The 55874-nt window shown below is 61.4% G+C and carries 52 protein-coding genes and 1 tRNA gene (1 of these 53 running past the window's edge); 23 read left to right on the forward strand and 30 right to left on the reverse strand.

Annotated elements, in window-relative coordinates; genetic code table 11:
- Positions 1-157 precede the first annotated feature (157 nt).
- Positions 158-874, forward strand: coding sequence for a hypothetical protein (locus tag JNA92_RS24220; RefSeq protein WP_241807053.1), 717 nt, complete (start codon positions 158-160; stop codon positions 872-874).
- A 102-nt stretch (positions 875-976) separates the two neighbouring features.
- Here JNA92_RS24220 and JNA92_RS24225 read toward each other — a convergent pair whose 3' ends face one another.
- The 7 genes from JNA92_RS24225 to rpsU all read right to left on the reverse strand — a co-directional run bounded on the left by JNA92_RS24225 (position 977) and on the right by rpsU (position 10345).
- Positions 977-1402: a hypothetical protein gene (locus JNA92_RS24225; RefSeq protein ID WP_241807054.1), complete on the reverse strand. Its 426-nt coding sequence runs from the start codon at positions 1400-1402 to the stop codon at positions 977-979.
- Between the two features lie 2 nt (positions 1403-1404).
- Positions 1405-1698, reverse strand: coding sequence for a hypothetical protein (locus tag JNA92_RS24230; RefSeq protein WP_241807055.1), 294 nt, complete (start codon positions 1696-1698; stop codon positions 1405-1407).
- A gap of 272 nt (positions 1699-1970) precedes the next feature.
- Positions 1971-2047 (reverse strand) — tRNA-Ile (locus JNA92_RS24235).
- A 16-nt stretch (positions 2048-2063) separates the two neighbouring features.
- Positions 2064-5807, reverse strand: coding sequence for a bifunctional diguanylate cyclase/phosphodiesterase (locus JNA92_RS24240; RefSeq protein ID WP_241807056.1), 3744 nt, complete (start codon positions 5805-5807; stop codon positions 2064-2066).
- A 121-nt stretch (positions 5808-5928) separates the two neighbouring features.
- A complete protein-coding gene (gene rpoD, locus JNA92_RS24245; RefSeq protein ID WP_241807057.1) occupies positions 5929-7779 on the reverse strand; it encodes an RNA polymerase sigma factor RpoD in 1851 nt (616 codons plus the stop codon).
- A gap of 67 nt (positions 7780-7846) precedes the next feature.
- Positions 7847-9829 carry a DNA primase gene (dnaG, locus tag JNA92_RS24250; RefSeq protein ID WP_241807058.1) on the reverse strand — a complete coding sequence of 661 codons (1983 nt, stop codon included), beginning with the start codon at positions 9827-9829 and terminating at the stop codon, positions 7847-7849.
- A gap of 300 nt (positions 9830-10129) precedes the next feature.
- On the reverse strand, positions 10130-10345 hold the full coding sequence (gene rpsU / locus JNA92_RS24255) for a 30S ribosomal protein S21 (protein WP_003255575.1): 216 nt from the start codon (positions 10343-10345) through the stop codon (positions 10130-10132).
- Positions 10346-10549: 204 nt separating this feature from the next.
- On the opposite strand from rpsU, the gene tsaD reads away from it, so the two are divergent.
- Complete coding sequence (gene tsaD, locus JNA92_RS24260) at positions 10550-11575, forward strand: tRNA (adenosine(37)-N6)-threonylcarbamoyltransferase complex transferase subunit TsaD (protein WP_241807059.1); 1026 nt, start codon at positions 10550-10552, stop codon at positions 11573-11575.
- Positions 11576-11591: 16 nt separating this feature from the next.
- Here the strand turns inward: tsaD and plsY are convergent, their stop codons facing one another.
- A complete protein-coding gene (gene plsY, locus JNA92_RS24265; RefSeq protein WP_241807060.1) occupies positions 11592-12161 on the reverse strand; it encodes a glycerol-3-phosphate 1-O-acyltransferase PlsY in 570 nt (189 codons plus the stop codon).
- A gap of 74 nt (positions 12162-12235) precedes the next feature.
- Here plsY and folB point away from each other — a divergent pair, with 74 nt between their 5' ends.
- Positions 12236-12592, forward strand: a complete 357-nt coding sequence (gene folB, locus JNA92_RS24270) for a dihydroneopterin aldolase (protein WP_241807061.1) — start codon at positions 12236-12238, stop codon at positions 12590-12592.
- Positions 12583-13092 (forward strand): 2-amino-4-hydroxy-6-hydroxymethyldihydropteridine diphosphokinase, encoded by a 510-nt coding sequence (gene folK / locus JNA92_RS24275; protein ID WP_241807062.1) that lies wholly within the window; start codon positions 12583-12585, stop codon positions 13090-13092. Before folB ends, folK begins: the two co-directional genes overlap by 10 nt.
- 59 nt (positions 13093-13151) lie before the next feature.
- Here folK and JNA92_RS24280 read toward each other — a convergent pair whose 3' ends face one another.
- From JNA92_RS24280 to JNA92_RS24330, 11 genes are all read right to left on the reverse strand, one after another.
- A complete protein-coding gene (locus JNA92_RS24280) occupies positions 13152-14264 on the reverse strand; it encodes a multifunctional CCA addition/repair protein (protein WP_241807063.1) in 1113 nt (370 codons plus the stop codon).
- Positions 14265-14322: 58 nt separating this feature from the next.
- Complete coding sequence (locus JNA92_RS24285; protein WP_241807064.1) at positions 14323-15891, reverse strand: SpoVR family protein; 1569 nt, start codon at positions 15889-15891, stop codon at positions 14323-14325.
- Positions 15888-17159, reverse strand: a complete 1272-nt coding sequence (locus JNA92_RS24290; protein WP_012316567.1) for a YeaH/YhbH family protein — start codon at positions 17157-17159, stop codon at positions 15888-15890. The genes JNA92_RS24285 and JNA92_RS24290 overlap by 4 nt, the downstream gene beginning before the upstream one ends.
- 177 nt (positions 17160-17336) lie before the next feature.
- A complete protein-coding gene (locus tag JNA92_RS24295; RefSeq protein WP_012316566.1) occupies positions 17337-19259 on the reverse strand; it encodes a PrkA family serine protein kinase in 1923 nt (640 codons plus the stop codon).
- A 281-nt stretch (positions 19260-19540) separates the two neighbouring features.
- Positions 19541-19870 (reverse strand): thiosulfate sulfurtransferase GlpE, encoded by a 330-nt coding sequence (glpE, locus tag JNA92_RS24300; protein WP_241807065.1) that lies wholly within the window; start codon positions 19868-19870, stop codon positions 19541-19543.
- Positions 19871-19885: 15 nt separating this feature from the next.
- Positions 19886-20752 (reverse strand): symmetrical bis(5'-nucleosyl)-tetraphosphatase, encoded by an 867-nt coding sequence (locus JNA92_RS24305; protein ID WP_241807066.1) that lies wholly within the window; start codon positions 20750-20752, stop codon positions 19886-19888.
- A complete protein-coding gene (apaG, locus tag JNA92_RS24310) occupies positions 20752-21132 on the reverse strand; it encodes a Co2+/Mg2+ efflux protein ApaG (protein ID WP_012316563.1) in 381 nt (126 codons plus the stop codon). The genes JNA92_RS24305 and apaG overlap by 1 nt, the downstream gene beginning before the upstream one ends.
- A 157-nt stretch (positions 21133-21289) precedes the next feature.
- Positions 21290-22090, reverse strand: a complete 801-nt coding sequence (rsmA, locus tag JNA92_RS24315) for a 16S rRNA (adenine(1518)-N(6)/adenine(1519)-N(6))-dimethyltransferase RsmA (protein ID WP_241807067.1) — start codon at positions 22088-22090, stop codon at positions 21290-21292.
- Positions 22087-23076, reverse strand: coding sequence for a 4-hydroxythreonine-4-phosphate dehydrogenase PdxA (pdxA, locus tag JNA92_RS24320; protein ID WP_241807068.1), 990 nt, complete (start codon positions 23074-23076; stop codon positions 22087-22089). The genes rsmA and pdxA overlap by 4 nt, the downstream gene beginning before the upstream one ends.
- On the reverse strand, positions 23073-24398 hold the full coding sequence (gene surA, locus JNA92_RS24325; protein WP_241807069.1) for a peptidylprolyl isomerase SurA: 1326 nt from the start codon (positions 24396-24398) through the stop codon (positions 23073-23075). The genes pdxA and surA overlap by 4 nt, the downstream gene beginning before the upstream one ends.
- On the reverse strand, positions 24373-27177 hold the full coding sequence (locus tag JNA92_RS24330) for an LPS-assembly protein LptD (protein WP_241807070.1): 2805 nt from the start codon (positions 27175-27177) through the stop codon (positions 24373-24375). Before JNA92_RS24330 ends, surA begins: the two co-directional genes overlap by 26 nt.
- Before the next feature lie 130 nt (positions 27178-27307).
- Between JNA92_RS24330 and JNA92_RS24335 the strand changes: the two genes are divergently transcribed.
- Genes JNA92_RS24335 through JNA92_RS24345 form a run of 3 tightly spaced genes read left to right on the forward strand, consistent with a single transcriptional unit; the run spans position 27308 to position 29761 of the window.
- The gene (locus JNA92_RS24335; RefSeq protein ID WP_241807071.1) at positions 27308-28327 is read left to right on the forward strand and encodes an aminoglycoside phosphotransferase family protein; all 1020 of its coding nucleotides are present in this window, start codon (positions 27308-27310) and stop codon (positions 28325-28327) included.
- On the forward strand, positions 28324-28995 hold the full coding sequence (murU, locus tag JNA92_RS24340; RefSeq protein WP_241807072.1) for an N-acetylmuramate alpha-1-phosphate uridylyltransferase MurU: 672 nt from the start codon (positions 28324-28326) through the stop codon (positions 28993-28995). Before JNA92_RS24335 ends, murU begins: the two co-directional genes overlap by 4 nt.
- 1 nt (position 28996) lies before the next feature.
- The gene (locus JNA92_RS24345; RefSeq protein WP_241807073.1) at positions 28997-29761 is read left to right on the forward strand and encodes a TerB family tellurite resistance protein; all 765 of its coding nucleotides are present in this window, start codon (positions 28997-28999) and stop codon (positions 29759-29761) included.
- A 78-nt stretch (positions 29762-29839) separates the two neighbouring features.
- Here the strand turns inward: JNA92_RS24345 and JNA92_RS24350 are convergent, their stop codons facing one another.
- Positions 29840-30835, reverse strand: a complete 996-nt coding sequence (locus JNA92_RS24350; protein ID WP_241807074.1) for an alpha/beta hydrolase family protein — start codon at positions 30833-30835, stop codon at positions 29840-29842.
- A gap of 95 nt (positions 30836-30930) precedes the next feature.
- Here JNA92_RS24350 and JNA92_RS24355 point away from each other — a divergent pair, with 95 nt between their 5' ends.
- The 9 genes from JNA92_RS24355 to trpE all read left to right on the forward strand — a co-directional run bounded on the left by JNA92_RS24355 (position 30931) and on the right by trpE (position 41718).
- Positions 30931-33318, forward strand: coding sequence for a PAS domain-containing sensor histidine kinase (locus JNA92_RS24355; protein WP_241807075.1), 2388 nt, complete (start codon positions 30931-30933; stop codon positions 33316-33318).
- A gap of 7 nt (positions 33319-33325) precedes the next feature.
- Entirely contained in the window at positions 33326-33958 is a 633-nt protein-coding gene (locus JNA92_RS24360) for a response regulator (RefSeq protein WP_241807095.1), read from the forward strand.
- A 211-nt stretch (positions 33959-34169) separates the two neighbouring features.
- Positions 34170-35294 (forward strand): ABC transporter ATP-binding protein, encoded by a 1125-nt coding sequence (locus tag JNA92_RS24365; RefSeq protein WP_241807076.1) that lies wholly within the window; start codon positions 34170-34172, stop codon positions 35292-35294.
- 40 nt (positions 35295-35334) lie between these two features.
- Positions 35335-36369: an ABC transporter substrate-binding protein gene (locus tag JNA92_RS24370; protein ID WP_241807077.1), complete on the forward strand. Its 1035-nt coding sequence runs from the start codon at positions 35335-35337 to the stop codon at positions 36367-36369.
- A gap of 67 nt (positions 36370-36436) precedes the next feature.
- A complete protein-coding gene (locus tag JNA92_RS24375; protein WP_241807078.1) occupies positions 36437-37684 on the forward strand; it encodes an ABC transporter permease in 1248 nt (415 codons plus the stop codon).
- Between the two features lie 11 nt (positions 37685-37695).
- Entirely contained in the window at positions 37696-38523 is an 828-nt protein-coding gene (locus tag JNA92_RS24380; protein ID WP_012316549.1) for an ABC transporter permease, read from the forward strand.
- Between the two features lie 156 nt (positions 38524-38679).
- The gene (gene rpe, locus JNA92_RS24385) at positions 38680-39354 is read left to right on the forward strand and encodes a ribulose-phosphate 3-epimerase (RefSeq protein WP_241807079.1); all 675 of its coding nucleotides are present in this window, start codon (positions 38680-38682) and stop codon (positions 39352-39354) included.
- A complete protein-coding gene (locus tag JNA92_RS24390) occupies positions 39351-40169 on the forward strand; it encodes a phosphoglycolate phosphatase (RefSeq protein WP_241807080.1) in 819 nt (272 codons plus the stop codon). Before rpe ends, JNA92_RS24390 begins: the two co-directional genes overlap by 4 nt.
- A gap of 67 nt (positions 40170-40236) precedes the next feature.
- A complete protein-coding gene (trpE, locus tag JNA92_RS24395) occupies positions 40237-41718 on the forward strand; it encodes an anthranilate synthase component I (RefSeq protein ID WP_241807081.1) in 1482 nt (493 codons plus the stop codon).
- Positions 41719-41754: 36 nt separating this feature from the next.
- On the opposite strand, the gene estP is transcribed toward trpE, so the two are convergent.
- A complete protein-coding gene (gene estP / locus JNA92_RS24400; protein ID WP_241807082.1) occupies positions 41755-43644 on the reverse strand; it encodes an esterase EstP in 1890 nt (629 codons plus the stop codon).
- A gap of 373 nt (positions 43645-44017) precedes the next feature.
- Here estP and JNA92_RS24405 point away from each other — a divergent pair, with 373 nt between their 5' ends.
- The 4 genes from JNA92_RS24405 to JNA92_RS24420 are packed head-to-tail and all read left to right on the forward strand — an operon-like array spanning position 44018 to position 47250.
- Positions 44018-44611, forward strand: a complete 594-nt coding sequence (locus tag JNA92_RS24405; RefSeq protein WP_241807083.1) for an aminodeoxychorismate/anthranilate synthase component II — start codon at positions 44018-44020, stop codon at positions 44609-44611.
- A gap of 9 nt (positions 44612-44620) precedes the next feature.
- Positions 44621-45670, forward strand: coding sequence for an anthranilate phosphoribosyltransferase (trpD, locus tag JNA92_RS24410; protein ID WP_241807084.1), 1050 nt, complete (start codon positions 44621-44623; stop codon positions 45668-45670).
- On the forward strand, positions 45667-46500 hold the full coding sequence (gene trpC, locus JNA92_RS24415) for an indole-3-glycerol phosphate synthase TrpC (RefSeq protein WP_241807085.1): 834 nt from the start codon (positions 45667-45669) through the stop codon (positions 46498-46500). Before trpD ends, trpC begins: the two co-directional genes overlap by 4 nt.
- Positions 46501-46545: 45 nt before the next feature.
- Entirely contained in the window at positions 46546-47250 is a 705-nt protein-coding gene (locus tag JNA92_RS24420; protein ID WP_241807086.1) for a lipoate--protein ligase family protein, read from the forward strand.
- Here the strand turns inward: JNA92_RS24420 and crp are convergent.
- Positions 47247-47891, reverse strand: a complete 645-nt coding sequence (crp, locus tag JNA92_RS24425) for a cAMP-activated global transcriptional regulator CRP (RefSeq protein WP_241807087.1) — start codon at positions 47889-47891, stop codon at positions 47247-47249. The genes JNA92_RS24420 and crp overlap by 4 nt on opposite strands.
- 192 nt (positions 47892-48083) lie before the next feature.
- Between crp and JNA92_RS24430 the strand changes: the two genes are divergently transcribed.
- A complete protein-coding gene (locus tag JNA92_RS24430; protein ID WP_004376171.1) occupies positions 48084-48506 on the forward strand; it encodes an OsmC family protein in 423 nt (140 codons plus the stop codon).
- A 33-nt stretch (positions 48507-48539) separates the two neighbouring features.
- Here the strand turns inward: JNA92_RS24430 and JNA92_RS24435 are convergent, their stop codons facing one another.
- The 6 genes from JNA92_RS24435 to hemJ form a co-directional block, all read right to left on the reverse strand.
- The gene (locus tag JNA92_RS24435) at positions 48540-49580 is read right to left on the reverse strand and encodes a DUF2157 domain-containing protein (protein WP_241807088.1); all 1041 of its coding nucleotides are present in this window, start codon (positions 49578-49580) and stop codon (positions 48540-48542) included.
- Positions 49581-49590: 10 nt separating this feature from the next.
- A complete protein-coding gene (coq7, locus tag JNA92_RS24440) occupies positions 49591-50238 on the reverse strand; it encodes a 2-polyprenyl-3-methyl-6-methoxy-1,4-benzoquinone monooxygenase (protein ID WP_012316538.1) in 648 nt (215 codons plus the stop codon).
- 66 nt (positions 50239-50304) lie between these two features.
- The gene (locus JNA92_RS24445; RefSeq protein WP_012316537.1) at positions 50305-50643 is read right to left on the reverse strand and encodes a histidine triad nucleotide-binding protein; all 339 of its coding nucleotides are present in this window, start codon (positions 50641-50643) and stop codon (positions 50305-50307) included.
- A 65-nt stretch (positions 50644-50708) separates the two neighbouring features.
- Positions 50709-51491, reverse strand: a complete 783-nt coding sequence (locus JNA92_RS24450; protein WP_241807089.1) for an SDR family NAD(P)-dependent oxidoreductase — start codon at positions 51489-51491, stop codon at positions 50709-50711.
- Positions 51492-51561: 70 nt separating this feature from the next.
- Positions 51562-52515 (reverse strand): NAD(P)H-dependent flavin oxidoreductase, encoded by a 954-nt coding sequence (locus tag JNA92_RS24455; protein WP_241807090.1) that lies wholly within the window; start codon positions 52513-52515, stop codon positions 51562-51564.
- Between the two features lie 30 nt (positions 52516-52545).
- Positions 52546-52971, reverse strand: a complete 426-nt coding sequence (gene hemJ, locus JNA92_RS24460; RefSeq protein ID WP_241807091.1) for a protoporphyrinogen oxidase HemJ — start codon at positions 52969-52971, stop codon at positions 52546-52548.
- 142 nt (positions 52972-53113) lie between these two features.
- Here hemJ and argC point away from each other — a divergent pair, with 142 nt between their 5' ends.
- A complete protein-coding gene (gene argC, locus JNA92_RS24465) occupies positions 53114-54148 on the forward strand; it encodes an N-acetyl-gamma-glutamyl-phosphate reductase (protein ID WP_196997117.1) in 1035 nt (344 codons plus the stop codon).
- 153 nt (positions 54149-54301) lie between these two features.
- Positions 54302-54652 (forward strand): iron-sulfur cluster insertion protein ErpA, encoded by a 351-nt coding sequence (gene erpA, locus JNA92_RS24470; protein ID WP_046787605.1) that lies wholly within the window; start codon positions 54302-54304, stop codon positions 54650-54652.
- A gap of 60 nt (positions 54653-54712) precedes the next feature.
- Here the strand turns inward: erpA and JNA92_RS24475 are convergent, their stop codons facing one another.
- Both JNA92_RS24475 and JNA92_RS24480 read right to left on the reverse strand, forming a co-directional pair.
- A complete protein-coding gene (locus JNA92_RS24475; protein ID WP_241807092.1) occupies positions 54713-55804 on the reverse strand; it encodes an anhydro-N-acetylmuramic acid kinase in 1092 nt (363 codons plus the stop codon).
- A gap of 3 nt (positions 55805-55807) precedes the next feature.
- Positions 55808-55874 carry the end of a peptidoglycan DD-metalloendopeptidase family protein gene (locus JNA92_RS24480; RefSeq protein ID WP_241807093.1) on the reverse strand. Its footprint extends 1352 nt past the window's final position, so 67 of the gene's 1419 nt are visible here — the last part of the coding sequence; the start codon falls outside the window, past its right edge; its stop codon occupies positions 55808-55810.

Raw genomic sequence — 55874 nt, forward strand, 5'->3', positions numbered from 1 at the left:
TAGAGGTAGACTTTTTCGACTTTGCTGTCGGGGCGCATCATGCAGGGCTGGCTCCAGAAGGAAATCGGGAGCACAGCATCGGGCATCAGGTAAGCGCTTTGAATGTGGGGTTCATGGAGCACTTACGATCATTCTATAACGACCAATAGGAGTGGATATGCGACGTGAGCTAACAATCTGGGAGAACAACTTCGTGCTTATTTTCACCGATGCTGTGATGCTGTATGAGGCTGCCGCCGCCTGTAATAACTCGGATCTGAACAGTGCGATGGCTAAGGCGTCGATCTTGTCAGTGAACTGTGCGATTGAGGCAGCGGCCAACTCGTTTTTACAATCGGTTGAAGTTAACGAAAAGCTGTCGAAAGAGTTTGATAAGCTGAAGACGCTGGATAAGTTTGATTTTGTATTGCAGTGGCACACAGATAAAGAACTGCCTCGTGGTGATACTCATGTCCAGACCATTGCCAAGATGATCAGTAATAGAAACAATGTGTTTCATCCTAAGGTAAATTCTAGGAAGGCGATAGTTGAAGCAAAAGCTGGGCCTGATAGCATAACTCATACAGAAATAAAGCTGCCGCCAAAAAAAGGGCAGGATACGAAGCATAAGCTGCTTGCTGAGGACTTTGAACTTTATACTCACGAAGATGCAAAGGCAGCGCTCATTGCTATGACAACGTTCCTCAATGCGTTCGTAGAGTACTGGGGGGTTGGGTATGAGGAGTCAGAGGAATTCTTGTTTCAGGTGTGGGACGGCTCAATCAATGCTCGGCCCGTCATGTTCAGAACAAATCAGATCGCTACGCTTATAAAAAATGACCACTTCTTGAATATCCAATTTATGGGCATCCACGGGATGTTCAAGAGTGGGTGAGTAGTGTGTAAAGCGAAAGGGAGGGTAAATCTGTCTCTCCTCCCAGCGGTCGTATTTATGAAGGTTGTGATATTCATGCGCTGACCTACGAACAGTCCGCCTTCAGTTCTTTAGTGTTACGTCTGTAGCGCCGCTTGTCTTAAGTGCGATTTGTCTGCCCTTCTTTCGGAGTGCTATCCTTTTGCCAATAGCTACGGCCAAAGAAATTATTAGTAATATACTGAATGCGATAGTAGTCCACCCTACATAAGCCGCGCTCGCAGACTCGGCTTTAGCTTCCTGAACATAGGAAATAAAAAAGCCAATGACAAAATTTGATATTATTGAGGCAATAAAAACCCATATTTCATAGTCGCCAAGAGCGCTTGCGTCAACCATGCGAATCTGAATGTTGTCTGGAATTGAGACTACTACATTGAAAGCGTCAGAGGTGTTCGGGTTCTGAGTTGGTGCTGATGGGGCGATCGTACTGGGCTCGGCATGAATTGAGGGTGGGCTACCATCTGGCCTCTGCATAAATGTCGTCATACTTAATTCGTCCGTAAATTTATCTCATTCCACATATTTTCAGGCAGCCAACCGTTGTAAGAACCTCCAGTCATGACAGGTGTGCACAGAAATTGAACGTCACTCGGATGCTGTCTAGCGACATTGGTCATTGCTTCAATGATCGCGTCTCGATCTTGAACTGACCAAACTTTTACTACAAATAGGGTGTTAAGAGGTTTCACCCAAGAGTGTGAAGCAATGCAAGCTTTAAGCTTTTCATTGATTTCATTCCAGTGATGCTGGCCATGGATATCCCATGAAATTACAACGTGCATTTTTGTCTCCTTACGTTTGTGTCAACTTGCCCCATGCAGTCCTTTCAGCACTCTCCCCGCAACGCCCGTGATGCTGAACTGAGCACGTGCGGATGGAGCGGCGTTGGGCCTGGTAGACATGCTCTCGATCCCTGGGTATTGCACCTACAGGCGTATGACGTTCGCGCCCCACGATCTAGGGCTAAGGCACGAAAACGGGGAAGAAACGGGGGAAAAATGTCGATTTACATCACTGTGGCCTACCCTGAATTGGCGTAAACCACTGATTTTATTGGTGGGCCCACACGGACTCGAACCGTGGACCAAAGGATTATGAGTCCTCTGCTCTAACCAACTGAGCTATAGGCCCTCAGTAAGTGCCCGCATTATAACGAGGGTTTCGAAAGCGTGCCATCCGAAAGATCGGTTAGTGCTATGCGAAGAAACGTCGCTGCGAAATCATCGGGTGGCAGCGGCAGGCTGACGATATAGCCTTGGATCTGTTCACAGCCCTCTGCGGCCAGGAATCGTTGCTGCGCCTGGTTCTCCACCCCTTCCGCGATGATGGTCAACTGCATGCTGCGCCCCAGTGCGATGATGGCGCGCGCGATGGCTGCATCGTGCGGGTCGTCCGGCAAACCGCGGATGAACGATTTGTCGATCTTGAGGATGTCGAGTGGCAGGCGCTTGAGGTAGCTCAGGGATGAATAACCGGTGCCGAAATCATCGATTGCCAGTTGCACACCCAGCTGCTTTAGCTGGTGGAGCACGGCCAGGGCTTCTTCGGCCTGGCTCATGATGAAGTTCTCGGTAATTTCCAGCTGCAGGTCGCCCGCCTTCAGTTGGTAGGTCTTGAGCAACTGCTCGATGCGCTTGGCCAGGCCATGGTGGCGCAGCTGTGCACCTGCGAGGTTGATCGACAGCGGGCCAAAGGCTTGGTAGTGCTTCTTCCACTGGTGCATCTGCCGGCAGGCCTGCTCCAGCACCCAGTCGCCGAGCTGCAGGATGGTGCCGTTCTCTTCGGCGAGGTGGATGAAGTGCTCTGGCGGCACTTCGCCGAAGGTGGGGTGGCTCCAGCGGATCAACGCTTCTGCGCCCACCAAGGTCTGGGTCTTGAGGCTGAACTTGGGCTGGTAGCACAGGCTCATTTCGTTACGCTCTATGGCCCGGCGCAGCTCGTGCTCCAGGGCAATACGTTCGCTGGCCTGGGCTGTGAGGTCGCGGGTGTAGGCTTCGACACGGTTGCGGCCTTTGGCTTTGGAGCGGTACATGGCGGCGTCGGCATTGCGGATCAGCGTGGCGACGTCGGTGCCGTCCTGAGGGTAGAGGCTGATGCCGATACTGGCACTGGTGAAAAACTCGTGTTCGCCGGCCTGGAAGGGCGCGCTGAAGCAGGACAGCAGTTTGTTGGCGATGGCGCTGGCATCACTGGGTTTGTGCAGGCCCGGCAGCAGGATGATGAATTCGTCGCCACCCAGGCGCGCCACGGTATCGACGTCGCGCACTTGCTCTTTGAGACGCTGGGCGATGCCCTTGAGCAGCAGGTCGCCGACCGGATGGCCAAGGCTGTCGTTGATGTGCTTGAAGCGATCAAGGTCAAGGAACAGCACCGCGCCCTGGCGGTTGGATGCTTGCGCGCAGGTAAGCACGGCCTGCAGGCGGTTCTCGAACAGCGCGCGGTTGGGCAGGCCGGTAAGTGGGTCGTGGTGGGCCTGGTAATCGAGTTTGGCCTGAGCATGCTTGAGGCTGGAGATATCGGCGAACACGGCGACGAAGTGTGTGATATCGCTGTCGCTGTTGCGCACGGCGCTGATGGTCAGCCAGCCCGGGTAAAGCTCGCCATTTTTGCGTTTGTTGTAGATCTCGCCCTGCCAATGGCCTTCTGCTGTGAGCTGATGCCACATGGCCGCGTAAAAGGCGCTGTCGTGCTGGCCGGAGGCGAGCAGGCGCGGGGTCTGGCCCAGGGCTTCCGTCTCGTTGTAGCCGGTGATTTCGCTGAACGCACGGTTTACCGCGCTGATGCGCTGGTCGATATCGGTGATCAGAACGCCTTCGGCGGTATTTTCGAAGACGGTGGCGGCAAGTTGCAGTTTTTCCTGCATCAAATGGCGCTCGGTGATATCGCGGGCAATGGTCAGCATGCAATCGACGCCGGCAATCGGCAGTGGCCGTGCGGACAGTTCGCACAGGCGGATCTGCCCGTCGCTGCGGCGGATATGGCAGCTGAAATCGCGCACGAAACCATCACGGGTGAGTTGAGTGATCAGGCGTTTGCGTTCGTTGAGGTCGACCCAGATGCCCAGGTCAAAGGACGTCTGGTCAAGGGCAGGGTCCAGGTCGTAGCCGGTCAGCCGACAGAAACCCTCGTTGACCTCCATCAGCAGGCCATCGCTCTGGCGCGACAGCAGCAAGCCATCCGGGGAGGCGTGGAAGGCTTTGGCAAATTTCTCTTCGGAGGTTTGCAGTTGCTGCTGGGTTTCCTTCAGCTGGCTGATGTCGCGCACCGCGACGACGAAGGCCAGGGTGCCATCGAGCTCGAAGGTTTCGGCAGAGGTCAGGCCTGTGAACAATTGGCCGTTGCTGCGGCGGAAGCTCATTTCCAGGTTACGGATGCCGCCTTGGTGCAGGCGTTCGAGCAGCAGTGGCCCGGCACCTTGCGTACCCCACAAGTTCAGCTCTGTGGCGGTGCGGCCAACGACTTGGCCTGGGGTCAGGCCGATCTGCTCTTCGAAAGCTTCGTTGACCTCCAGCAGGCACCCATCACTGTGGCGTGCAATCAACAGGATGTCGGGGCATTGCTGGAAGACCGAAGCGAACTTCTGTTCTGAAAGGCGCAGGGCGTCTTCGGTGCGCTTGGTTTCACTGATGTCGATCATCAGCCCGCGCATCACAGGCCGGTGGCCATGCTCGATCATGCTGACGATATTGCGCACCCAGAGGGAATGGCCATCGGCACGCATCACCCTGTAATCGAGGCTGTGGTCGCGCCCGGCTGCGGTTTCACTTTCGCAGTAGGCCTGGGCCCAGAGTGCATCCTCTGGGTGCAGGATGCTGCGCCAGAAGCCCGGTTTGAGCCATTCGTGCAAGGGGTAGCCAAGCAGGTCTTCGGCATGGGGTGAGACATACCTATAGGTGAAGTCATTGGCGTCAGCTTCCCAGGCGATAGCTGAGAGGCTTTCGATCAGCCCACGGTAATGGTACTCGCTGCTGCGCAGTTCCTGTTCCAGGGCGATGCGCCTGGATATTTCCGAGCTGAGGCGGCGGTTGATGCGGATCACCACGGCCAGAATGGCGATCAGCAAAAGCACGGCGGGCAGGCCGTACATGAGCATGTCGTGCCAGAACGTGCGTTGATCGACCACATTGCCGACCCAGCGTTGCTGAATCTGCCTGATCTCGTCACTCGACATGTCGGCCATGACCTTGTCGAGGATGCCGATCAAGACCTTCTTGTCACGCGGTGCGGCCATGGCCAACTGATAGCGGTAGGGCGTTTCGCCGCTGACATAAAGGCCGTCCAGCTTAAGCTGGCGCAGGCTCCAGATGCTCGAGGCAAGGTCGCCGACCACGGCATCCACCTCATCGGTGGCCAGGGCCTGCAAGGTCGAGCTTACATTGGGCATGGCGACCAGGTTGAGATCGGGATGGTGGGTACGCAGCAGCTCATGTGGAGCGTAATTTTCCACCACGGCGATTTTCAGGCCGTAAAGGTCTTTCAGTGTGCGGGGTTGCTGGCCGCCTTCATGGGCCAGGATGACGATGGGAAAATCCAGATAAGGGCGGGTGAAGGCCAGATAGCCCTGGCGTTCGGGAGTTGACATGACGCCGGGTAAAAGGTCGATGCGGCTTTCGCGCGCCTGTTGAAGCACCTCGGTCCAGGTGCTGGGTTCGACCGGTTTGAATGCCACGCCCAGGCGTTCCTGAAGCATGGCGATGTAATCGGCGGCCAATCCCTGGTACCGGCCTTCCTGGTCACGAAATTCGAACGGTGGCCAGGAGGCGTCGACGCCTAGCTTCAACTGCGGGTGGGCAGTGAGCCAGGTTTTTTCCTCGTCTGTCAGGGTCAGGGCGCCGGCCGTTGTGTTCCACAGGATCAGGAGCAGCAACAGAATGGCCGGCATTGGCGGCATGGCAGCCTCGTATTCAGGTGGTCTGAATTCGAGTGTAGACGGGCATTCACCCCGAAGGGTAGCTACTTGCCACGACCTTTTGTCACATAAGAAAAACCCCGGCCTGGGCCGGGGTTCGTCATCACTCGTCGAGGAAGGATCGCAGGTGCTCGCTGCGCGTAGGGTGGCGCAATTTGCGCAACGCTTTCGCTTCGATCTGACGGATCCGTTCACGGGTCACGTCGAACTGCTTACCCACTTCTTCGAGGGTGTGGTCGGTGTTCATGTCGATACCGAAACGCATGCGCAGCACCTTGGCTTCGCGTGCGGTCAGGCCCGAAAGCACGTCACGGGTCGCTTCCTTGAGGCTTTCGACCGTGGCCACGTCGATCGGGGACTGCATGGTCGAGTCCTCGATGAAGTCGCCCAGGTGCGAATCTTCATCGTCACCGATCGGGGTTTCCATGGAGATCGGCTCTTTGGCGATCTTCAGGACCTTGCGGATCTTGTCCTCAGGCATCTCCATGCGCTCACCGAGCTCTTCCGGGGTCGGTTCGCGACCCATTTCCTGCAGCATCTGCCGGGAAATACGGTTGAGCTTGTTGATCGTCTCGATCATGTGCACCGGGATACGGATGGTGCGTGCCTGGTCAGCGATCGAGCGGGTAATCGCCTGACGAATCCACCAGGTGGCGTAGGTCGAGAACTTGTAACCGCGACGGTATTCGAACTTGTCCACCGCTTTCATCAGGCCGATGTTGCCTTCCTGAATCAGGTCGAGGAACTGCAGGCCGCGGTTGGTGTACTTCTTGGCGATGGAGATCACCAGACGCAGGTTCGCCTCGACCATTTCTTTCTTGGCGCGGCGGGCCTTGGCCTCACCGATGGACATGCGGCGGTTGATGTCCTTGATCTCGGCAACGGTCAGGCCGGTCTCGGTCTCAAGGTCGATCAACTTTTGCTGGCAGGCAACGATGGCGGCGTCCTTTTCACCCAGGGCAGCAGCCCATTTGGTGTTGCGCTTGGCCAGGTCACCGCTCCAGGTCTGGTCGGTCTCGTTGCTCGGGAACAGGCGCAGGAAGTCGGCACGCGGCATGCGCGCATCACGTACGCACAGTTGCATGATGGCACGCTCTTGCTGACGCAGACGGGCCAGGGCATCACGAACGCGCTCGACCAGTACGTCGAACTGCTTGGGCACCAGCTTGATCGGCATGAACAGATCGGCCAGGGCCTGCATTGCGCCAATGCTCTCGGCGTGGCTGCGGCCATGCTTTTTCAGCACCTTGAGGGTGATGGCGAGCTGATCCGATACCGCGCCGAAACGCTGGGCGGCAACGACGGGGTCCGGACCGCTTTCGGTCTCTTCCTCATCGTCACTGCTGTCGTCGCTTTCTTCCTCGTCGTCGGCCTCTTCCTTCGCGGCTGCGGCCTTGGCGCCAGGGATCGGCACTTCTTCGGTCGGCGCGGCGATATTGTCGTCAGGGTCGATGTAACCGCTGAGAACGTCGGACAGACGGCCACCTTCGGTGGTCACGCGATCGTATTCACTGAGGATGTAGTCAACAGTGCCCGGGAAGTGGGCGATAGCGCCCATCACTTCACGGATGCCTTCCTCGATACGCTTGGCGATTTCGATTTCGCCTTCGCGGGTCAGGAGCTCGACGGTACCCATTTCGCGCATATACATGCGCACAGGGTCGGTCGTGCGGCCGATATCGGTTTCAACGGCCGCCAACGCAGCAGCGGCTTCTTCGGCCGCGGCTTCATCGGTGTCGGCTTCCGCCAACAGAAGGGCATCCGCATCCGGAGCACTCTCGAATACGTTGATCCCCATGTCGTTGATCATGCGGATGATGTCTTCCACCTGTTCAGGATCTGAAATATCCTCAGGCAGGTGGTCGTTGACCTCCGCGTAAGTCAGGTAGCCCTGCTCACGACCGCGGGTGATCAACTCTTTGATACGAGACTGCTGTTGCGCTTTTCCGGACATAACACCCTATCCACTGAAGGTCTTGGCGGGCAAAAAACAAGCCGAGGATTATACCCGAGCATGGGCCTCACGCGCCAGATGAGGTCGGCGTTTGTGCGGGAACATTCCGGCTCAGCAGGGCGAGAAGCTGAGATTTTTCCTCGCTGCTCAACTCGCTTTGACGTGCTTTCCTGAGCAGATGTTCCAGGCTGCGCTCGCGTTGGCGGGCGGACAAGCTAGTTATAGTGTCGAAAAACTGTTGTTCAAGGTTGTCGGCTACGATCAGCCATTCCTTTTCCGCCAAGGCTCGCAGCAAGCGGCCCTGTTCGGTGCCGTGCCAGCGTGCGATCAGCTGCATTGAGCTTAGCCCAGGATTTTTTTGCGCGGCCTCGATCAGCGCCACCAGCAGTTGGCTGTAGAGGTGCTCTTCGTCGGCAAAGTGGCTGGCGTCCTCGACTTTGCCGGCCAGCAGCGGGTGGTGCAGCAGTGTGCGCAAGGCCGCAAGGGTCGGGGGCTCCACCGGTGCTGGCGTGCGTGGCGGGGCGTCATCACGCTGCTGCCACGGCTTGCCTCCTTTGCGGTTCTTGTCCCAGGGCTTGTCACTCCACGGCTTCTTGCCGCCCCCCTTGTTTGGCTTCCACTGCTGTTCCTGCTGCGCCGGGGCGTAGTCGTGCTGCGGCATGTCGCCATAGTCGGGGGTGTAGCTGGCCATGGCATCGTAGTCGTAGCCCGGGTCGTAGTCCGGCACGCTGTTGCTGGCAGGCGCCTGCTGGGCCAACTGCTCGACCTGTTGAGGGTCGAGGCCGGTGATTTCCTTCAGGCGGTTGCGCATCAACTGACGCAGGTTGGCGCCGGGGATTTTTTCGATCAACGGTGCAGCGAGGGTGGCCATGTGCGCCTTGCCCTCAAGCGAGCGCGGATCGGCCTCGATGCTCAGTTGCTCGAAGAAATAGTCGGCCAGCGGCTGGGCGTGCTGGTTGATGCGTGCCATGAAGGCATCAGTGCCTTCTGCGCGCACCAGGCTGTCCGGGTCTTCGCCTTCGGGCAGGAACAGGAAGCGCGCGCGGCGCCCGTCCTGCAGTGCCGAGAGGGTCGACTCCAGGGCACGCCAGGCGGCCTTGCGCCCGGCCTGGTCGCCGTCGAAGCAGAACAGCACGCTGGGCACCACGCGAAACAGGCGCTTGAGGTGTTCTTCACTGGTGGCGGTGCCGAGTGTGGCTACGGCGTTGCGCAGGCCTTGCTGGGCCAGGGCGATGACATCCATGTAGCCCTCGACGACGATGATCTCGTCCAGGTTGCGGTTGTGCTTGCGCGCCTCATACAGCCCGTAAAGTTCCTGGCCCTTATGGAATACCGGGGTCTCCGGGGAGTTGAGATACTTGGGCTTGTCGTCGCCCAGAACGCGGCCGCCAAAGGCGATGATGCGCCCGCGGCTGTCGCGTATCGGGAACATCACCCGGTCGCGGAAGCGGTCGTAGCGTTTGCCGCTTTCGGCGTTTTCGATCAGCAGGCCGGCGTCGATCATCACCTTCTGTTGCAGGGTGTCTGCGCCCAGGTGCTTGAGCAGGTTGTCCCAGCCAGGTGGCGCGAACCCCAGGCCGAAGTCGCGGGCGATTTCCCCCGACAGGCCGCGACCCTTGAGGTAATCCACTGCTGCCTTGCGGGTGGGGTGGCTGCGCAGGGCCTGGCGATAGAATTCCGAGGCGGCATCCAGCAGCGGGTAGAGCGGGGAGTCTGTTGGCTGTCGCGGCTTTTGACCTCGCCGGCCTTCCTCGCGGGGTACTTCCATGCCTGCGGCGCGGGCCAGCTCCTCGACCGCCTGGGGGAAGTCCAGGTTGTCGTGGTCCATGACGAAACCCAGGGCGTTGCCACCTGCGCCGCAACCGAAGCAGTAGTAGAACTGCTTGTCCGGGCTCACCGTGAAGGAGGGGGTTTTCTCTTTGTGGAACGGGCAGCAGGCGGAGTAGTTCTTGCCGGTCTTTTTCAGCTGGACACGCGAACTTACCACGTCGACGATGTCGAGGCGGTTGATCAGGTCGTCTATGAAGCTTTGGGGAATCAGCCCGGCCATGGCAGTCTCGTCATCTGGCAACTGGCAAGTCTAATCGCTAGCGCGCCGTTAGGGGCAAGAGCTGCTAGGGGATGTGCGAGGGAATGTGTGCTCGTCGGTAGCCTCCAGGTTAACCAGGGGCTCGTCAGTGAGGACGTGCACGACTGGTCGGAACCAGCTCTGACGTTGTGATGCACTTTGCCCATTGCAAGTTGCGATGGACGCCTTGAGCTAGCTGCTCAAGGTTGAAACAAACCGCTGCCATCGGCCCGGCGGTGAGCCGGGCAGGGCAGAAGCTTTGCGTAGAACGGCTGTGCTGTATTAGTACAGACGAACGGCGCGGCGCTGTTCGCGCTGAACTTTCTTGGCGTGACGCTTAACAGCAGCAGCTGCTTTACGCTTACGCTCGGCGGTCGGCTTCTCGTAAAACTCGCGGCTACGAACTTCAGCCAGTACACCGGCTTTTTCGCAGGAGCGCTTGAAACGACGCAGAGCTACGTCGAAGGGTTCGTTCTCTTTAACTTTGACGGCTGGCATCCAGGGCTACCTTAATTCATTACCGGGGTAGACGTGCTCCTGGCAAAACAAAGGTGTGCTGGAGAACGTCGGTTTTCAAGGGTTGCGGATGTTAACCCTTAGCAAGCCGGAATGCAAAGCCTCTGATCGAAAACCGCTGGTCGGCACCCGGCACGGGGACTATCATGCGCGGCTTCGAAATCAGCCCCCACAAGGGACGAGCCCATGCTAGTACTGGGATTGGAAACATCCTGCGACGAAACCGGCGTCGCATTATACGACAGCGAGCGCGGTTTGTTGGCCGATGCGCTGTTCAGCCAGATCGACCTGCACCGCGTGTTTGGTGGGGTGGTACCCGAGCTTGCCTCGCGGGACCACGTCAAGCGCATGCTGCCCCTGATCCGCCAGGTGCTGGACGAGGCGGGCTGCGTGGCTACCGAGATCGACGCCATCGCCTACACCGCAGGCCCTGGCCTGGTCGGAGCGCTGCTGGTGGGGGCCTCCTGTGCCCAGGCGCTGGCGTTCGCATGGGATATCCCGGCGATCGGCGTGCACCATATGGAAGGCCATCTGTTGGCGCCCATGCTTGAGGAGAACCCTCCGCAGTTTCCGTTCGTCGCTTTGTTGGTGTCCGGGGGGCATACCCAGCTGGTTCGGGTCGATGGCATCGGCCAATACGAGTTGCTGGGCGAGAGCCTGGATGACGCTGCTGGCGAAGCATTCGACAAGACTGCCAAGCTGATCGGCCTCAATTACCCAGGCGGCCCGGAAATCGCTCGCCTGGCCGAGCGCGGCGTGGCGGGGCGTTTTGTGTTCCCGCGGCCGATGACTGACCGTCCGGGCCTGGCCTTCAGTTTCAGTGGCCTCAAGACGTTCGCCCTGAACACCTGGCAGCAGTGCCGCGATGCTGGCGACGACAACGAGCAAACCCGTTGCGACGTGTCCCTGGCGTTCCAGCAGGCTGTGGTGGAGACTCTGACCATCAAGTGCAAGCGCGCACTCAAGCAGACCGGCCTCAAGCGCCTGGTGATCGCCGGTGGCGTGAGCGCCAACAAGGCATTGCGTGCGTCCCTGGAGGACATGCTCGGCAGTATCAAAGGCAACGTGTACTACGCCCGTCCCCAGTTCTGTACCGACAACGGCGCAATGATCGCCTATGCCGGTTGCCAGCGGTTGCTGGCCGGGCAGCAGCAGGACTTGGCGATCAGCGTGCAGGCGCGCTGGCCGATGGAGCAGTTGCCGCCGTTGTAAACCGCTTGCGCGTGCGTCAGAAGTGGCGTTCGCGCCCGGCTAACAGGTCGCGCAGGTTATTGCGGTGGCGCCAGACGATCATCACGGTCAGTACGCTGATCGGCAGCAGGGCCGCTGGCTCGCGCCAGGCCAGCAGTGGCAGGGTCAGTGGTGTGGCGATCAGCGCAGCCAGCGAGCTGGTGCGGGTGAGGTAGAACGTCAGCAGCCAGGCGGCGATGGCCAGTAGTGCGGCGGGGAAATACAGGCCCATGAGCATGCCGGCCGCCGTGGCCACGCCCTTGCCACCCTGGAAGCGGAAGTACACTGGGAACAGGTGGCCGAGCACCGCGCAGACGCCTACCCAGGCCTGCTCTTGCAGGTCGAGCCCGGCCAGGCGTGCCAGCATGACGGGCAGCAAGCCCTTGCACAGGTCGCCAAGCAGGGTCAGGATCGCCATTTTGCGGCCCGCCAGGCGTAGCATGTTGGTGGCGCCGGCATTGCCAGAGCCGCAGGAGCGCGGGTCCGGGCTGCCCGTGAGGCGGCTTAGGACGATGGCGAAGGACAGCGAGCCGAGCAGGTAGGCGAGCAGCGCCAGTAACCAAAACATGCTAACTATTCCGGGCGAGGACGCCCTGATTCTAACGGCGCCAGTCGCCCTTGTCGTGCTGTGGAGAGAAGTGCTTGGACAGAGTGTTCATCGAAGGCCTGGAAGTCGATACCGTCATCGGTGCGTATGACTGGGAACGGGATATTCGCCAGTGCCTGCGCCTGGACCTGAGTTTCGCCTGGGACAACCGCCCGGCAGCGGCTGGCGATGATCTGAACCTGGCGCTGGACTATGCCAGTGTTTCGGCGCGTATCCAGGCGTTTGCCGAGCAGGCGCGTTTCGAGCTCGTCGAGACGTTCGCCGAGCGGCTGGTCGCGGTCCTGATGGCAGAGTTCCACATCCCTTGGGTGCGGCTCAAGCTGACCAAGCCGGGCGCGGTGCCTGCGGCCCGTGGCGGTGTTGGTGTGGAGATCGAGCGCGGATGTCTCTGAGCACGGTTTACCTGGGCCTGGGCAGCAACATCGACCGCCATGCGCACCTGTGCGCCGGGCTCGATGCATTGGCGGCGATCCTCTGCGACCTGCGTTGTTCTCCGGCGTTCGAAAGCCAGCCGGTGGGGATCAAGAGCGGTCCATTCATCAATTTCGTGGTGACGGGCAAGACAGACCTTGGGTTGATGGAGCTGGACCGCCGGCTCAAGTTCATCGAGGCTGACAATGGCCGCTACGCGCCCGACCGCAAGGGCCTGCCGCTGGATATCGACGTGCTGATGTATGACGATCTGCATGGCACGTTCGATGGGCTGGTGTTGCCCAGGGCCGAGATTCTCAAGAACGCTTTCGTGCTATGGCCATTGGCGCTGCTGGCGCCCGAGCTGGTGCACCCGGGAGAGGGTAAAAGCATGGCACGGTTGTGGCAGGAAGCGAATATCGACCAGGTGCTGGCGCCGGTTGCCTTTGAATGGCGCGGTTTGCAGCTGACCAGCGCCTGAGCCCGGGTGCTTCGCGGCTCGTACTGACCCTACGCGGGTAAGTGCGAGCCAGTGAGCGATCAGTTTACAGCTGTGGTCTTGTAGGCTTTCAGTGCCTCCAGGCGCTTGTGCCTCAGCGCCTCTCCCAATGCCTGCCCGGTCAGCCCTGCTTCTACCAGCGGCTTCGCTTCTACCGCTCTGGCCGCCGCTGCCGCGGCGCGCAGGTAATCCGCCTGTGGATAAGCCTCTGCGTTTGCCTGTGCAACCATCTGGCACACGGCAATGAAATCCTCGAAGCGCTGTGGCCGCCGATACACGTCGAACTTCTGAAGTAGCGCCAACATCGCTTCAGGCTCGAGCTCCAAGGCCTTGTGGCCGAGACCGGCGCATTCGCTCACCAGCATGGCCATCTCCTGGCATTCACGCGGCGCCTTGAAGCGTTGGTTCAGTGCCTTGATTGCAGCTGGGCTCAGGTCATGCAGCAGGCAGGCCCAGCGAATATGCAGTGGCTGATGGTGTTTGGCTGCTTGCGTCAAGGCAGCCAGCGAAGCCGCATCTCCCTCAAGCTCAGGCATCAGTTGTTCAAGGGCTGTGCAGTCTCGCAGCACGTTGATGAACACCTGTGGCTCGTCTTCCATCAGCGCGCGCTCGATCTCTTTCCAGCTGCGTTCAGCCGTGAGCGCCTGCAGTTCGCCAGAACTCGCGATCTGCTTCATCAGCTCCAGTGTTTCATCGGCGACCCTGAACCCCAACGGCGCATAGCGTGCGGCGAAGCGGGCAACACGCAGCACGCGCAAGGGGTCTTCGGCGAATGCCGGAGAGACGTGGCGTAAAATGCGCTGCTCAAGATCGGCTTGGCCGTTAAAGGGGTCCAGCACCTGTCCCTGATCATCCTCGGCCATGGCGTTGATGGTGAGGTCACGCCGGATCAGGTCCTCCTCAAGGGTCACCTCGGGGCTGGCATGGAAGGTAAAACCGCCATAGCCGCGCCCGCTCTTGCGCTCGGTGCGCGCCAAGGCATATTCCTCGCCCGTCTTGGGGTGCAGGAAAACCGGGAAGTCAGCGCCTACTGGGCGAAAGCCCTTGGCGTGCATGTCTTCGACACTGGTACCCACGACCAGCCAATCGATGTCACTGACGGGGAGCCCGAGCAGGCGGTCGCGCACGGCGCCGCCGACTTTGTAGATTTGCATGTGCAGCCTCCATTACTGCCCACAGGATAACCTGTCGGCAGCAAGGGTGGGGTGCAGGCTAGAGATGGTGGATGACGGCCAGGTCCATTCGGCCATAGTCGCCGGCTTCGCCGTGCTCGCCACGCGGTGGCATGTGGTGGGTCTTGACCACCTGATCGCCTTGCACGGTTTCCAGGTGGATATCGAAGCCCCAGAGGCGGTGCAGGTGCTTGAGCACCTCATCGGTGGAATCACCCAGCGGTTTGCGGTTGTGCTGCTGGTGGCGCAAGGTCAGGGACCGGTCGCCACGACGGTCGATGCTCCAGATCTGTACGTTGGGTTCGCGGTTGCCCAGGTTGTACTGGGCTGCGAGTTGCTCGCGTATGGCCCGGTAGCCGGCTTCGTCATGGATCGCCGGCACCAGCAGGTCGTCGCGCTGGTCGTCATCCAGGATGCTGAACAGCTTGAGGTCGCGGATCACCTTGGGAGACAGGTACTGCAGGATGAAACTCTCGTCCTTGAAACTGCTCATGGCGAACTTGATGGTCGACAACCAGTCACTGCCGGCAATGTCAGGGAACCAGCGGCGATCTTCCTCGGTAGGGTTTTCGCACATGCGGCGGATGTCGGTGTACATGGCGAAGCCCAGGGCATAAGGGTTTATGCCGCTGTAGTAGGGGCTGTCGAAGCCGGGCTGGAACACCACGCTGGTGTGCGACTGAAGAAATTCCATGATGAAACCGTCGGTGACCAGGCCTTCGTCGTACAGGTCGTTCATCAGGGTGTAGTGCCAGAAGGTCGCCCAGCCTTCGTTCATGACCTGTGTCTGGCGTTGCGGGTAGAAGTACTGCGCGATCTTGCGCACGATACGCACCACTTCGCGCTGCCAGGGCTCGAGCAAGGGTGCGTGTTTTTCGATGAAATAAAGGATGTTTTCCTGGGGTTCGGCGGGGAAGCGTGCATCATCACGCTCGCCGCCTTTTTCCGCGCCTTTGGGGATGGTGCGCCACAGGTCGTTGATCTGGCGTTGCAGGTGCTCCTCGCGCTCCTTCTGGCGGCGCCGCTCCTCTTCGGCGGAGATCGGGTAGGGGCGTTTGTAGCGGTCCACGCCGTAGTTCATCAAGGCGTGGCAGGAGTCGATCAGGTCCTCGACAGCATCGATGCCGTGGCGCTCTTCGCATTGGGCGATGTACTGCTTGGCGAACACCAGGTAGTCGATGATCGAACTGGCATCGGTCCATGTGCGGAACAGGTAGTTGCCTTTGAAGAAGCTGTTATGGCCATAGCAGGCGTGGGCAATCACCAGTGCCTGCATGCACATGGTGTTTTCTTCCATCAGGTAGGCGATGCACGGGTCGGAGTTGATCACGATTTCGTATGCCAGGCCCATCTGGCCACGGCTGTAGGACTTCTCGGTGCTGAGAAACTGTTTACCGTAGGACCAGTGGTGATAGCCCAGCGGCATGCCGACGGATGCATACGCATCCATCATCTGCTCGGCCGTGATCACTTCGATCTGATTGGGGTAGGTGTCCAGGGCATAACGTTCGGCCAGACGGCTAATTTCCCGATCGTAGGTCTGGATCAGCTCGAACGTCCACTCGGACCCGGTGGAAATGGGTTGGCGTCTCTGTGCTCTGGCGGTCATGTGGCTAACCTGCGCTGGAAGAGTTCACGGAAGACCGGGTAAATGTCACCGGCCGAAACCAACTGCTGCTGGGCGAACGTGTCGGGGAAAGCTTCGCCGATACGCTCGTATTCGTACCACAGCGCCTGATGCTCGCGGGGGGTGATCTCCACGTAAGTGTAGTACTGCACATGCGGCATGATCTGTTTGGAGAGGATCTCACGGCAGATGGGCGAGTCGTCGTTCCAGTTGTCGCCGTCGGACGCCTGGGCGGCATAGATGTTCCAGTCGCTGGCCGGGTAACGCTCGGCCATGATCTCCTGCATCATCTTCAGTGCACTGGAAACGATGGTGCCGCCGGTCTCGCGGGAATAGAAGAACTCTTCTTCGTCCACTTCGCGGGCACTGGTGTGGTGGCGGATGAACACCACCTCGATGCGGTCATAGTTGCGCTTGAGGAACAGGTACAACAGGATGAAGAACCGCTTGGCGATGTCCTTGGTGGCCTGGGTCATCGAGCCGGACACGTCCATCAGGCAGAACATCACGGCCTTGGAGCTGGGGTTGGGCTGCTTGACCAGCAGGTTGTACTTGAGGTCGAAGGTGTCGAGGAACGGCAGGCGGTTGATGCGGGCTTTGAGCCGCTCGATCTCTTGCTCGACCTCCTGGATATCGGTGAAGTTGTCCGGCTCCTCGACCTTCAAACGGGCCAGTTCCTTCTGCGCCTCGCGAAGCAGTGCACGGCTGCTGCCGGTCAAGGCGATACGCCGTGCGTGGGCCGAGCGCAGGGTGCGCACGATGTTGATGCGTGACGGGTTGCCTTCGTTGGCGATACCGGCGCGCACGGTCTTGAAGGTGTCGGCACCTGTCAGGTGACGTTTGACCAGGTTGGGCAGTTCGAGGTCTTCGAACATGAATTCGAGGAACTCTTCCTGGGTGATCTGGAATACGAAGTCATCCATGCCCTCGCCGGAGTTGCCTGCCTTGCCGCGGCCACCACCACCGCCCCCGCCCTGAGGCCGGGCGATATGTTCGCCAGCGGTGAATTCCTTGTTGCCCGGATGCACGATGGTCTGCTTGCCGCCGCGGCCATGGTGCAGCACCGGTTCGTCGATGTCGCGTCCCGGGATGCTGATCTGCTCGCCGTGTTCCATGTCCATGATGGAGCGACGGCTTACGGCCTCTTCGACGGCTTTCTTGATATGTTCACGGTAACGCCGCAAGAAACGCTGGCGATTGACCGTGCTTTTGTTCTTGCCGTTCAGGCGTCGGTCGATAACGTAGCTCATGGTCCCTCCGGTGACTGGATGCAGCTGCAACTGCAAGCCACAAGCTTCAAGCCACAAGCTTCAAGAAAGAGCAGCCAGCGTGGCTGCAAGCTGTGGCGTCGGGGTTCAACCGAGCGCCGGACAGCTCGCAGCGTGCCGCTGGCGGCTTGGAGCTTGCTGCAGGGGCAGCTTGCCGCTTTATTGCGATTTCCTGACCCGCAGGTACCATTCCGACAGCAGGCGCACCTGTTTGTCGGTGTAGCCACGCTCCACCATCCGCGTGACGAAGTCGTTGTGTTTCTGTTGATCTTCTTTGCTGGCCTTGGCGTTGAAACTGATGACCGGCAGCAGGTCTTCGGTGTTGGAGAACATTTTCTTCTCGATCACCACCCGCAGCTTCTCGTAGCTGAGCCAGCTAGGATTCTTGCCGTTGTTATTGGCACGGGCACGCAGTACGAAGTTGACGATTTCGTTGCGGAAATCCTTCGGATTGCTGATGCCGGCCGGTTTTTCGATCTTTTCCAGCTCTTCGTTCAGGGCAATGCGGTTGAGGATCTCGCCAGTTTCCGGGTCGCGGTATTCCTGATCCTGGATCCAGAAATCGGCGTACAGCACGTAGCGGTCGAAGATGTTCTGACCGTATTCACTGTAGGACTCCAGGTAGGCGGTCTGGATTTCTTTGCCGATGAACTCGATGTAGCGGGGCGCCAGGTATTCCTTCAGGTAGCGCAGATAGCGTTCGCGCACTTCAGCTGGGAACTGCTCCTGTTCGATCTGCTGTTCCAGCACATAGAGCAGGTGCACGGGGTTGGCCGCCACTTCGTGCGGGTCGAAGTTGAACACCTTGGAGAGGATCTTGAAGGCGAAACGGGTGGACAGGCCGTTCATGCCTTCATCGACACCCGCAGAATCGCGGTACTCCTGGATCGACTTGGCTTTGGGGTCGGTATCCTTGAGGTTTTCGCCATCGTAGACCCGCATCTTGGAGTAGATGTTGGAGTTCTCCGGCTCTTTGAGGCGTGAGAGTACGGTGAACTGAGCGAGCATCTTGAGCGTGTCGGGTGCGCAATGGGCCTTGGCCAGCGAACTGTTGACCAGCAGCTTGTCGTAGATCTTGATCTCGTCGCTCACGCGCAGGCAGTACGGCACCTTGACGATGTAGATCCGGTCGATGAACGCCTCATTGTTCTTGTTGTTGCGGAAGGTATGCCACTCCGATTCGTTGGAGTGGGCCAGCAGGATCCCTGAATAAGGGATCGCGCCCAGGCCTTCGGTACTGTTGTAGTTGCCTTCCTGGGTGGCGGTCAGCAGCGGGTGCAGGACTTTGATGGGCGCCTTGAACATCTCGACGAATTCCATCAGGCCCTGGTTGGCCCGGCACAACGCACCCGAGTAGCTGTAGGCGTCGGCATCGTTCTGCGGGAATTCCTCGAGCTTGCGGATATCCACCTTGCCGACCAGCGCCGAGATGTCCTGGTTGTTTTCGTCGCCGGGTTCGGTCTTGGCGATCGCGATCTGGTTGAGTATCGAGGGGTAGAGCTTGACCACCCGGAACTTGCTGATATCGCCACCGAACTCCTGCAGGCGCTTGGTGGCCCATGGCGACATGATGGTGTTCAGGTAGCGCCGCGAGATGCCGTATTCTTCTTCGAGAATGGCGCCATCTTCAGTGGCGTTGAACAAGCCCAGCGGCGACTCGAAAACGGGCGAGTCCTTGATCGCGTAGAAAGGGACTTTTTCCATCAGCTGCTTGAGTTTTTCGGCCAGCGACGATTTACCGCCACCTACCGGGCCCAGCAGATAGAGGATCTGTTTCTTCTCTTCCAGGCCTTGAGCGGCGTGGCGGAAGTAGGAAACGATCTGGTCGATGCACTCTTCCATGCCGTGGAAGTCGGCAAAGGCCGGATACCGGCGGATCACCTTGTTGGAGAAGATTCGCGACAGTCTGGAGTTGCTTGAGGTGTCGATCAGTTCCGGCTCGCCGATGGCCAGCAACAGCCGTTCAGCCGCCGATGCGTAGGCACTGCGATCCTCTTTGCACAGCTCGAGGTACTCCTGCAGCGAGAGTTCTTCCTGGCGCGTAGACTCGAAACGTTGTTGGAAGTGGCTAAAAATACTCATGACGTCACCTCGCTCGATACGTGGAGACGACGCCGGATCAGTCAGCCGATGCTGGCATGCAACCGGGCTTGCCGATTGCTGTATACCCCCCAGAACACCCTGTAACGCTACCGATGACCCGCACGCCGGTGTACCGGCTCTCCCCTTTTTTGGATGGCCTGCGCTTAAGAATAGTTGGTTATCCGCAAGGTCAAGGGCAAGCGGCGCAGAAGTTGTCGGCGACCGTTCGTCAGGTGAGGCGCAAGCCCGCGTGGGGCGCGGGCTGGAGTGAAATTAAAAAATTATTCAGGGGTGCCTTGCGCGGTGTGGTCGGGGTAGGTGGCGCGCCACAGCTCGAAGCCGCCATCGATGCTGTAGACGTCGGAAAACCCTTGCCCGACCAGGTACGCGGCCGCGCTCTGGCTGGAGTTGCCGTGGTAGCAGACCACCAGGGTCGGGGCATCCAGGTCGGCATTGCGGATGAAGTCGGCAACCGAATGGTTGTCCAGGTGCCGGGCCCCGGCGATGTGGCCGGCGGCATAGGCCTGCGGGTCGCGAATGTCGACGACGACCGCACCTTGTGCGCGCAAGGCCAGGGCCTGCTCGGGAGGGATGCGTTTGAATTCGCTCATGGGTAAGGCTTTCCTTCAGGGCTGGTCGTTAAGTTTAGTCGGTTGTGCCGGCTGGCGCAGGTTGCCGTCGTCGGCGCAGTCGCAGCGCAGGTATTCACCGCTGTCGACATTGTAGAGGGTCATGGTGCCACCCCAGACGCAGCCGGTATCGAGGGCAATGATGCCGGGCTCGTCGACACGCCCTTCGAGCGCGGCCCAGTGGCCAAAGATGATCTTCACATGCCGTGAGCGGCGGTCCTTGTGCGCGAACCAGGGCTTGTAACCCTTCGGTGCTGCGCCTAGCCCTTCCTTGCTCTTGAGGTCGAGTTTGCCTGTGCCCGTGCAGAAGCGCATGCGCGTCAGGTAGTTGGTGATCACCCGAAGGCGCTCTACGCCGCTGAGGTTCTTGCTCCACTTGTTCGGTTCGTTGCCGTACATGCCATCGAGGTACAGCTTCATGCGCTCGTCGTCGCGCAGCACCTCTTCGACTTCGCCCGCCAGTTCCAGGGCTTTGCCCAGTGTCCACTGGGGCGGGATGCCGGCGTGCACCAAGGCAATGCCGCGCGGCTCGTCGTAGTGGAGCAGCTTCTGTTGGCGCAGCCAGTCGAGCAGTTGGTCGGCGTCGGGTGCTTCGATGATTTCGCGCAGGGTATCGCTTTTCTTCAGGCGTTCGACATTTTGCCATGCCGCCAGCAGGTGCAGGTCATGGTTACCCAGCACGCAGGTCAGCGACTGGCGGATCGAGTAGAGGTAGCGCAGGGTCTGGAGCGATTCAGGCCCGCGGTTGACCAGGTCACCGACCAGCCACAGGCGATCGACGGCCGGGTCGAACTTGACGCGCTCCAGCAGGCACTTGAGGGGTTGAAGGCAGCCTTGCAGGTCACCGACGGCGTAGGTAGCCATCAGTGCAGGGCCCCAGGTACCGCCAGGCGGAAGGGGGCGATATCGGCCTCGAAGCGTTTACCGTCCTCGGCGAACATCTGGTAGCTGCCCTGCATGGTGCCCACGCGGGTGCTGATCACTGCGCCGCTGCTGTAGGTGTGGCTCTGGCCGGGTTCGATGGTCGGTTGTTGGCCGATCACACCTGCGCCGCGGACTTCCTCCACTTCGCCATCACCGTTGGTGATGAGCCAGTGTCGAGACATGAGCTTGGCTTTGATCGAGCCATTGTTCTGCACGGTAATGGTGTAGGCGAACGCAAAGCGATCGCTTTCGGGGTCGGATTGGTCTTTCAGGTAGCGGGTCACGACGCTGACGTCGATCTGGTAACGGGGATCGGACATGCATGGGCCTTGAGCAAACAAGCGAATACGGCGATACATGCAGTCTAGGCCATTGGCAGGGGGGAGGGCCAGTGGTGTCGGGGAGGGAGAGGGCTTCAAAATCTTGCGGTAAGGCGGCGTCTTCGCAAGTTGACCGCGAAGACGCCGTGCTGCGTTGTCAGGCTTGCTGGTCTGCCAACTGGTCTGCCAGGCGCACGAATGCAGCCAGGTCCAACTGCTCAGGGCGCAGGCTGCCATCCACGCCAGCGGCCTCGATAGCCTGGCTGTCGAGCAGGCCTTTGAGGGTATTGCGCAGCGTCTTGCGGCGCTGGTTGAACGCTTCGCGCACGACGCGTTCCAGCAGCAGGTGGTCCTTGGCCGGGTGCGGGAGCACCTCGTGCGGTACCAGGCGGACGATGGCCGAGTCCACTTTGGGCGGCGGGTTGAACGCACCTGGGCCTACGTTGAACAGGTGCTCGACCCGGCAGTGGTACTGCACCATGATCGATAGCCGACCCCAGTCCCCGCCGCCCGGGCCTGCGGCCATGCGCTCCACCACTTCCTTCTGCAGCATGAAGTGCATGTCGCGAATCAGCCCGGCATGGCTGAGCAGGTGGAAAATCAACGGGGTGGAGATGTTGTAGGGCAGGTTACCTACGACTTTGAGGCTGCGCTGCGGTACGCCCAGCTGGTTGAAATCGAACTTCAGGGCATCGCCCTGGTGCAGGCGGAAGTTGTCGCGCCCGGCAAACTTGTGCTGCAGGATCGGCACCAGGTCTTTGTCCAGCTCCACGACGTCCAGCTGTGCGCCGCTGCCCAGCAGGCCCTCGGTCAGGGCGCCCTGGCCCGGGCCGATCTCCAGCAGGTGTTCGCCGGCTTTGGCATTGATGGCGCGCAGGATGCGGTCGATGATGCCGGCGTCATGCAGGAAGTTCTGACCGAAACGCTTGCGCGCCCGGTGTTGGTAATGCTCGTTCATGGTCGGTTCTCGGCCATCTGATAGGCGGTTTCCAGGGCGACGCGCAGGCTGCCGGTGTCGACCTTGCCGGTACCGGCAAGGTCCAGGGCGGTGCCGTGATCGACCGACGTGCGGATGATCGGCAGGCCCAGGGTCACGTTGACTGCAGCGCCGAAACCTTTGTACTTGAGTACAGGCAGGCCTTGGTCGTGGTACATCGCCAGCACCGCGTCGCAGTGCTCCAGATATTTGGGGGTAAACAGGGTATCGGCCGGCAGCGGGCCGCGCAGGTCCATGCCTTCGGCGCGCAGGCGGGCCAGTGCCGGTTCGATGATGTCGATTTCTTCGCGGCCCAGGTGGCCGCCTTCGCCGGCATGCGGGTTGAGCCCGCAGACCAGGATGCGTGGGTTGGCAATGCCGAACTTGTCGCGCATGTCGGCGTGCAGGATGCGGGTAACCCGCTCCAGGCGCTCAGGGGTGATGGCGTCCGCGATGTCGCGCAGTGGCAGGTGCGTGGTGACCAGCGCCACGCGCAGGCCACGGGTCGCCAGCATCATCACGACCTGGGCGGTGTGGGTCAGCTCTGCCAGGAATTCGGTATGGCCGGAAAAGGCGATGCCGCTTTCATTGATCACGCCCTTGTGTACAGGGGCCGTGATCATTCCGGCGAAATGCCCTTCAAGGCAGCCTTGCCCGGCTCGTGTCAGGGTCTGCAGGACAAACGCCGCATTGGCCTTGTCCAGCATGCCCGGTACCACGGGGGCGGCCAGGGGGGTGTCCCAGACGTAGAGGCTACCTGCCGGGGCCGGCTGGTCAGGCCATTGGCCCGGCCCCACTGCCAGCAGGTTGACGGCCAGCCCCAGCCGCGTGGCCCGCTCGGCGAGCAGGTCACGGCTGGTGATGGCGATCAGGGGGTGAGGCTGGGGCTCGGCGGCGAGCAGCAGGCACAGGTCTGGGCCTATGCCGGCCGGTTCGCCGGGAGTGACGGCGAAGCGCAGGGGCTTCACTGTGCGGCCTGGTCAGCGCCAGGCAGCTTGATTTCAACGTAGGCTTCGTCGCGGATCTGGCGCAGCCAGGTCTGCAGCTCTTCATCGTACTTGCGGTTACGCAGTACGTTCATTGCCTGCTGCTCGCGTGCCTGTTCGGTGCTGTCGGTGGCACGACGGCCCAGCACTTCCAGGACATGCCAGCCGTACTGAGTCTTGAACGGTTTGGTCACGACACCCTGCTGGGCGTTGGCCATCTGCTCGCGGAACTCCGGTACCAGGCTGTTCGGGTCTACCCAGTTGAGGTCGCCGCCGTTGAGCGCTGAACCCGGGTCTTCCGAGAAGCTTTTCGCCAGCTCTGCGAAGTCTTCGCCGTTCTTGATGCGCTCGTACAGGCGCTCAGCCAGCTGCTCGGTGGCGGCTTCGCTGCGGATTTCGCTCGGTTTGATCAGGATGTGGCGTACATGCACTTCGTCACGCAGTACGTTTTCGCTGCCGCCGCGCTTCTCTTCGAGCTTGATGATGAGAAAGCCGCTAGGGATGCGCAGTGGCTGGGTGATGTCGCCAGTGGCCATGCCGCTGAGCAGCTTGGCAAATTCAGGTGGCAACTGGCCGGCTTTACGCCAGCCCATCTCGCCACCTTCAAGGGCGTTCTCGCTGCCCGAGTTGGCAATCGCCATCTGGCCGAAGTCCGCACCCTGGCGCAGTTGCTGGTACACGTCGCCGACCTTGCGCGCAGCCTTCTGGATGTCGTCCGAGTTGGCGCCTTCCGGGGTTGGGATGAGGATGTTGGCCAGGCGGTACTCTTCCGACATCTGCATCTTGCCCAGGTCCGAGGCGAGGAAGTTCTTCACTTCCTGTTCGGATACCTGGATGCGCTCGGCCACACGGCGCTGGCGCACGCGGCTGATGATCATCTCGCGTTTGACCTGCTCACGGGCGTCGTCGAACGACAGGCCGTCGCGGGCCAGCGCGGCGCGGAACTGGTCCAGCGACATGCCATTGCGCTGGGCAATGGTGCCGATGGCCTGGTTCAGCTCCTCGTCGGTGATGCGGATGCCCGAGCGTTCACCGATCTGCAACTGCAGGTTCTCGACGATCAGGCGCTCCAGTACCTGCTGTTGCAGGGCGCTGGTCGGCGGCACGCCGCCGCCGCGCTTGGCGATGGTTTGCTGAACCTCCTGGACGCGCTGGTCCAGCTGGCTTTGCATGACCACGTCGTTGTCGACGATGGCCACCACACGATCCAGGGGTTGCACCGCGGCATGAACCGCGCCACTCAGCAATACAGCGCCCAGCAACACTGGGCGCAGACGATCAATAAGCTTGGTCTTCACGTTCACGGTAACCTTCAATGCCTTGGTCGAGGAAAGATTCGACCTTGTTGCCAACCACGCCACCGAGGCCTTTCAGCACGATTTGCAGGAAGATGCCATGATCGCCTTTTTCGTTCTGCGGGGCGGCCTGGCTGAAATCGTCGTAGTCGATCCAGTAACGGTTGATCAGGCGCAGTTTCCAGCAGCAGTTGTCATATTCGAAACCGCCCATGGCTTCCAGGGTGCGGTTGCGGTTGTAATCGTGCTGCCAGCGGGCGATCACGTTCCATTGCGGCACGATCGGCCAGATCACCGAGAAGTCGTGCTGCTGGATTTTGTAATAGTCCTTGATGTAGTTCGGGTCGCCTGGGTTGCCATAGTCACCGCCACCCACTTTCCAGGTACCCGTCGTGGAATCGTAAGCGATGGTGTCGTTGCGGTAGCGATAGCCGAGGTTGACCACCTTGTTCGGGTTGTCTTCAGGCTGGTAGTGGAACATCGCGCTGCCAGAACGGGTGGTGCGGCTGTCCGGGTCCCAGTTGAAGTCCGAATTGAAGCGCCAGTCGCGGTTGAAGTAGTAGTTGTACACCAATGCGTATGGCGAGACGTCAGACTGCGCGTCACTGCGATCGCGGTAGTTGATGCCTGGCAGTTGGGCCTTGCGATCCTTGAAGTACAATGCTTGACCGATGCTGAAGTTCTGACGTTCGAAGCCGTCGTCCTGGATCCAACGGGTGGTCACGCCCAGCGACAGCTTGTTCTCGTCACCGATACGGTCGGTGCCGCTGAAGCGGTTGTCACGGAACAGCGAATCGAAGTTGAACAGCGTTTCGCTGGTATCGAACAGCGGAATGTCCGTCTGGTCCTTGTAAGGAACGTAGAGGTAGAACATGCGCGGTTCGAGTGTCTGGCGATAGTTGGTGCCGAACATCGAGGTGTTGCGGTCGAAGTACAAGCCGCTGTCAACACTGAAGATAGGAACGTCACGGCTGATGGAGCTGCTGTAACTGCCGTATCCTGGTTGCGACGCTTGCGCCAGCGCTTCTTGCTTGCCTTGACCATCAAGGTCAAGGTCATAGTTGGTGTAAACATACTTCAGCTTTGGCGTAACGTAACCGTAGCTGGCTTGCATGGGCAGGCTGATTGCCGGGGCAAAATTCAGGCGGTTGCCGTTGGCGCGCGCGATGCCGCTGACGTTTTGATCGAGACGTCGACCTGCTGCGCCGGCGGTGAAGTCCGGGTTGCCATCTTCGTCAGTGACAAAGTCATCCTTCAGATCACGATCGAAGCGCACGGCCTCGGTCTGGTAGCCGAAATCAAAGCCACCCGGGTGATACGGCAGCATCCCGTCAATTGTGATCTGTGGCAGCTTGTTGTACGGGGTGATCTGCGACAGGGTCGCCATCTCGTACGCTTGCGCATTCAGTCGAGCGGTATAGCTGTCGCCACGCCAGGTCAGTGCACCTTGCTGATTGACCACATCATTGCTTTGGACGCCAATCTGATCGGTTTCCAGGTCCTGGAAGTAGAACGGATCGCTGATGTCGGTGTAATCGACTTCAGTCATCAGGCGCTCGTCCAGGCCACCTTTGTGCTGCCAGTTGACCATCCAGCGCTGATCTTCGTAATCAGTCTGCTCTTTGCGGTCGTCGTTCTTGTCGTTCAGGTACGCGCCGCCGACCTGGCCTTCGCTGGACTTGGTCAGGTAGCGGAATTCGCCTTCCATCAGCAAGCCACGCTTGGTCATGTAGCGCGGGTACAACGTGGCGTCGTAGTTGGGCGCCAGGTTGAAGTAGTACGGCGTGACCAGCATGAAGCCGGTGTCGCTGGTGCTGCTGAACGACGGTGGCAGGAAGCCGGATTGGCGACGGTCGTCGATCGGGAAGTAGATGTACGGTGTGTAGAACACCGGGAAATCTTTGACCCGCAGGGTGACGTTGGTCGCGGTACCGAAGCCGGTGGCCGGGTTCAGGGTGATGTTGTTGCCCTTGAGCTGCCAGGCGTTGCTGCCTGGTTCACACGTGGTGTAGGTACCATCCTTGAGGCGGATGATCGCGTTCTCGCTACGCTTGGCGTACAGGGCGTTGCCGCGGATGTGCGACTTGTGCATCACGTATTCGGCGTTGTCGACCTGGGCTTCGCCCGTGTCGAGCTGGATCTGTGCCTCGTCGCCCACGACCAGCGAGCCGTTGTCGCGAATCCTGACGTTGCCCTTGAGCTCGCCACGGTTCTCGGCCTGGTAGAGGTTGGCCTCATCGGCTTCGGCCTGCATGCTGCCTTGGCGCATGACCACGTCACCGGCAAGGGTAGCGATCTGCTGCTCCTGCTGGTACTTGGAGACCTTGGCGTTGATGTAGGTCGGCGATTCGTCCTTGGGCGTGGTGTCGGCCATGCCAGGGCGAGTCGGCTCGATGTACGCGCCACCGCAGTACGGACCGGTTTCGGCCAGCTGGGCAGCGGTGAGCTTTTCGCGCGGGACCCAATCGAGATGGCTGTAATCCTCGCTGCGCGACTTCAGGCCACGGCCTTTGCTCTCGGTGACCAGCACCGGCTTGTCAGCACTTTCGGCCTCGGCCGATGGGGCCTCGGTGCCGGAAGTGAGCGCAGCGCCGTCATGCACCGGGCGCGGTGGCAAGTTGTTGACTGGGCTCTTGGGCTTGCAGTCCCAACCACCGGAGGCGGACACTTGGCAGTCGAACTGCTCGGCTGCGACCACGTACGAGGTGGCAAAAGGTTGCAGGGCCAGCAGACCGCCGGTGACCAGCAACGGAAACTTTCTACGAAACGCGGGGGATTTCAATGCCATCTTATTAGTCCGGGCTTCCTGCGTGCCATCTGCCCGCGTGTGGGGCCGCACGCCTCTCGATGGTCTGAAAAAGATGCTGGATAATAAAGCATGACCCGCTTGACGGCTAGGGCCGTCGGAGACCCTTGTAATGCCTGAACACGATGTACGCCTGCAACAACTGACTGTCTGGCTCGCCGAGCAGCTCAATGTTCTTTTCCGCAACAACGCCTGGGGCGAGGTGCCCGAGGGCAGCCTGACCGCCGCCAGCAGCGATGCGAGCTTCCGCCGTTACTTCCGCTGGCAGGGCGCCGGCCACAGTTTTGTGGTCATGGATGCGCCGCCACCCCAGGAAAACTGTAGGCCGTTCGTTGCCATCGACCACCTGCTGGCCAGCGCGGGCGTGCACGTACCGGTGATTCATGCCGAAGATCTGGATCGTGGTTTCCTGTTGTTGGGGGATCTGGGCCATCAGACATACCTCGACATCATTGAACCGGATAACGCCGATGCATTGTTTGCCGACGCCATCGACGCCCTGCTGGCGTTCCAGCGCCTGCCGATGGACGCGCCGTTGCCCAGCTATGACGACGCCTTGCTGCGCCGCGAGGTCGAACTGTTCCCCGAGTGGTATGTCGGGCGTGAGCTCGGCCTGACGTTCAACGACGCGCAGCAGGCCAGTTGGCAGCGCATCAGCCAGTTGCTGATCGACAGCGCCCTTGCCCAGCCGAAGGTGTTGGTGCACCGCGATTACATGCCACGCAACCTGATGCAGAGCGAGCCTAACCCCGGCGTGCTCGACTTCCAGGACGCGGTGTACGGCCCGGTGACCTATGACATAACCTGCCTGTTCAAGGACGCCTTCCTCAGTTGGCCACAAGCGCGAGTCGAAGGCTGGTTGCGCAACTACTGGGACAAAGCGCAGGCCGCCGCAATCCCGGTTCAGCCGTCGTTCGAAGATTTCCAGCGCGCCAGCGACCTGATGGGTGTACAGCGCCATCTGAAGGTGATCGGCATCTTCGCGCGTATCTGCCACCGTGACGGCAAGCCGCGCTACCTGGCTGATGTGCCGCGGTTCTTCGCCTATATAGACGAAGTGATCGGCCGTCGCCCTGAACTGGCCGAACTCGGCCAGCTGATCGCCGAACTCAAGGCCGGAGTGCGCGCATGAAAGCGATGATCCTCGCCGCTGGCAAGGGCGAGCGCATGCGCCCGCTGACCCTGCACACGCCAAAGCCGTTGCTGCCCGTGGCCGGCCAGCCGTTGATCGAGTACCACCTGCGTGCGCTGGCGACAGCCGGGTTCACCGAAGTGGTGATCAACCATGCCTGGCTTGGCCAGCAGATAGAGGATCACCTTGGCGATGGCAGCCGCTTCGGCCTGAGCATTCGCTATTCCCCTGAGGGCGAGCCGCTGGAGACGGGGGGCGGGATATTCCAGGCGTTGCCTTTGCTGGGCAACGAGCCGTTCCTGTTGGTCAACGGTGATGTCTGGACCGATTACCCGTTCGCGCACTTGCGGGCACCGCTGCAGGGCCTGGCGCACCTGGTGCTGGTCGATAACCCTGGCCATCACGGGCGGGGCGACTTCCGCCTGCAAGGTGAGCAGGTGGTGGACGGTGACGACGGCCCTGGCACCCTGACCTTCAGCGGCCTCTCAGTACTGCATCCAGCCTTGTTCGCAGGTTGCCAGGCGGGAGCCTTCAAACTGGCCCCGCTGCTGCGCCAGGCCATGGCGGCAGGCAAGGTGACCGGTGAGCACTACCGTGGCGACTGGGTCGATGTCGGCACCCAGGAGCGCCTGGCCGAGGCCGAGCGCCTTATACGCGAGCGTGCCTGAGATGTGGTGGCCAGGCACGGTGATCGGGCTAGGCGCGGGTTTCGCTGTCGCCAGCATCCCAGGCGCGCTGCTGGGGGCATTGCTTGGCCAGGCCATGGATCGGCGCTTGCGCGTGCAAGGCTGGGACGACATGCGCGAACGCTTGGGAGGCCGCCCGGCCCTGCGCGATGAGGAGTTGTTGTTCGTCCTGTTGGGGCGGCTGGCCAAAAGCGATGGGCGAGTGGCCGAACAGCATATTCAGCAGGCGCGCCAGGAGATGGTCCGGCTGAACCTGGCCGAGGCCGCGAGGATGCGGGCCATTGCCGCCTTCAACCGCGGTAAGGCGGGCAAGGACCGCTTGGCCCACCCTCTACGTCGCATTCGCCTGCAGCCACACGCGGCCGAGGGCACGTTGCGGGCGTGCTGGCGTATGGCCTGGGCTGACGGCAAGGCCGGGGCCCATGAGCGGGAACTGTTGCTGGACTGGGGGCAGAAACTGGGGCTTAGCCGGCGGCAGGTGCAGGCCATGTCGCTGGAATATGAGCCACGCAAAGTGAGCACGGCTAGTGGCACCATGACCTATGCGGCTGCGCTGCGCTTGCTGGGGGTAGATGCCGACACGGAAGGTGACCGGGTCAAGCACGCCTATCGCCGGCTGGTCAGCCGGCACCATCCGGACAAGCTGGCCGGGAGCGGGGCCAGTGAAGCGCAGGTCAGGGAGGCGACCGAACGCACGCGAGAGCTGCACCAGGCTTATGCGCTGATCCGCAAACGGCGCGGGCTCTAAGGCTTCTGCCACCGGCAAGCCGCGCAGTCCTGGTGCCAGGCAGCCTGCCGGTGCAACGGCCAAAGCCGGCCGGTCACTTCATTCCTGCGGGCTCATCCAGCCCCTGGCCCGGCGGAACAACTGCTCCTGTTCCGCGCCCTTGTTCCCTGGCATCGCAATCAGTGACAGCTGTTTGTACTGGCTGTCCTTCTGACGCTTGCTGGCCTGCAGGCGTTGCATGGCGGCATTGCGGTCGCCGGTGCGGGTTGCATAGTAGATATCGGCAGTCGGCACTTTGAGCGTCGGTGCCAGGCTTTCCAGGTCGTGCTCTACCCGTGCCGGGGTCTGTGCGGCGATCATCACCAGCTTCTGAACCTGCGGTGGTTGTTTGTCGCTCAGGTAGCGTGCTGCCCAGTAGGCGCCGCTGCCATGGCCGATCAGCACGATGCTGCGGGAGTTATGTTGTTGAGCATACGCCACCGCGGCATCCAGCCGCGCGAAGATGCGTTCGGCGTCAGCCTGATCATTCTGTTCGCTGGCCTGCTCGGCATCGGTGCTTTCTGCCGTGTCGGCATCCGCCGCGGTAGCCTGGGCTACATTGGCGTTGGCATCGGCGGGGGTTTGCTTGGCCGGTGCGCTCTCGCCCTGGTCTGGCTGCGGTGCGGCAGCTGGCGTGGCCTCCACCCGTGCTTGTGGGCTATCGGCGAGCAGGTCGGGCAGGCTCACGCTCAGGCTGTTCCAGCCGGCGTCAGGGAACTTGCGCCGCAACGGGCCGACCGCATTGGGCCAGTCGGCGGTTTCCCCGGCACCAGGGACGATGATCACCGTGCCTTGCGGATCGCTGTCGTTGGCTGGTTTCCACAAGGCCAGAAAGTGGTCGGAGCCGGCTTCCAGGGTTTGCTGCTCGGCTTTGGGCAACAGGCGTTCAAGGGCCTGCGCATCTTCCTGGCTACGCTCCAGCAGCGGTGGGCGCGGCGCAGGTGCGGCGGCAGCCTCTGGGGGAGCTGGTTGTTCGGCGTCGGCGGCCAGGGCGCCAAGTGGTAGGAGCGAGGCGAGGCAGCACATTGCCAGCGTCGTGCGATAAAGTGTGAACATGAATCAACCCAAGGCCAGAATGATACCGGCAGCCTAATAGTATTTGCCCGCGACGGCCATGCTGCATGGCCGCCCTTGCCAAGACGAGCGTGTAGATGAAGCGATTGCGTCGCCTGTTGGTTATCGGCTGCTTGTGGCTACCCTTGATTGCCTGGGCAAGGCCTGAGGCGGCGCCTGCGGTGCTGCTCGAACCTGCCCAGCAGCAATGGCTGGACGCCCATCGCAGCCTGCGGGTCGGCCTGGTGCTGCAGGCCCCCTATGCCCAGTTCGACCGCCGTCTGCAGCGACTCTACGGGGCCAATGTCGACCTGGTGAACTGGCTGGGGCAGGCCCTCAAGCTGGACCTCACCTGGCGCAACTTCACTGATCAGGCCAGCCTCGAACACGCCCTGCAGGCAGGTGAAATCGACTTTGCGCCGGGGCTTACGCAAACACCGGCCAGCTTGCGCCTGTGGTTGTTCAGCGACCCCTACATGCGCGTGCCGCAACTGGTGGTCGGGCTGCGCACCGGTGCGTTGGCCGTCGAGCTGGAAAAGCTTGAAGCCAACGCGCGCGTGGCGGTACGCATGCCAAGCGCGTTGGCCGATTACCTGCGAGGCAATTACGCCAACCTCAACCTGCAAGGTGTGCCCAACGAGCGCCAGGCCTTGCAGCTGGTGGTAGGGGGCCAGGCCAGTTACGCGGTGCTGGATGAAGCTCAGCTGAGCCGGCTGTCCCGGGAAAGCGAGTTCGGTGAGCTGGCGGTGCTCGGCGACATCGGCCTGCCGCAATTATTACGGGTGGGTTCGCGCCGTGACTGGCCGTTGCTGGCTGACGTGCTTGAACGGGGCCTGCAGGCCATGCCGGGCAAAGAGCTGGAGCAGCTGCATCAGCGTTGGTTGCAGCCGCAATACCCGCGCCTGAGCGAATCCACCGGTTTCTGGCAGAACCTTGCGCTGCTGTTCGGCATGTTGCTGCTGTGTGCCGGGGCCACGCTGGTGTGGCAGCGCCGCCAGCAGCGCCAGCTCGAGCGTAGCCTGCTGGCGGCGCGGGAGCACCTGGCGGAGCGGCAGATACGGGAGGAGGCGCTGCGCGTGAGCCAGTTCGCCATCGATCAGAGCACGGTGGGCATCCTCTGGGTCAACTGGGACAGTCATGTGCGTTACGCCAACCAAGCGGCGGGGCGCATGCTGGGTTATGCCGAGGCGGCATTGCTGGAGCGTCCGCTGAGCGACTTCGAGCCGAACCTCAGTATGGACCGCTGGCTGCAGTTGTGGCGGGCGGCCCGCACCGGGGAGGCTGGCGCTCGGCAGTTCGAGACCCAATGCCTGTGCGCCGATGGCAGCCTGTTGCCGGTGGAGTTGTCCTTGAGCTTCCTGCGTTTTCGCGATGCCGAGTACCTGGTGGTTTACCTTGCCGACGTCACCGAACGCCACCGTGCCCTGGCGGCGCTGCGTGAAAGCGAAGCACGGCTCAAGGGTATTGCTGGCAATGTGCCGGGGCTGGTGTTCCGCCTGGAGCCCGCGCCGGCGGAAGGGGCCCTGGAGTTTCCTTATATCAGCGAGGGCAGTGAGGCGTTGGTGGGCTATACGCCCGCGCAGATCCAGCACCCGAAGATGGGCTTGCGCAATCTGGTCCATCCGGATGACCGTGCGGACTACCATCAGGTGCAGGACCTGGCCATTGCCAACGATCAGGACTGGTCCTGGCAAGGGCGCATCCTCACCCGCGAAGGTGAGCAGCGATGGGCCGACATCAAGGCCAGTACCCGCCGCCTGGCCGACGGCCGGGTCGTCTGGGACGGTATCGTCTGGGACATTACCCAGAGCAAGCGCGCAGAGCTGGCGCTTGCGAAGTCCCAGGAGCAACTGCGCGAACTGTCGGCCCACCTGGAAAGCGTGCGCGAGGAAGAAAAGGCCCGCATCGCCCGCGAAGTGCACGATGAGCTGGGGCAGATGCTGACCGTGCTCAAGCTTGAAGTTTCGATGTGCGAATTGGCCTTTGCCGAGCTCGACCCTGCGCTGAACGAGCGTCTGGCCAGCATGAAGCGCCTGATCGCCCAGTTGTTCCAGCTGGTGCGCGATGTGGCAACGGCGTTGCGCCCGCCAATCCTGGACGCCGGTATCGCCTCGGCCATCGAATGGCAGGCACGGCGCTTCGAAGCGCGCACGCAGATCCCCTGCCTGGTACAGGTGCCGGATAATCTGCCAGCATTGAGCGATGCAAAAGCCGTCGGCTTGTTCCGTATCCTGCAGGAAGCGTTGACCAACGTCATGCGCCACGCCCAGGCCCACAGTGTGGAGATAGAGCTGGTGCGCGAGGGCGAAAAACTGCGTATGACAGTCAGTGATGACGGTAGCGGATTCTGCCTGGACCAGGCCCGGCCAAACTCGTTCGGCCTGGTCGGTGTGCGTGAGCGGGTACTCATGCTCGGTGGCAGCATGGCGTTGAACAGCGAGCCAGGTGAAGGTACCAGCCTGAGCGTGACCATAGCGTTGGATTAGGAGAACGATCGTGATTCGAGTGCTGGTGGCCGAAGACCACACCATTGTCCGCGAAGGCATCAAGCAGTTGATCGGCCTGGCCAAGGATATGCAGGTAGTGGGGGAGGCTGGCAATGGTGAACAGTTGCTGGAAACCTTGCGCCACACCCCCTGCGACGTGGTGTTGCTGGATATCTCGATGCCCGGGGTCAGTGGTTTGGAGGCGATTGCGCGGATCCGCGCGCTGCACAACCCGCCGGCAATCCTGATGCTGTCGATGCATGACGAAGCGCAGATGGCCGCGCGCGCGCTCAAGGCCGGCGCTGCCGGTTATGCCACCAAGGACAGTGACCCTGCCTTGCTGCTGACCGCAATCCGGCGGGTGGCAGGCGGCGGGCGCTACATCGACCCGGCGTTGGCCGACCGCATGGTCTTCGAGGTTGGCCTGACCGAGACCCGGCCGCTGCATACGCTGCTGTCGGAGCGCGAGTTCTCGGTGTTCGAACGCCTGGCCCAAGGCGCCAACGTCAACGATATCGCTCAGCAGTTGGCGCTCTCCAGCAAGACCATCAGCACCCACAAGGCGAGGCTGATGCAGAAACTCAAGGTCAATTCGCTGGCTGAGCTGGTGAAGTACGCCATGGAGCACAAGCTGGTCTGACTGTTCTGTTTGCGACAGAGGTTGCCCGCCGGGTACCGCTTTCCCTTTGGATGGCTGAAACCTGCATTCCAATAACGCCATCGGTGTAGGGCAATCCCTACACAAACGCTTCCAACTGGATGATGGCATTCTCTCAGTGCCCCCGATTTGCGGGCGCTTGCGTCTTCTTTAGTCTTTGCCTACGCAGTCATTCCAACAAGAAGGTGCAGGCATGAGCGAGGCGAATTCGAACGCGACCACCGGTGAGACGCTGGTCAGTTTCCGTGGTGTGCAGAAGAGCTACGACGGCGAATCGCTGATCGTCAAAGACCTCAACCTGGACATTCGCAAAGGTGAATTCCTCACCTTGCTCGGCCCGTCCGGCTCGGGCAAAACCACCAGCCTGATGATGCTGGCCGGTTTCGAGACCCCGACCGCCGGTGAAATCCAGTTGGCCGGGCGCTCCATCAACAACGTGCCGCCGCACAAACGTGACATCGGCATGGTGTTCCAGAACTACGCGCTATTCCCACACATGACCGTGGCGGAAAACCTCGCTTTTCCGCTGAGCGTGCGCAACCTGAGCAAGACCGACATCAGTGAACGGGTCAAGCGGGTACTCAACATGGTGCAGCTCGATGCCTTCGCCAAGCGCTACCCTGGCCAGCTTTCCGGTGGCCAGCAGCAGCGCGTGGCCTTGGCCAGGGCGTTGGTGTTCGAGCCGCAGCTGGTACTGATGGACGAGCCGCTCGGCGCGCTGGACAAGCAGCTGCGTGAACACATGCAGATGGAGATCAAGCACATTCACCAGCGCCTGGGTGTGACGGTGGTCTACGTAACCCACGACCAGGGCGAGGCGTTGACCATGTCCGACCGCGTGGCCGTGTTCCATGAAGGCGAGATCCAGCAGATCGCCGACCCGCGCACCCTTTATGAAGAGCCGCGCAACACCTTCGTCGCCAACTTCATCGGTGAGAACAACCGCATCAACGGCACGCTGCTGGCCAGTGACGGTCACCGTTGCCAGGTGCAGCTGGCCCGCGGCGAGCGGGTCGAGGCACTGGCGGTGAACGTCGGCCAGGCTGGCGAGCCGGTAACCCTGTCGGTACGCCCGGAGCGCGTGCGTCTCAATGGCCACAGCGAAAGCTGCGTCAATCGATTCTCCGGCCGCGTGGCCGAGTTCATTTACCTGGGCGACCATGTGCGGGTGCGTCTGGAAGTCTGTGGCAAGGCTGACTTTTTCGTGAAACAGCCGATTGCCGAGCTCGACCCGGCCCTTGCCGTGGGCGATGTGGTACCGCTGGGCTGGGAGGTGGAGCACGCGCGCGCGCTCGATCCGATTGCCGAAGCCCACTGATGGATTGCTTCACCAACCCTGTACTGTGGAGAGAATAATAATGCGCAAGCAGCTGAAACTGACCGCCCTGGCCCTTGGCCTGTTCGCCGCCGGCCAGGCCATGGCGGCAGACCTGACCGTGGTGTCCTTCGGTGGCGCCAACAAGGCGGCCCAGGTCAAGGCGTTCTACGAGCCATGGGAGAAGGCCGGCAAGGGCAAGATCGTCGCTGGCGAGTACAACGGCGAAATGGCCAAGATCAAAGCCATGGTCGATACCAACAGCGTGTCCTGGAACCTGGTGGAGGTGGAGTCGCCAGAATTGGCCCGTGGTTGCGACGAAGGCATGTTCGAGGAACTCGACCCGGCGTTGTTCGGCAACGAAAGCGATTATGTGAAAGGCGCCATCCAACCATGCGGCGTGGGCTTCTTCGTGTGGTCGACGGTGCTGGCCTACAACGCTGACAAGCTCAAGACAGCCCCGACCAGCTGGGCCGATTTCTGGGACACGAAGAAATTCCCGGGCAAGCGCGGCCTGCGCAAGGGCGCGAAGTACACCCTCGAGTTCGCCCTGATGGCCGACGGCGTTGCGCCCAAGGATGTGTACCAGGTGCTGGCCAGCAAGGAAGGCGTGGACCGCGCCTTCAAGAAACTCGACGAACTCAAGCCAAGCATCCAGTGGTGGGAAGCGGGCGCCCAGCCGCCGCAGTACCTGGCATCGGGTGATGTGGTCATGAGCTCGGCCTACAACGGGCGTATTGCCGCGGTGCAGAAAGAGAGCAACCTCAAGGTGGTATGGAACGGTGGTATCTACGATTTCGACGCTTGGGCCATCCCGAAGGGGGCCAAGAATGTTGAAGAAGCGAAGAAGTTCATCGCTTATACCGTTCAGCCCGAGCAGCAGAAGACCTACTCCGAGAACATCGCCTACGGCCCGGCCAACGCCAAGGCTGTACCGCTGCTGACGGACGCGGTGAAGAAGGACATGCCGACCACGCCTGAAAACATCGCCAACCAGGTGCAGATCGATGTGGCCTTCTGGGCCGACAACAGCGAGCAACTGGAGCAACGCTTCAACGCCTGGGCGGCGAAGAAGTAAGGCGCCTCGAAGGAGCGCCGGCCGCCTGGCTGGCGCTCCCTGTTCCCCTGTTTTTGCGGAGTTCGCCATGGCCATTGCAGTGCCCCTCAACGAAGGCGCAGGTCCAAGTCTCAAGCAGCGCCTCAAGCACGCCGAGCGGGTCAACCGCTGGAAGGCGCAGGCGCTCATTGCGCCGCTGGCGCTGTTTCTCCTGCTGGTGTTCCTGGTGCCCATCGCGGCGCTGCTGTTCAAGAGCGTCGACAACCCGGAAGTGGTCAACGGCCTGCCGCGCACGGTCCAGGCTGTGTCGCAGTGGGACGGCAAGAGCCTGCCCGGCGAGGCGGTTTACAAGGCCCTGAGCCAGGACCTGGCCGAATCGCGCAAGAACCAGACCTTGGGCGACCTGTCCAAACGCCTGAACATGGAGCTGGCCGGCTACCGCAGCCTGCTCTCCAAGACCGCTCGGGCGCTGCCGTTCAAGGCTGAACCTGCTTCTTATAAAGAGGCCTTGCAGGCCCTCGATGAACGTTGGGGCGACCCGGCGTACTGGCAGGCGATCCGCCGCAACACCAGTAGCGTCACGTCCTATTACCTGCTGGCATCGGTCGACCACCGTATCGATGACCTTGGCGAGTTGGCCAAGGCCACCCCCGACCAGGCCATCTACCTGGATATCTTTGCTCGCACCCTGTGGATGGGTGTGGTGATCACGGCCATCTGTCTGGTGCTGGCGTATCCGCTGGCCTACCTGCTGGCCAACCTGCCAACCCGCCAGGGCAACCTGCTGATGATCCTGGTATTGCTGCCATTCTGGACTTCGATACTGGTTCGGGTGGCGGCGTGGATCGTGCTGCTGCAATCAGGCGGCCTGATCAACAGTGCCCTGATGGCAATCGGCATCATCGATCAGCCGCTGGAGCTGGTGTTCAACCGTACCGGCGTGTACATCTCGATGGTTCACATCCTTCTGCCGTTCATGATCCTGCCGCTGTACAGCGTGATGAAGGGCATATCGCCAAGCTACATGCGTGCAGCGATCTCCCTGGGTTGCCACCCGTTCGCCAGCTTCTGGCGGGTGTACTTCCCGCAGACCTACGCGGGCGTGGGCGCCGGTTGCCTGTTGGTGTTCATCCTGGCCATCGGCTATTACATCACCCCGGCGCTGCTCGGCAGCCCGAACGACCAGATGGTCAGCTACTTCGTGGCCTTCTATACCAACACCAGCATCAACTGGGGCATGGCCACCGCGCTGGGTGGGCTGTTGCTGCTGGCGACCGTGCTGCTGTACCTGATCTATAGCTGGCTGGTCGGTGCCAGCCGCCTGCGCCTGAGCTGAGGAGCCTAGTGATGCTTAGCCCATACATGTCGCCCGTGGAGCGGGTGTGGTTCTACAGCCTGCGTATCCTTTGCGGCCTGATATTGCTGTTTCTGGTGTTGCCGGTACTGGTGATCGTGCCGCTGTCGTTCAACAGTGGCAGCTTCCTGGTGTATCCACTGCAAGGCTTCTCTCTGCAGTGGTACCACGATTTCTTCGCTTCGGCCGAGTGGATGCGCGCCCTGCGCAACAGCGTCATCGTCGCCCCGGCGGCCACGCTGCTGGCCATGGTGTTCGGCACGCTGGCAGCGATCGGGCTTACCCGCGCCGATTTTCCCGGCAAGTCGCTGGTCATGGCGCTGGTGATTTCGCCGATGGTGGTGCCGGTGGTGATCATTGGTGTAGCCAGCTACCTGTTCTTTGCCCCGCTGGGGATGGGTAACAGCTTCATTTCGCTGATCCTGGTGCACGCGGTGCTGGGTGTGCCGTTCGTCATCATCACCGTGTCGGCGACCTTGCAAGGCTTCAATTACAACCTGGTGCGTGCGGCTGCCAGCCTGGGGGCCTCACCGGTGGTTGCGTTTCGCAGGGTCACCTTGCCGCTGATCGCCCCCGGGGTCATCTCGGGGGCGCTGTTCGCCTTCGCTACCTCTTTCGATGAGGTGGTGGTGACGCTTTTCCTCGCCGGGCCAGAGCAGGCCACCCTGCCGCGGCAGATGTTCAGCGGCATTCGCGAGAACCTGAGCCCGACGATTGCAGCGGCGGCCACCTTGCTGATCGGTTTTTCGGTGGTGCTGTTGCTGACCCTGGAGTGGCTGCGCGGGCGCAGTGAAAAGCTGAGGACTCAGCAGCCCGCCTGAGCCATGTCGCCGGTACCGGCCCTTCACAGGCAAGCCCGCTAAGGGTCGGTAGCGGCGAGACGGCGACACCCGTCGCCACGCATTGATGCCAATCAGCCCCTATCCGGTTCCCTGAGTTACAATGCGCGCCACCTAGATTCTGCCAACAGGTGCGCCATGCAGCCCTACGCTATTGCCCCCTCCATTCTCTCCGCCGATTTCGCCCGCCTGGGCGAGGACGTCGACAAGGTGCTGGCCGCTGGTGCCGACATCGTCCACTTCGACGTGATGGATAACCACTACGTACCCAACCTGACCATCGGCCCGATGGTCTGCACTGCCTTGCGCAAATACGGTGTGAGCGCGCCGATCGATGTGCATCTGATGGTCAGCCCGGTAGACCGCATCATCGGTGACTTCATCGAAGCCGGTGCCACCTACATCACCTTCCACCCGGAAGCCTCGCAGCACATCGACCGCTCGCTGCAGCTGATCCGTGACGGTGGCTGCAAGGCCGGCCTGGTGTTCAACCCGGCAACCAGCCTGGACGCGCTGAAATACGTGATGGACAAGGTCGACATGGTGCTGCTGATGAGCGTCAACCCAGGCTTTGGCGGGCAGAAGTTCATCCCCGGCACCTTGGACAAGCTGCGTGAAGCACGGGCGCTGATCGACGCCAGTGGCCGTGATATCCGCCTGGAAATCGACGGTGGGGTCAACGTCAACAATATCCGCGAGATCGCTGCCGCAGGTGCTGATACCTTCGTTGCCGGCTCGGCGATCTTCAACGCGCCGGATTATCAGGAAGTGATCGCCAAGATGCGCGCCGAACTGGCTCAGGCCCGGCCATGAGCGGCTTCGAGCAGCTGTTCCCCGGGACGCTGCCCAGGCTGGTGATGTTCGATCTGGACGGTACCCTGATCGATTCAGTCCCCGACCTGGCCGCAGCCGTTGACCGCATGCTGCTCGAACTTGGCCGACCGGCCGCCGGCCTCGACGCCGTGCGGCACTGGGTAGGCAACGGCGCGCCCGTGCTGGTGCGCCGCGCCCTTGCCGGCGGCCTGGACCACGCCACGGTAGACGATGAGCTGGCCGAGCGTGGCCTTGCACTGTTCATGGAGGCGTATGCTGAAAGCCATGATCTGACGGTCGTCTACCCTGGTGTGCGCGAAACCCTGCGCTGGCTGCGCAAGCAGGGCGTGGAGATGGCGCTGATCACCAACAAGCCGGAACGCTTCGTCGCACCCCTGCTCGACCAGATGAAGATCGGCCGTTATTTCCGCTGGATCATCGGCGGCGATACCCTGCCACAGAAGAAGCCCGACCCTGCTGCGTTGCTGTTCGTCATGAAAATGGCCGGCGTCGAGCCTGGCCAGGCGCTGTTTGTGGGGGACTCGCGCAGTGATGTGCTGGCGGCCAAGGCTGCCGGTGTGCAGTGCGTTGGGCTCAGCTATGGCTACAACCACGGCCGGCCGATCGATGAAGAAGCGCCCAGCCTGGTCTTGGGCGATCTGCGCCTGCTGCTGCCTGGTTGCGTAGTCACCGACACTGGGATAACGTTGGCGGACCTTCAAGCCTCACAAGACAGAGAGCCCTCCGTGGTGGTTACCGGCAAATTCTGGATGAAAGTCATCAAGGCCCTGGCCCGTTGGCGTTGGCGCGCCTGACTTCTGCCTGCCGGCCTTAGCCGGCCCGTCCGTTTGCCCGACTCTCATTGTTGCTCCGAGGCTACTCATGACCCGCGAAGAATTCCTGCGCCTGGCCGCTGCTGGCTACAACCGCATTCCCTTGGCCTGTGAAACCCTGGCCGACTTCGATACCCCGCTTTCCATCTACCTGAAGCTGGCAGACCAGGCCAACTCGTACCTGCTCGAGTCGGTGCAGGGTGGAGAGAAGTGGGGGCGGTATTCGATGATCGGCCTGCCGTCGCGCACGGTGATGCGTGTGCATGGCTATCACGTGAGCATCCTGCACGATGGCGTGCAGGTCGAAAGCCATGATGTCGAAGACCCGCTGGCATTCGTCGAAACGTTCAAGGACCGCTACAAGGTCGCTGACATTGCCGGCCTGCCGCGTTTCAACGGTGGCCTGGTCGGCTACTTCGGCTATGACTGCGTACGCTATGTGGAAAAGCGCCTGGGCGCTTGCCCCAATCCTGACCCGCTGGGCGTGCCGGACATCCTGCTGATGGTTTCGGATGCCGTGGTGGTGTTCGACAACCTGGCCGGCAAGATGCATGCGATCGTACTGGTCGACCCGTCCGAAGAGCAGGCTTTCGAGCAAGGCCAGGCGCGCCTGCAAGGTCTGCTGGCCAAGCTGCGTGAACCCATCACGCCGCGACGCGGCCTGGACCTGAGCGGCCCCATGGCGGCAGAGCCGGCGTTCCGCTCCTCTTTTACCCAGGAGGATTACGAGCGCGCTGTGGACACCGTGAAGGAGTACATCCTGGCCGGTGACTGCATGCAAGTGGTGCCGTCCCAGCGCATGTCGATCGACTTCAAGGCAGCGCCCATCGATTTGTACCGTGCGCTGCGCTGCTTCAACCCGACGCCTTACATGTACTTCTTCAACTTCGGGGACTTCCACGTGGTCGGCAGTTCGCCGGAAGTGCTGGTGCGGGTTGAAGACAGCCTGGTCACCGTGCGACCGATTGCCGGTACCCGCCCACGGGGGGCCAACGAAGAGGCCGACCGAGCGCTGGAAGATGACCTGCTGTCGGACGACAAGGAAATCGCCGAGCACCTGATGCTCATCGACCTTGGCCGCAACGATGTGGGCCGTGTGTCTTCCACCGGTAGCGTGCGCCTGACCGAAAAGATGGTGATCGAGCGCTACTCCAATGTGATGCACATCGTGTCCAACGTCACCGGCCAGCTGGCCGAGGGCTTGACCGCCATGGATGCCCTGCGGGCGATTCTGCCGGCGGGTACATTGTCGGGTGCACCGAAGATTCGCGCGATGGAGATCATCGACGAACTGGAGCCGGTCAAACGGGGCGTCTACGGTGGTGCGGTGGGCTACTTTGCCTGGAACGGCAACATGGATACCGCCATTGCCATTCGCACGGCGGTGATCAAGGACGGCGAGCTGCATGTGCAGGCAGGTGGCGGCATCGTCGCCGACTCGGTGCCGGCGCTGGAATGGGAAGAAACCATCAACAAGCGCCGGGCGATGTTCCGTGCAGTAGCATTGGCTGAGCAGTCTCCTGCCGAGTAACGCTCAGGCGTGGGGCCGCATGGCGGCCCCAATGGGTTAAAAGTCGACGCTGACGCCCAGGCTTATTCCTTGCTGGGTCAACTCATCGCTCTTGGGCCAGTTGTAGTTCCCGCGCAGGTGTACCCCCGCCACCAGCTCATGGGTCAGCCCGAGGCTGGCGCGGGTCAGGTCGCTCTGCGGTGTGTACCCGGTCAGCGTGAAGTCATTGGCTGGCAGTGTGGTCAGGTGCATGGTCACGTCCTGCTGGTCATCTTCGAACTCATGCTCCTGCGCCACCTCGGCAAAAAGCCTGGTGTTGGCCAGTACCTGCACGCTGCCGAGCAACCCAACGCCCAAACGACGCGACGTGCGTTCCTGGTCATCGAAGCCCAGGGCCGTCGAGCGTCCGCTCTTCTCGTCATAACCGTCCACCTTCACCCGTGCATAGTCGGCGCTGATGAACGGCGCCAACTGCCATTGGCTGCTATCGGCTGCCAGGTTGTATCCCAGCCGGCCGGTCACAGCCCAGGCTTCGCCGTCGGTATCACCTTTTTCGCTTCGGTCATTCACGCCCAGGGCGAAGGTACGCTTGAGGTCCCGGTAATCCAGGTGCCCGGCGCTCAGCGCTGCGTCCGCCCACCAGCGGTCCTGACGAAACTGGGCGAAGGCACTGGCCAGGTAGCTGTCGAGCTTGTAGTCCGAGTCTTGTTCGCCTGCCTCCAGTTTCTGGCGGTAGATACCGCCGGCAAGCCCTAAGCGCCAAGCGTCGTTGAGCCGATAGCTGCCGCCCAACGTGAGGTTGTAGCCGCGCCCGTCAGCGTTGGCAGAACTGCGCTCGCTGTCGAAGTCCAGGTCTTGCGCACCCGTGGCAACAAAGGCCTGCCATTGGCCTGCCGCTTGCCAGGGTGTCTGCCATTGATTACGCAGTTCGTCCTGATGCGCGCGCAGGCTGGCGTGGGCCATTTCCGGTAGCAGTGTCAGCTCCCAGGGTGCGGAGAGGATCGAGTAGCCGTAGTCGGCAATCAGTTGCTGGCCTGCGATGGTTGGGTGCACCGAGTCGTTGAACAGGAGCTTGGTGGGGTCAGGGGTGGTGCCGTTGATGCCGTACAGCGGGTTTTCCACACAACTGTTGCCGCTGTAGCAGGTACCGACCAGGTTCTGCCCGCTGGCCAGCCCGAACTGCGTCGGGCTGGTCAGTGCTTCGTTCAGCAGTACGGGAATGTTCAGTGGAATGATTTCGGCATCTATCTGGCCCAGTTGGCTGACCAGTGACTGGTTGAACACGCTGGAAAGTTGCGACAGCGCGCCTTGCTGCGGCGTGCCGCTGAAGTTCGGCGTTTGCCCGAGGTCGGGTAGCAGCCAGACCATGATGTAGCGGGCGCCGCCTTGTTGCAGGGCCTGGGCGCTGGCGGCCAGGCGCGACCCCGCGGCGGCCGCGTCGGCAGGGCTGCTCACCAGGCCCTGCAGGAAGTCGTTACCGCCCCCGGTCAGGTAGTAGAGGGCGTTGGGGTCGGCGCGCAAGCCATTGGCCAGGTAACCGGCCTTCTCGCGTAGCACCAGGCCGGCAAAGTCTTGACCAGGCGGAATGATTGTCTGGGAAGTGTCGGTGACCGAATCCAGGATCTGCTGCGTGGTGTAGCCACCAACGGCCCAGTTGTTGCCGTCGGGGCGTATCCCGAGTGATGTGGACGGGTTCAACTCATCGGCATTCACACCCAGGCGGGCGCCGAGGATCATCGGCGAGACAGGTGCAAAGTTGCCATTCGCATCACGGTTGGTAAAGCGCATGCCGGCAGTGCCGCCGGTCAGGTCAGGGAATTGCCCGGCGTCGCTGAGGCTGTCCCCGAAGACGATCATTGTCGAGTAAGGCGAGGGCGCAGCGAAAGCTTGGCTGCAGGCGAGCGCCAAGGTAGCCAGGGTAAAACGTAGCAAGGGTGTTTTTCGCATGTGTGAACATCCTTTTCATTGTTTTTATGAGTACAGCCCGATCGACCATAGCAAATCGCGGGGCATGCCTTCCAAGTCCATTCGTTTCCCGTAATTACGGGCATATTGCGCCCGCCGCCCCGGTAGGCTACTGTGCCTGCAAGTATGAGCGAGACCTATCCCGTGTTGATCGTCAGCAAACTCTTGATGCGCGTTATCAAGGCCCACGCCCGTTGGCGTTGGCGCGCCTGACTTTATCTCTTGCCGGCCTGCCCGGCCCGCCCCCGTTTGCCTTCCTGTCCGTGTCCGAGCGCCCTTAGTGGCAACGCCGTGTCTGTTTATGGTGTAGGAAGGTTCGACTTTTAAAGTCAGTAGATTCTAGAGGTTTAGCCTGATGTTACTGATGATCGACAATTACGACTCATTCACTTACAACGTCGTCCAGTACCTTGGCGAGTTGGGTGCCGAGGTCAACGTCATTCGCAACGACGAAATCACCGTTGCCGAGATCGAAGCCCTCAACCCTGAACGGATCGTGGTCTCCCCCGGCCCTTGCACGCCGAGCGAAGCCGGTGTGTCCATCGAGGCCATCCTGCATTTCGCCGGCAAGCTGCCGATCCTTGGGGTTTGCCTGGGCCACCAATCGATCGGCCAGGCGTTTGGCGGCGATGTCGTGCGTGCCCGCCAGGTGATGCATGGCAAGACCAGCCCGGTGTATCACCGCGACCTGGGCGTGTTCGCCGGCCTCAACAACCCGCTCACCGTGACCCGCTACCATTCCCTGGTGGTCAAGCGCGAGACCCTGCCAGAGTGCCTGGAGGTGACAGCCTGGACCGCACATGACGACGGTTCGGTCGACGAGATCATGGGCCTGCGCCACAAGACACTGAATATAGAAGGGGTGCAGTTCCACCCCGAGTCCATCCTGACCGAGCAGGGCCACGAGCTGTTCGCCAACTTCCTCAAGCAGACCGGCGGCCGCCGCTAAGGACCGAGCATGGATATCAAGAGCGCGTTGAGCCGTATTGTCGGCCACCTGGACCTCTCTACCGAAGAAATGCGCGATGTGATGCGCCAGATCATGACCGGCCAGTGCAGCGAGGCGCAGATCGGTGCCTTCCTGATGGGCATGCGCATGAAGAGCGAAAGCATCGACGAGATCGTTGGCGCGGTCTCGGTCATGCGTGAGCTGGCTGACAAGGTCGAGCTCAAAAGCCTAGATGGCGTGGTCGATATCGTCGGCACGGGCGGTGATGGCGCCAACATCTTCAACGTTTCCACCGCTTCCGCGTTCGTCCTGGCGGCGGCGGGTTGCAGCGTGGCCAAACATGGCAACCGCGCGGTTTCCGGCAAGAGCGGCAGTGCGGACCTGCTGGAAGCTGCGGGCATCTACCTGAACCTCACGCCTACCCAAGTGGGGCGTTGCATTGACAGCCTCGGCATTGGCTTCATGTTCGCGCAGAGCCATCACACAGCCATGAAACATGCCGCAGGCCCGCGCCGCGACCTGGGCCTGCGTACCCTGTTCAACATGCTCGGCCCGCTTACGAATCCGGCTGGGGTGAAACACCAGGTGGTCGGCGTGTTCAGCCAGGCCTTGTGCCGCCCGCTGGCTGAAGTGCTGCAACGCCTGGGCAGCAAGCATGTGCTGGTCGTGCATTCCAAGGATGGCCTGGACGAGTTCAGCCTGGCCGCGCCTACCTTTGTCGCCGAACTGAAGAACGACCAGATCAGCGAGTACTGGGTCGAGCCTGAAGACCTTGGCATGAAGAGCCAGAGCCTGCATGGTCTGGCAGTCGAAAATCCACAGGCATCGCTGGAGTTGATCCGTGATGCACTGGGCCGGCGCAAGACCGATAACGGCCAGAAGGCTGCCGAGATGATAGTGCTCAACGCGGGCGCTGCGTTGTACGCCGCTGACCACGCCATGAGCCTGAAGGCGGGTGTGGATCTGGCGCACGATGTGCTGCACACAGGGCTGGCGTGGGAAAAGCTGCAGGAGCTGGGTGCCTTTACAGCGGTATTCAAGGTGGAGAACGAAGCATGAGTGTCCCGACGGTGCTGGAAAGGATCATTGCCCGCAAGTTCCAGGAAGTGGCAGAGCGCAGCGCGCGCGTCAGCCTCGCCGAAATGGAGCGCCTGGCCAAGGAGGCGGATGCCCCGCGTGGGTTTGCCAATGCCCTGATCGAGCAGGCCAAGCGCAAGCAGCCAGCGGTGATTGCCGAAATCAAGAAGGCCTCGCCGAGCAAGGGTGTGATCCGCGAGAACTTCGTCCCGTCGGAAATTGCCGTCAGCTACGAAAAGGGCGGGGCGACTTGCCTGTCGGTGCTGACCGACGTGGACTACTTCCAAGGGGCCGATGAGTACCTGCAGCAGGCTCGCACCGCCGTTTCGCTGCCGGTGATCCGCAAGGATTTCATGGTCGACCCTTATCAGATCATCGAAGCACGCGCCTTGGGTGCAGACTGCGTGCTGTTGATCGTGTCGGCGCTCGATGACGTCAGGATGGCCGAGCTGGCTACTACCGCCAAGGACGTCGGCCTCGATGTGCTGGTCGAAGTACATGACGGTGATGAGTTGGAGCGCGCGTTGAACACCCTTGATACCCCGCTGGTGGGTGTCAACAACCGCAACCTGCATACCTTTGACGTCAGCCTGGAAACCACTCTCGACCTGCTGCCACGCATCCCCCGCGATCGCCTGGCCATCACCGAGAGTGGCATCCTCAACCGTGCTGATGTCGAGCTCATGGAAATCAATGACGTTTATTCGTTCCTGGTGGGCGAGGCGTTCATGCGGGCCGAGCAGCCGGGGCTGGAATTGCAGCGGTTGTTCTTCCCTGAACAAGTGAAGAAGACTGTTCAGCATCTGGACTAAGCAACGTTGAAGCCGGCAATCGCCGGCTTTATCTAAGGTGGATCAATGACCGATCAACCCCTGGCCCTTACCGTCGAGCAGGGCCTGCGCGCCGAGCAAGATCTTTTGGCTGCAGTCTGTCGTGGCGAAGCCGAGAGTGGTGTGCTGTTCTGGCGCCCGACGGATCATGCGCTGGTCATGCCTCGGCGCATGAGCCGCCTGGACAACTTCGAGGCAGCCTGCTCGGAATTGGCGATCGCGGGCTGGCCAGTGCTGCTGCGTGAAACCGGTGGTGAACCGGTGCCTCAGTCGCATTCGACGGTGAATGTGGCGCTGGTCTACGTAGCTCCCCGCAGCGAAGGCGACCATGGCCGTATCGAGAACGCCTATGAACGGCTCTGCCTGCCGTTGTGCGACGTGCTGCGCGAGTGGGGTGGTGTGGCTTCGGTAGGCGAGATCGACGGGGCCTTCTGCGATGGCCGCTACAACGTCAACCTCAATGGCCGCAAACTGGTGGGTACTGCCCAACGTTGGCGCCAGGGGCTGGGTGGAAAACGGCCTGTGGTGCTGGTGCATGGTGCGTTGTTGCTGGATAACGAGCGCGAGTCCATGGTCGCGGCGGTCAATCTGTTCAATGAATGTTGCGAGCTCGAGCAGCGCTGCCGGGCCGACAGCCATATAGCCCTGCACGAAGTGGCGCCCGCTGTGCCGTGGTTCGAGCGCCTTTCGCAGGCGTACAGGGAAGTACTTGCAGCGTTGCCCAAGGATTAACGCGTACCGTAAACCACCATGGTCTTGCCCTTGACCTGGACCAGGCTGCGTTCCTCGAGGTCCTTGAGCACGCGGCCGACCATTTCCCGCGAGCAGCCGACGATACGGCCAATTTCCTGGCGGGTGATCTTGATTTGCATGCCGTCCGGGTGGGTCATGGCATCTGGCTGTTTGCACAGGTCCAGCAGGCAGCGGGCGACCCGGCCGGTAACATCGAAGAAGGCCAGGTCGCCGACCTTGCGTGTGGTGTTACGCAGGCGCTGGGCCATCTGGCTGCCGAGAGAGTAGAGAATCTCCGGGTCCTGGCGGGCCAGGTCGCGAAACTTGTCGTAACTGATCTCGGCGACTTCGCACTCTGTCTTGGCGCGCACCCAGGCGCTGCGCTGCTGATCGCTGCCGGCGGGTTCGAACAAACCCAGTTCGCCGAAGAAATCGCCACTGTTGAGGTAGGCGATGATCATCTCGTGGCCTTCGTCATCCTCAATGAGGATGGTGACCGAGCCTTTGATGATGAACGACAGCGTTTCGGCTCGGTCACCAGCACAGATGATATTGCTCTTGGCGGTGTAGCGGCGGCGCTGGCAGTGCATCAGCAGCTTGTCGATGTTCTTGATCTTGGCGGGTAGGGCTGAGGCAACCATCACGAAATCCTGTTCGATACGACCCATGGGCTCTGGTGGGGAGTTGGCTGACATGACGCGTCAGTCAATTGGCGCCAGCTTATCAGACACTGCAAGATGTTTCGGCACAAATGCCGAACCTGTGGAGCTTTTCCGACAGCCACACAAGGCTTAAGCTGACACCCTTTTTGCTAGATCCAGGAGTACGGACAGATGAAGGCACGCATCCAATGGGCCGGTGAAGCGATGTTCCTTGGCGAATCGGGGAGCGGCCATGTGGTGGTGATGGACGGCCCGCCCGAGGCTGGGGGCCGCAACCTGGGCGTGCGCCCGATGGAAATGCTCCTGCTCGGCCTGGGTGGCTGCAGCAGCTTCGATGTAGTGAGCATCCTGAAGAAATCGCGCCAAGCGGTGGAAAGCTGCGAAGCCTTCCTTGAAGCCGAGCGCGCCAGCGAAGATCCGAAGGTGTTTACCAAGATACACATGAACTTCGTGGTCAAAGGGCGTGGGCTGAAAGAGGCTCAGGTCAAGCGTGCGGTGGAGCTGTCGGCGGAGAAATATTGCTCGGCGTCGATCATGCTGGAGCGGGCGGGTGTGGAAATCACCCACGGTTACGAGATCGTTGAGCTGGGGTAAGACTTCAGGGCCGCAAGGCGGCCCCGACGGCCATCAATTGCGCAACGCTGGGAGAGCCACCACCAGCCAACGGGGCACGCAACGCCTCAATGACTGGCTGAGGTGCTCCCGGCGCTTTTGATAACCCAGCCCCAGGGCGATGACCCCGAGCCCGATCAAGGTCAGCACCACAGGGAACAGCAGCGAATCGGCAAACACCTCGTACGACAGATAACCCAGGTAAGCAGCCACCCCCAGGGCCCCGAAGACCATGAACACTGGCCGGCGCAGCAGCACCGCCATGGCCATCAGCCCCAGGTTGATCAAGCAGTACAATGCCTTACCCAGCTCGCTGTCGCTTTCGACCAGCGTCAGCCCACCCCAGAACGCTGCCAGCCCGGCCAGGTAACCCCAGTGGGCGTAATCCTCACGCGTGCGCCCGTCGACCACCAGAAACACCAGCAGCAGCCCAAGCCCGAACCACAGCGAAACCGTGCGCCGCTGTTCCCAGCTGAACGGTGAGCCGAACACCCACTCGCTTAGGTCCATCGACATGAACCACAAGGCCACGGCAATCGGCATGACGATAAACGGGTAGGGGATCAGGCGCAGCATCAGCAAACCGGCGACTACCGTGGCCGCCTCCATCATCAGCCAGCCGCCCTGCACATAGGTGTAGTACTGGTGATAGTCCGTTTGCCGATCGTCCAATGGCCACCAGCCGGCCAGGCGTTCGATGGCAAAGACTGCCAAGGGCACGATGCTTACCGCGACCGCCGCCAAGACGCCAGAGGCGATAGGTTGCTGGCGTTTTTGCAGGGTGAGGGCGAACAGGGTGAGAAGGCCGATGTAAAGGATGGCGATGGCCAGCAGCGCCCAATCACCGATTCGCATCCAGGCCTCGGTCAGCAGCCAGCCCATCGCCCCCATGATCAGTAGGGCGCCGAAGTAGAAGGCGACGTGCGCCAGCTGCAAGCTGCCACGAGTTACCGGCTGCTGGTGCAGGAAGTCCAGCAGAGCCTTGTCCTGGCCCGGCTGGAGAATGCCTGCTTGTACGGCGCGCGCCAGGTCCTTGGCGTCGATACGGTCCGTCATTGGCGTGCCCTTAGATGCGGTAAGTGCTCTTGGTCATGACCTTGGCCAGCATGCTCATGCCGAAGCGTACCGGCGCGGGGAAGCGATAGCCACCTGCTTCAAGGGCCGAATCGGCGTGCTGCTCTTCGTCGACGCGCATCTGCTCGAGAATGGCACGGGACTTTTCGTCCTCATGGGGGATCTGCTCCAGGTGTTCGTCGAGGTGTTTGCACACCTGATGCTCGGTGGCGGCGACGAAGCCCAGGCTGACCTTGTCGCTGACCATGCCGGCGAGCGCGCCGATGCCGAACGACATGCCGTAGAACAATGGATTGAGCACGCTGGGGTGGCTGCCCAGCTGACGGATGCGCTGTTCGCACCAGGCCAGGTGGTCAATTTCTTCCTCGGCCGCATGTTCCATCGCCTTGCGCACCTGAGGCAGTTTGGCGGTCAGGGCCTGGCCTTGGTACAGCGCCTGGGCGCAGACCTCTCCGGTATGGTTGATGCGCATGAGCCCGGCAATGTGGCGAGTCTGGCTTTCGTCGAGTTCGACGTCCGGCTGGACAATGGCCGGGGACGGCCGGGAGGGTTGGCCGCTGAAGGGCAGCAAGGTGCGCATGGCGGTATCGGCCTGCAGCAACAAGCGGTCGAGCGGCGAGTAGTGACGTTCGGTAGCCATCGGGCACCTCCGCTGAAGTGATGCCCGACAGTTTACCTCAATCGCCCGGGGTGGGCTTGCCTTGGGTCAGCCCGGTGGCCAGTGCATCTGGCGCTGGCCGAGCACATGCATGTGGATGTGGTAGACGGTCTGGCCACCTTGCTCGTTGCAGTTCATGACCACGCGGAAGCCATCCTCGCAACCCAGTTCCTTGGCCAGGCGCTGGGCGGTGAACAGGATGTGGCCAGCCAGGCCCTTGTCCTCTTCGGTCAGGTCATTGAGCGTACGGATGTGTTTTTTCGGGATGACCAGAAAATGCACCGGCGCCTGGGGCGCGATGTCGTGGAACGCCAGAACCTGGTCGTCCTCGTAGATGATCTTCGCCGGGATTTCCCGGTTGATGATCTTGATGAATAAATCGTCCACAGCACTTGCTCCATGGTGAGGGTCCTGGCCGAGTGTACTTAGCCAGGCGCCGCTCGCCCAGTGGGCTATTCCATTCCGACCGGGCAGTAACGGCGGTGGATGAAGCCTGCAAGCTTGCGCGACAACCAGCGGGGCAACAGACGTGGGGCGAATGCCAGCCAGCGGTTGCGGCGAACCGGCATGATCAGCGCCCGGTTCTTCGCCAGTGCGCGCACGGTGTACAGCGCTACTTCTTCGGGGCTGAGGCAGCGGCTGCTGCCTTCTAGCCTGGGAATAGGCCGGCGCGAAGAGCGCACAGGCCCGGGGCAAAGCACTGAAACCTTGATGCCTGTGGGCTTGAGCTCTTCGCGCAGGGCTTCGGTGAAATGCATCACATAGGCCTTGCTGGCGGCATAGGTGGCCATCCAGGGGCCTGGCGCTATGGCGGCCAGGCCGGCGACGTTGAGGATCTGCCCACCACCCTGTACTGCCATGAGGTTGCCGATGGCGTGGCACAGGCGGCTCATGGCGAGAATGTTCACCTCCAGCAGGTCTTGCTCGTCTGCCCATTCGTGGGCGAGAAACGGGCCATAGGTACGCTGGCCGGCGCAGTTGACCAACAGGTCGATGCGCCGCTCGCCCTCTTCCAGTTCGAGTACGAAACCGGACAGGCGCAGTGGCTGGCTGAGGTCGCAGGCGCGTAGCAGCACTTCGACGCCGAAGCGCTGGGTCAGCTCTATGGCAACCGGTTCAAGGGTTTCGCGATTGCGTGCCACCAGGATCAGATTGCGCCCGCGCCGCGCCAGCGCTTCCGCCAGGGCCAAGCCCAGGCCGCTGGAAGCACCAGTGATCATGGCGTAACGGGTCATGCAAGGCTCCTGAGGGCTAGAGAGGGCGCCTAGTGTACAGCGTGGCCAGGCCAGGTGTTGCCTTTTGCTGCTAGGCCTTGGCGCGTAACGCCTGGCTGCGCTCCAGGGCTGCTTTGTATTCGCCGTGCAGGCGTTCGATCAGTGCGGCGGCGCCGGGCAGGTCATGGATATCTCCGACGCCTTGCCCGGCAGACCATACTGTCTTCCAGGCCTTGGCTTCATCATCGATTGGCTTGAGTTTGCCCTGCTCCTGGCCGGCCTTCAGTGCGGCCATGTCGTACCCGGCCTGTTCGAGGCTCTGACGCAAAAAACTGGCTGGTATGCCGGACACCGCTGGGGTATGGACGATGTCCGCTGCATGCGCGCCGAGCAGCATCTGTTTATAGGCCTCTTGGGCTTGGCTCTCCCGGGTAGCGATGAAGCGAGTACCCATGTAGGCCAGGTCTGCGCCAAGCAACTGGGCAGCGAGTATTTCATGGCCGTGGTTGATGCAGCCGGCCAATAGCAGTGTCTTGTCGAAAAACTGGCGGATTTCGGCCACAAGGGCGAACGGGCTCCAGGTGCCCGCATGCCCGCCTGCACCTGCCGCCACTGCGATAAGGCCATCGACGCCGGCCTGTTCAGCTTTTTCAGCGTGACGCCGGGTGGTCACATCATGGAACACCAGGCCGCCATAGCCGTGTACGGCATCCACGACTTCCTTCACCGCGCCCAGACTGGTGATGACTATAGGCACCTGATGCTCGACACACAGGGCTAGGTCAGCCTGCAGGCGCGGGTTGGATGGGTGGACGATCAGATTCACCGCATAAGGGGCTGGCGTTTGCAGCTGCCCAAGGCCTGCTTCGATCTCCTCGAGCCAGCCTTTGAAGCCGGCACTGTCGCGCTGGTTCAAAGCCGGAAAGCTGCCGACCACGCCATTGCCGCAGCAGGCCAGGACTAGCTGGGGATTGGAGATCAGGAACATCGGCGCCACCACCACGGGCAAGCGCAGGCGTTGTTCGAGCGAAGCAGGCAGGGACATGGGCGAAGCTCCTGAACAGTGCGTTCAACGTCAGAACGGTTTGACCACCACAAGGATCACGATGCCCAGCAGGAACAGCACGGGTACTTCGTTGAACCAGCGGTAGTAAACGTGGCTGCGCGTGTTGGCGCCGTTGGCAAAGCGTTTGCGTTGGGCGCCGCACATGTGATGGTAGCCGGTGAGCAGAATTACCAGTGTCAATTTGGCGTGCAGCCAGCCTTGGCTCAGCCAGCCCGGTGTGAGATAGAGCATCCAGGCGCCGAACACGTAGGTGGCAATCATCGCCGGGTTCATTATGCCGCGGTACAGCTTGCGCTCCATGGTAACGAAGCGGTCCCGGCTGATGCTGTCCTGGCTTTGGGCGTGGTAGACGAACAGCCGGGGCAGATAGAACAGGCCGGCGAACCAGCAGACCACGCTGACGATGTGCAGCGCTTTTATCCATAGGTAAAGCATGGAGAGAGTTCCTTCAGGTATTCACGGTCGTCAGATAGTAGAGGCCAAGCGCCCGAAGGGTCACCCGAAGAGTTGTTACAGGCGCCTTGCGCCCCTATCATCGTGCGCTTTCCAGACGGCTCGTTGATAAGGGGCAAGCGTTATGATCAAGGTCGGTATCGTCGGCGGCACGGGTTACACCGGCGTCGAACTGTTGCGTCTGCTGGCACAGCATCCACAGGCCGAAGTGGCGGTCATCACTTCGCGTTCCGAGGCGGGCGTAGCGGTCGCCGACATGTATCCGAACCTGCGCGGCCACTATGACGGCCTGGCTTTCAGTGTGCCGGACAGCAAGGCCCTGTCAGCCTGCGACGTGGTCTTCTTCGCCACCCCGCACGGTGTCGCGCACGCCCTGGCCGGCGAGTTGCTGGCTGCCGGAACCAAGGTCATTGACCTGTCCGCCGACTTCCGCCTGCAGGACGCTGCCGAGTGGGCGAAATGGTACGGTCAGCCGCACGGCGCGCCGGAGTTGCTCAAGGATGCGGTTTACGGCCTGCCTGAAGTCAATCGTGAGAAAATTCGCCAGGCGCGCCTGATCGCTGTGCCGGGCTGCTACCCGACCGCTACCCAGTTGGGCTTCCTGCCACTGCTCGAAGCAGGTCTGGCCGACCCGTCGCGCCTGATCGCCGATTGCAAGTCGGGTGTCAGTGGCGCCGGCCGTGGTGCCGCCGTGGGGTCGCTGTTCTGTGAGGCTGGCGAGAGCATGAAGGCCTACGCGGTCAAGGGCCACCGTCACCTGCCGGAAATCAGCCAAGGCCTGCGCCTGGCTGCGGGCACGGATATTGGTCTTACCTTCGTGCCGCATCTGACCCCGATGATCCGCGGCATTCACTCGACCCTGTACGCGACGGTTGCCGATAAGTCGGTCGACCTGCAGGCACTGTTCGAGAAGCGCTACGCAGACGAGCCGTTCGTCGACGTGATGCCAGCGGGCAGTCACCCGGAAACCCGTAGCGTTCGCGGTGCCAACGTATGCCGTATTGCGGTTCATCGCCCGCAAGGTGGTGACCTTGTGGTCGTGCTGTCGGTCATCGACAACCTGGTCAAGGGCGCATCAGGCCAGGCGGTGCAGAACCTGAACATACTGTTTGGCCTGGACGAGCGCATGGGCCTGTCCCATGCCGGCCTGCTGCCCTGACACCGCCGGCAAGGCACAAGCTGCAAGTGAGCGTACTGCGTTCAGCTTGTAGCTTGTCACTTGCGGCTTACGAATTGTTGACCGATTTTCTCGGAGAAGCGGATAATGCGCGTCATCGAGTTTTATGGCGGCTACTGCGCCGGGAGAATCAACATGAGCGTCGAAACCTTCACCCCCACGGCTTTGGAATTCACTCACGGCGCCGCGCAAAAGGTGAAGACTCTGGTTTGCGAGGAAGGCAATGATCGTCTGAAACTGCGGGTTTTCGTGACCGGTGGCGGCTGCTCGGGTTTCCAGTACGGCTTCACCTTCGATGAAGATGTGGCCGAAGATGACACCATCGTCGAGCGCGAAGGTGTATCCCTGGTGGTAGATCCCATGAGCTTCCAGTATCTGGCGGGCGCGGAGGTGGATTACCAGGAAGGTCTTGAGGGTTCGCGCTTCGTGATCAAGAACCCGAATGCCGCTACCACCTGTGGCTGTGGATCTTCCTTCTCGATCTGAAGCCCGGTAGTACAACAAACGCCGCGCATTCGCGCGGCGTTTTCGTTGGCGGTTGCAAGGTCAGGCTGGGTAGATCGCGCCCAGCACCCGGAGCCCCTTCGCTGCCGTAACGCTGGGGCGGTTGGCAGCGATGCCTTCCAGGCAGCAATGCGCCAGCCAGGCAAATGCCATACCCTCGACCCAGTCTGGGTCTACGCCATATGCCTGGGTGCTGGTGACCCGGGTATCGGGTAGCAGCGCGTCAAGGCGAGCCATCAATGCACCGTTGCGTGCACCGCCTCCACAGACAAGCAGTGCTTCTGTGCCTTGCTGTGCATTACGCAAGGACTCAGTGATGGTTCGCGCCGTCAGTTCAAGCAGTGTGGCCTGGACATCCTCGTCGCGATAATGCGGCATACGAGCGAGATGGCCATCCAGCCAGACCATGTTGAACACTTCGCGGCCTGTACTCTTCGGCCCGCTGCCGACGAAGAAAGGATCACTCAGCAACGCGTTCAGCAAATCGGTCTGGGCCACGCCACTGGCCGCCCAGGCGCCGTCGGCGTCATAAGCCTGACCGCGCTTACGCTCGATCCAGGCATCCAGCAGGACATTGCCGGGGCCACAGTCGAAGCCGTGGACCGGCTTGTCGTGCTCGATCAGGCTGAGGTTGCTGAAGCCGCCCACGTTGAGCACTGCCAGCCGCTGGCCAAGATGGGCGAACAGGGTTTCATGAAACGCAGGCACCAGAGGCGCGCCTTGGCCGCCAGCCGCCACATCGCGCCGGCGGAAATCGGCTACCACTGCGATCCCGGTGAGCTCGGCAAGCAATGCCGGGTTGCCGATCTGCACAGTAAAACCCCGGGCAGGCTCGTGGCGGATGGTCTGGCCATGGCTGCCGATGGCGCGGATGGCGGCAGGCTGCAGCCCCTGCTTTTTCAGCAACTGCTGTATGCCTTCTGCGGCCAGGCTGGCCCAGTGGTTTTCCGCCAATGCTGCACGTGCGATTTCGTCAGGGCCGCTGGCGCAAAGGGCAAGCAGTTGCTGACGCAGCTCGGCGGGCATCGGCAGGTAATGGGTGGCGAGCAGCTCCAGCCGCTCGCCTTGTTCGATCAGGGCAATGTCCAGCCCGTCGAGGCTGGTGCCAGACATTACTCCCAGGTAGAGCGCCATGGATCAGCGCTTGTTCGCTGCGAGCATGGTGGCCTTTTCCTGATCCATGCGTGCGATCAGTGGCTTGCTT

This window comes from Pseudomonas putida, from assembly GCF_022627325.1.
Classification (GTDB): domain Bacteria; phylum Pseudomonadota; class Gammaproteobacteria; order Pseudomonadales; family Pseudomonadaceae; genus Aquipseudomonas; species Aquipseudomonas putida_X.

What these genes read in the sequence shown, in the direction of transcription:
- JNA92_RS24420 (WP_241807086.1), top strand. Translation starts at nt 46,546, where the DNA reads ATGACCGATCAACCCCTGGCCCTTACCGTCGAGCAGGGCCTGCGCGCC.
- rpsU (WP_003255575.1), bottom strand. Translation starts at nt 10,345, where the DNA reads ATGCCAGCCGTCAAAGTTAAAGAGAACGAACCCTTCGACGTAGCTCTG.
- JNA92_RS24230 (WP_241807055.1), bottom strand. Translation starts at nt 1,698, where the DNA reads ATGCACGTTGTAATTTCATGGGATATCCATGGCCAGCATCACTGGAAT.
- JNA92_RS24365 (WP_241807076.1), top strand. Translation starts at nt 34,170, where the DNA reads ATGAGCGAGGCGAATTCGAACGCGACCACCGGTGAGACGCTGGTCAGT.
- plsY (WP_241807060.1), bottom strand. Translation starts at nt 12,161, where the DNA reads ATGTTTTGGTTACTGGCGCTGCTCGCCTACCTGCTCGGCTCGCTGTCC.
- tsaD (WP_241807059.1), top strand. Translation starts at nt 10,550, where the DNA reads ATGCTAGTACTGGGATTGGAAACATCCTGCGACGAAACCGGCGTCGCA.
- JNA92_RS24405 (WP_241807083.1), top strand. Translation starts at nt 44,018, where the DNA reads ATGTTACTGATGATCGACAATTACGACTCATTCACTTACAACGTCGTC.
- crp (WP_241807087.1), bottom strand. Translation starts at nt 47,891, where the DNA reads ATGGTTGCCTCAGCCCTACCCGCCAAGATCAAGAACATCGACAAGCTG.
- glpE (WP_241807065.1), bottom strand. Translation starts at nt 19,870, where the DNA reads ATGAGCGAATTCAAACGCATCCCTCCCGAGCAGGCCCTGGCCTTGCGC.
- rsmA (WP_241807067.1), bottom strand. Translation starts at nt 22,090, where the DNA reads ATGAACGAGCATTACCAACACCGGGCGCGCAAGCGTTTCGGTCAGAAC.
- JNA92_RS24435 (WP_241807088.1), bottom strand. Translation starts at nt 49,580, where the DNA reads ATGACGGACCGTATCGACGCCAAGGACCTGGCGCGCGCCGTACAAGCA.
- JNA92_RS24330 (WP_241807070.1), bottom strand. Translation starts at nt 27,177, where the DNA reads ATGGCATTGAAATCCCCCGCGTTTCGTAGAAAGTTTCCGTTGCTGGTC.
- murU (WP_241807072.1), top strand. Translation starts at nt 28,324, where the DNA reads ATGAAAGCGATGATCCTCGCCGCTGGCAAGGGCGAGCGCATGCGCCCG.
- hemJ (WP_241807091.1), bottom strand. Translation starts at nt 52,971, where the DNA reads ATGCTTTACCTATGGATAAAAGCGCTGCACATCGTCAGCGTGGTCTGC.
- trpC (WP_241807085.1), top strand. Translation starts at nt 45,667, where the DNA reads ATGAGTGTCCCGACGGTGCTGGAAAGGATCATTGCCCGCAAGTTCCAG.
- JNA92_RS24375 (WP_241807078.1), top strand. Translation starts at nt 36,437, where the DNA reads ATGGCCATTGCAGTGCCCCTCAACGAAGGCGCAGGTCCAAGTCTCAAG.
- JNA92_RS24475 (WP_241807092.1), bottom strand. Translation starts at nt 55,804, where the DNA reads ATGGCGCTCTACCTGGGAGTAATGTCTGGCACCAGCCTCGACGGGCTG.
- folK (WP_241807062.1), top strand. Translation starts at nt 12,583, where the DNA reads ATGTCTCTGAGCACGGTTTACCTGGGCCTGGGCAGCAACATCGACCGC.
- argC (WP_196997117.1), top strand. Translation starts at nt 53,114, where the DNA reads ATGATCAAGGTCGGTATCGTCGGCGGCACGGGTTACACCGGCGTCGAA.
- trpE (WP_241807081.1), top strand. Translation starts at nt 40,237, where the DNA reads ATGACCCGCGAAGAATTCCTGCGCCTGGCCGCTGCTGGCTACAACCGC.
- JNA92_RS24225 (WP_241807054.1), bottom strand. Translation starts at nt 1,402, where the DNA reads ATGACGACATTTATGCAGAGGCCAGATGGTAGCCCACCCTCAATTCAT.
- JNA92_RS24430 (WP_004376171.1), top strand. Translation starts at nt 48,084, where the DNA reads ATGAAGGCACGCATCCAATGGGCCGGTGAAGCGATGTTCCTTGGCGAA.
- erpA (WP_046787605.1), top strand. Translation starts at nt 54,302, where the DNA reads ATGAGCGTCGAAACCTTCACCCCCACGGCTTTGGAATTCACTCACGGC.
- coq7 (WP_012316538.1), bottom strand. Translation starts at nt 50,238, where the DNA reads ATGGCTACCGAACGTCACTACTCGCCGCTCGACCGCTTGTTGCTGCAG.
- JNA92_RS24390 (WP_241807080.1), top strand. Translation starts at nt 39,351, where the DNA reads ATGAGCGGCTTCGAGCAGCTGTTCCCCGGGACGCTGCCCAGGCTGGTG.
- JNA92_RS24295 (WP_012316566.1), bottom strand. Translation starts at nt 19,259, where the DNA reads ATGAGTATTTTTAGCCACTTCCAACAACGTTTCGAGTCTACGCGCCAG.
- JNA92_RS24350 (WP_241807074.1), bottom strand. Translation starts at nt 30,835, where the DNA reads ATGTTCACACTTTATCGCACGACGCTGGCAATGTGCTGCCTCGCCTCG.
- rpoD (WP_241807057.1), bottom strand. Translation starts at nt 7,779, where the DNA reads ATGTCCGGAAAAGCGCAACAGCAGTCTCGTATCAAAGAGTTGATCACC.
- JNA92_RS24370 (WP_241807077.1), top strand. Translation starts at nt 35,335, where the DNA reads ATGCGCAAGCAGCTGAAACTGACCGCCCTGGCCCTTGGCCTGTTCGCC.
- JNA92_RS24220 (WP_241807053.1), top strand. Translation starts at nt 158, where the DNA reads ATGCGACGTGAGCTAACAATCTGGGAGAACAACTTCGTGCTTATTTTC.
- trpD (WP_241807084.1), top strand. Translation starts at nt 44,621, where the DNA reads ATGGATATCAAGAGCGCGTTGAGCCGTATTGTCGGCCACCTGGACCTC.
- JNA92_RS24355 (WP_241807075.1), top strand. Translation starts at nt 30,931, where the DNA reads ATGAAGCGATTGCGTCGCCTGTTGGTTATCGGCTGCTTGTGGCTACCC.
- JNA92_RS24240 (WP_241807056.1), bottom strand. Translation starts at nt 5,807, where the DNA reads ATGCCGCCAATGCCGGCCATTCTGTTGCTGCTCCTGATCCTGTGGAAC.
- JNA92_RS24345 (WP_241807073.1), top strand. Translation starts at nt 28,997, where the DNA reads ATGTGGTGGCCAGGCACGGTGATCGGGCTAGGCGCGGGTTTCGCTGTC.
- estP (WP_241807082.1), bottom strand. Translation starts at nt 43,644, where the DNA reads ATGCGAAAAACACCCTTGCTACGTTTTACCCTGGCTACCTTGGCGCTC.
- JNA92_RS24305 (WP_241807066.1), bottom strand. Translation starts at nt 20,752, where the DNA reads ATGGCTACCTACGCCGTCGGTGACCTGCAAGGCTGCCTTCAACCCCTC.
- apaG (WP_012316563.1), bottom strand. Translation starts at nt 21,132, where the DNA reads ATGTCCGATCCCCGTTACCAGATCGACGTCAGCGTCGTGACCCGCTAC.
- dnaG (WP_241807058.1), bottom strand. Translation starts at nt 9,829, where the DNA reads ATGGCCGGGCTGATTCCCCAAAGCTTCATAGACGACCTGATCAACCGC.
- JNA92_RS24450 (WP_241807089.1), bottom strand. Translation starts at nt 51,491, where the DNA reads ATGACCCGTTACGCCATGATCACTGGTGCTTCCAGCGGCCTGGGCTTG.
- JNA92_RS24335 (WP_241807071.1), top strand. Translation starts at nt 27,308, where the DNA reads ATGCCTGAACACGATGTACGCCTGCAACAACTGACTGTCTGGCTCGCC.
- JNA92_RS24455 (WP_241807090.1), bottom strand. Translation starts at nt 52,515, where the DNA reads ATGTCCCTGCCTGCTTCGCTCGAACAACGCCTGCGCTTGCCCGTGGTG.
- JNA92_RS24290 (WP_012316567.1), bottom strand. Translation starts at nt 17,159, where the DNA reads ATGAGCTACGTTATCGACCGACGCCTGAACGGCAAGAACAAAAGCACG.
- rpe (WP_241807079.1), top strand. Translation starts at nt 38,680, where the DNA reads ATGCAGCCCTACGCTATTGCCCCCTCCATTCTCTCCGCCGATTTCGCC.
- JNA92_RS24285 (WP_241807064.1), bottom strand. Translation starts at nt 15,891, where the DNA reads ATGACCGCCAGAGCACAGAGACGCCAACCCATTTCCACCGGGTCCGAG.
- JNA92_RS24280 (WP_241807063.1), bottom strand. Translation starts at nt 14,264, where the DNA reads ATGCAAATCTACAAAGTCGGCGGCGCCGTGCGCGACCGCCTGCTCGGG.
- JNA92_RS24380 (WP_012316549.1), top strand. Translation starts at nt 37,696, where the DNA reads ATGCTTAGCCCATACATGTCGCCCGTGGAGCGGGTGTGGTTCTACAGC.